57 protein-coding genes and 1 other annotated feature (1 of these 58 only partly in view) are annotated in these 57,026 nt (G+C 58.8%); of the genes, 16 read left to right on the forward strand and 41 right to left on the reverse strand.

Features of this window, described 5'->3' with window-relative positions; genetic code table 11:
• The 18 genes from K6U75_00965 to K6U75_01050 form a co-directional block, all read right to left on the reverse strand.
• Nucleotides 1-178, reverse strand: partial view of a hypothetical protein gene (locus K6U75_00965; protein MCL6473612.1) — the 5' portion only. It extends 266 nt beyond the left edge of the window; only the first 178 of its 444 coding nucleotides appear in the window; the start codon lies at nt 176-178; the stop codon falls past the left edge of the window.
• A gap of 1 nt (nt 179) precedes the next feature.
• On the reverse strand, nt 180-1,751 hold the full coding sequence (locus K6U75_00970) for a 2-isopropylmalate synthase (GenBank protein MCL6473613.1): 1,572 nt from the start codon (nt 1,749-1,751) through the stop codon (nt 180-182).
• A gap of 57 nt (nt 1,752-1,808) precedes the next feature.
• On the reverse strand, nt 1,809-2,828 hold the full coding sequence (ilvC, locus tag K6U75_00975; protein ID MCL6473614.1) for a ketol-acid reductoisomerase: 1,020 nt from the start codon (nt 2,826-2,828) through the stop codon (nt 1,809-1,811).
• Nucleotide 2,829: 1 nt separating this feature from the next.
• Nucleotides 2,830-3,087, reverse strand: a complete 258-nt coding sequence (locus tag K6U75_00980; GenBank protein MCL6473615.1) for a hypothetical protein — start codon at nt 3,085-3,087, stop codon at nt 2,830-2,832.
• Nucleotides 3,047-3,385 (reverse strand): hypothetical protein, encoded by a 339-nt coding sequence (locus K6U75_00985; protein ID MCL6473616.1) that lies wholly within the window; start codon nt 3,383-3,385, stop codon nt 3,047-3,049. The genes K6U75_00980 and K6U75_00985 overlap by 41 nt, the downstream gene beginning before the upstream one ends.
• 13 nt (nt 3,386-3,398) lie before the next feature.
• Nucleotides 3,399-3,914: an acetolactate synthase small subunit gene (gene ilvN, locus K6U75_00990; protein MCL6473617.1), complete on the reverse strand. Its 516-nt coding sequence runs from the start codon at nt 3,912-3,914 to the stop codon at nt 3,399-3,401.
• A gap of 14 nt (nt 3,915-3,928) precedes the next feature.
• Nucleotides 3,929-5,719, reverse strand: coding sequence for a biosynthetic-type acetolactate synthase large subunit (ilvB, locus tag K6U75_00995; protein MCL6473618.1), 1,791 nt, complete (start codon nt 5,717-5,719; stop codon nt 3,929-3,931).
• A 54-nt stretch (nt 5,720-5,773) separates the two neighbouring features.
• Nucleotides 5,774-6,037, reverse strand: a binding site (T-box leader).
• A gap of 269 nt (nt 6,038-6,306) precedes the next feature.
• Nucleotides 6,307-6,879: a PEP-CTERM sorting domain-containing protein gene (locus tag K6U75_01000; GenBank protein MCL6473619.1), complete on the reverse strand. Its 573-nt coding sequence runs from the start codon at nt 6,877-6,879 to the stop codon at nt 6,307-6,309.
• A 123-nt stretch (nt 6,880-7,002) separates the two neighbouring features.
• Entirely contained in the window at nt 7,003-8,727 is a 1,725-nt protein-coding gene (locus tag K6U75_01005) for a carbon starvation protein A (GenBank protein ID MCL6473620.1), read from the reverse strand.
• Between the two features lie 18 nt (nt 8,728-8,745).
• Nucleotides 8,746-9,090 (reverse strand): aspartate 1-decarboxylase, encoded by a 345-nt coding sequence (locus K6U75_01010; GenBank protein MCL6473621.1) that lies wholly within the window; start codon nt 9,088-9,090, stop codon nt 8,746-8,748.
• Nucleotides 9,091-9,096: 6 nt separating this feature from the next.
• Nucleotides 9,097-11,439 carry a cytochrome c biogenesis protein CcsA gene (gene ccsA, locus K6U75_01015; protein MCL6473622.1) on the reverse strand — a complete coding sequence of 781 codons (2,343 nt, stop codon included), beginning with the start codon at nt 11,437-11,439 and terminating at the stop codon, nt 9,097-9,099.
• Nucleotides 11,436-11,828: a cytochrome c maturation protein CcmE gene (locus K6U75_01020; GenBank protein MCL6473623.1), complete on the reverse strand. Its 393-nt coding sequence runs from the start codon at nt 11,826-11,828 to the stop codon at nt 11,436-11,438. Before K6U75_01020 ends, ccsA begins: the two co-directional genes overlap by 4 nt.
• The gene (locus K6U75_01025) at nt 11,825-11,953 is read right to left on the reverse strand and encodes a CcmD family protein (protein ID MCL6473624.1); all 129 of its coding nucleotides are present in this window, start codon (nt 11,951-11,953) and stop codon (nt 11,825-11,827) included. Before K6U75_01025 ends, K6U75_01020 begins: the two co-directional genes overlap by 4 nt.
• On the reverse strand, nt 11,950-12,651 hold the full coding sequence (locus K6U75_01030; GenBank protein ID MCL6473625.1) for a cytochrome c biogenesis protein: 702 nt from the start codon (nt 12,649-12,651) through the stop codon (nt 11,950-11,952). The genes K6U75_01025 and K6U75_01030 overlap by 4 nt, the downstream gene beginning before the upstream one ends.
• Nucleotides 12,652-12,654: 3 nt before the next feature.
• Nucleotides 12,655-13,389 carry a heme exporter protein CcmB gene (locus tag K6U75_01035; GenBank protein MCL6473626.1) on the reverse strand — a complete coding sequence of 245 codons (735 nt, stop codon included), beginning with the start codon at nt 13,387-13,389 and terminating at the stop codon, nt 12,655-12,657.
• Complete coding sequence (locus K6U75_01040; GenBank protein MCL6473627.1) at nt 13,313-13,933, reverse strand: ABC transporter ATP-binding protein; 621 nt, start codon at nt 13,931-13,933, stop codon at nt 13,313-13,315. Before K6U75_01040 ends, K6U75_01035 begins: the two co-directional genes overlap by 77 nt.
• A 54-nt stretch (nt 13,934-13,987) precedes the next feature.
• On the reverse strand, nt 13,988-15,175 hold the full coding sequence (locus K6U75_01045; protein MCL6473628.1) for a PmoA family protein: 1,188 nt from the start codon (nt 15,173-15,175) through the stop codon (nt 13,988-13,990).
• Between the two features lie 23 nt (nt 15,176-15,198).
• The gene (locus K6U75_01050; protein MCL6473629.1) at nt 15,199-15,846 is read right to left on the reverse strand and encodes a hypothetical protein; all 648 of its coding nucleotides are present in this window, start codon (nt 15,844-15,846) and stop codon (nt 15,199-15,201) included.
• Nucleotides 15,847-16,003: 157 nt separating this feature from the next.
• On the opposite strand from K6U75_01050, the gene K6U75_01055 reads away from it, so the two are divergent.
• The 4 genes from K6U75_01055 (at nt 16,004) to K6U75_01070 (ending at nt 20,613) form a co-directional block, all read left to right on the forward strand.
• Nucleotides 16,004-16,948: a lysophospholipid acyltransferase family protein gene (locus tag K6U75_01055; protein ID MCL6473630.1), complete on the forward strand. Its 945-nt coding sequence runs from the start codon at nt 16,004-16,006 to the stop codon at nt 16,946-16,948.
• Nucleotides 16,926-18,008: a lipopolysaccharide heptosyltransferase II gene (gene waaF / locus K6U75_01060; protein ID MCL6473631.1), complete on the forward strand. Its 1,083-nt coding sequence runs from the start codon at nt 16,926-16,928 to the stop codon at nt 18,006-18,008. Before K6U75_01055 ends, waaF (K6U75_01060) begins: the two co-directional genes overlap by 23 nt.
• Nucleotides 18,001-19,032, forward strand: a complete 1,032-nt coding sequence (waaF, locus tag K6U75_01065; protein MCL6473632.1) for a lipopolysaccharide heptosyltransferase II — start codon at nt 18,001-18,003, stop codon at nt 19,030-19,032. The genes waaF (K6U75_01060) and waaF (K6U75_01065) overlap by 8 nt, the downstream gene beginning before the upstream one ends.
• A gap of 177 nt (nt 19,033-19,209) precedes the next feature.
• Nucleotides 19,210-20,613 (forward strand): phosphoglucomutase/phosphomannomutase family protein, encoded by a 1,404-nt coding sequence (locus K6U75_01070; protein MCL6473633.1) that lies wholly within the window; start codon nt 19,210-19,212, stop codon nt 20,611-20,613.
• 78 nt (nt 20,614-20,691) lie between these two features.
• On the opposite strand, the gene K6U75_01075 is transcribed toward K6U75_01070, so the two are convergent.
• From K6U75_01075 to K6U75_01085, 3 genes are all read right to left on the reverse strand, one after another.
• On the reverse strand, nt 20,692-21,882 hold the full coding sequence (locus K6U75_01075; protein ID MCL6473634.1) for a hypothetical protein: 1,191 nt from the start codon (nt 21,880-21,882) through the stop codon (nt 20,692-20,694).
• Nucleotides 21,883-21,903: 21 nt separating this feature from the next.
• Entirely contained in the window at nt 21,904-23,061 is a 1,158-nt protein-coding gene (locus K6U75_01080) for a VCBS repeat-containing protein (protein MCL6473635.1), read from the reverse strand.
• A gap of 76 nt (nt 23,062-23,137) precedes the next feature.
• On the reverse strand, nt 23,138-24,157 hold the full coding sequence (locus K6U75_01085) for a fatty acid desaturase (protein MCL6473636.1): 1,020 nt from the start codon (nt 24,155-24,157) through the stop codon (nt 23,138-23,140).
• A gap of 106 nt (nt 24,158-24,263) precedes the next feature.
• Here K6U75_01085 and K6U75_01090 point away from each other — a divergent pair, with 106 nt between their 5' ends.
• The gene (locus K6U75_01090; protein ID MCL6473637.1) at nt 24,264-24,950 is read left to right on the forward strand and encodes a prepilin-type N-terminal cleavage/methylation domain-containing protein; all 687 of its coding nucleotides are present in this window, start codon (nt 24,264-24,266) and stop codon (nt 24,948-24,950) included.
• A 4-nt stretch (nt 24,951-24,954) separates the two neighbouring features.
• Here the strand turns inward: K6U75_01090 and K6U75_01095 are convergent, their stop codons facing one another.
• Entirely contained in the window at nt 24,955-25,611 is a 657-nt protein-coding gene (locus K6U75_01095) for a Uma2 family endonuclease (GenBank protein MCL6473638.1), read from the reverse strand.
• A 95-nt stretch (nt 25,612-25,706) separates the two neighbouring features.
• Here K6U75_01095 and ilvD point away from each other — a divergent pair, with 95 nt between their 5' ends.
• Entirely contained in the window at nt 25,707-27,392 is a 1,686-nt protein-coding gene (gene ilvD, locus K6U75_01100; GenBank protein MCL6473639.1) for a dihydroxy-acid dehydratase, read from the forward strand.
• Nucleotides 27,393-27,507: 115 nt separating this feature from the next.
• Here the strand turns inward: ilvD and K6U75_01105 are convergent, their stop codons facing one another.
• Entirely contained in the window at nt 27,508-29,010 is a 1,503-nt protein-coding gene (locus tag K6U75_01105; protein MCL6473640.1) for an ammonia-forming cytochrome c nitrite reductase subunit c552, read from the reverse strand.
• A 205-nt stretch (nt 29,011-29,215) separates the two neighbouring features.
• Between K6U75_01105 and lgt the strand changes: the two genes are divergently transcribed.
• The 5 genes from lgt to K6U75_01130 all read left to right on the forward strand — a co-directional run bounded on the left by lgt (nt 29,216) and on the right by K6U75_01130 (nt 32,982).
• Entirely contained in the window at nt 29,216-29,983 is a 768-nt protein-coding gene (gene lgt, locus K6U75_01110; protein MCL6473641.1) for a prolipoprotein diacylglyceryl transferase, read from the forward strand.
• Between the two features lie 15 nt (nt 29,984-29,998).
• Nucleotides 29,999-31,006 carry an RluA family pseudouridine synthase gene (locus tag K6U75_01115; protein ID MCL6473642.1) on the forward strand — a complete coding sequence of 336 codons (1,008 nt, stop codon included), beginning with the start codon at nt 29,999-30,001 and terminating at the stop codon, nt 31,004-31,006.
• On the forward strand, nt 30,993-31,619 hold the full coding sequence (gene upp, locus K6U75_01120; GenBank protein ID MCL6473643.1) for a uracil phosphoribosyltransferase: 627 nt from the start codon (nt 30,993-30,995) through the stop codon (nt 31,617-31,619). Before K6U75_01115 ends, upp begins: the two co-directional genes overlap by 14 nt.
• A 107-nt stretch (nt 31,620-31,726) precedes the next feature.
• Nucleotides 31,727-32,344, forward strand: coding sequence for a MarR family winged helix-turn-helix transcriptional regulator (locus K6U75_01125; protein MCL6473644.1), 618 nt, complete (start codon nt 31,727-31,729; stop codon nt 32,342-32,344).
• 53 nt (nt 32,345-32,397) lie between these two features.
• Entirely contained in the window at nt 32,398-32,982 is a 585-nt protein-coding gene (locus K6U75_01130; protein MCL6473645.1) for a protogloblin ApPgb, read from the forward strand.
• Nucleotides 32,983-33,269: 287 nt separating this feature from the next.
• Here K6U75_01130 and K6U75_01135 read toward each other — a convergent pair whose 3' ends face one another.
• From K6U75_01135 to K6U75_01200, 14 genes are all read right to left on the reverse strand, one after another.
• Nucleotides 33,270-34,610, reverse strand: coding sequence for a capsule assembly Wzi family protein (locus tag K6U75_01135; GenBank protein MCL6473646.1), 1,341 nt, complete (start codon nt 34,608-34,610; stop codon nt 33,270-33,272).
• Between the two features lies 1 nt (nt 34,611).
• Nucleotides 34,612-35,808 (reverse strand): L-2-hydroxyglutarate oxidase, encoded by a 1,197-nt coding sequence (gene lhgO / locus K6U75_01140; protein MCL6473647.1) that lies wholly within the window; start codon nt 35,806-35,808, stop codon nt 34,612-34,614.
• Nucleotides 35,795-37,330 carry an NAD(P)-dependent oxidoreductase gene (locus tag K6U75_01145; GenBank protein MCL6473648.1) on the reverse strand — a complete coding sequence of 512 codons (1,536 nt, stop codon included), beginning with the start codon at nt 37,328-37,330 and terminating at the stop codon, nt 35,795-35,797. Before K6U75_01145 ends, lhgO begins: the two co-directional genes overlap by 14 nt.
• A gap of 86 nt (nt 37,331-37,416) precedes the next feature.
• Complete coding sequence (locus K6U75_01150) at nt 37,417-38,625, reverse strand: DegT/DnrJ/EryC1/StrS aminotransferase family protein (GenBank protein ID MCL6473649.1); 1,209 nt, start codon at nt 38,623-38,625, stop codon at nt 37,417-37,419.
• The gene (locus K6U75_01155) at nt 38,597-39,265 is read right to left on the reverse strand and encodes an acetyltransferase (GenBank protein MCL6473650.1); all 669 of its coding nucleotides are present in this window, start codon (nt 39,263-39,265) and stop codon (nt 38,597-38,599) included. Before K6U75_01155 ends, K6U75_01150 begins: the two co-directional genes overlap by 29 nt.
• A 3-nt stretch (nt 39,266-39,268) precedes the next feature.
• Nucleotides 39,269-39,889, reverse strand: a complete 621-nt coding sequence (locus K6U75_01160; protein ID MCL6473651.1) for a sugar transferase — start codon at nt 39,887-39,889, stop codon at nt 39,269-39,271.
• Nucleotides 39,886-41,073 carry a glycosyltransferase family 4 protein gene (locus tag K6U75_01165; protein ID MCL6473652.1) on the reverse strand — a complete coding sequence of 396 codons (1,188 nt, stop codon included), beginning with the start codon at nt 41,071-41,073 and terminating at the stop codon, nt 39,886-39,888. Before K6U75_01165 ends, K6U75_01160 begins: the two co-directional genes overlap by 4 nt.
• A complete protein-coding gene (locus tag K6U75_01170; GenBank protein ID MCL6473653.1) occupies nt 41,070-42,197 on the reverse strand; it encodes a glycosyltransferase in 1,128 nt (375 codons plus the stop codon). Before K6U75_01170 ends, K6U75_01165 begins: the two co-directional genes overlap by 4 nt.
• Entirely contained in the window at nt 42,187-43,482 is a 1,296-nt protein-coding gene (locus K6U75_01175) for an O-antigen ligase family protein (GenBank protein MCL6473654.1), read from the reverse strand. Before K6U75_01175 ends, K6U75_01170 begins: the two co-directional genes overlap by 11 nt.
• 24 nt (nt 43,483-43,506) lie before the next feature.
• Nucleotides 43,507-44,601, reverse strand: a complete 1,095-nt coding sequence (locus K6U75_01180; protein ID MCL6473655.1) for a glycosyltransferase — start codon at nt 44,599-44,601, stop codon at nt 43,507-43,509.
• Nucleotides 44,598-45,368 (reverse strand): DUF2334 domain-containing protein, encoded by a 771-nt coding sequence (locus K6U75_01185; protein ID MCL6473656.1) that lies wholly within the window; start codon nt 45,366-45,368, stop codon nt 44,598-44,600. The genes K6U75_01180 and K6U75_01185 overlap by 4 nt, the downstream gene beginning before the upstream one ends.
• A 2-nt stretch (nt 45,369-45,370) precedes the next feature.
• Nucleotides 45,371-46,039, reverse strand: a complete 669-nt coding sequence (locus K6U75_01190) for a class I SAM-dependent methyltransferase (protein MCL6473657.1) — start codon at nt 46,037-46,039, stop codon at nt 45,371-45,373.
• A gap of 1 nt (nt 46,040) precedes the next feature.
• Nucleotides 46,041-47,468 (reverse strand): lipopolysaccharide biosynthesis protein, encoded by a 1,428-nt coding sequence (locus K6U75_01195; GenBank protein MCL6473658.1) that lies wholly within the window; start codon nt 47,466-47,468, stop codon nt 46,041-46,043.
• Nucleotides 47,469-47,475: 7 nt separating this feature from the next.
• A complete protein-coding gene (locus tag K6U75_01200) occupies nt 47,476-48,810 on the reverse strand; it encodes a hypothetical protein (protein ID MCL6473659.1) in 1,335 nt (444 codons plus the stop codon).
• 121 nt (nt 48,811-48,931) lie between these two features.
• Here K6U75_01200 and K6U75_01205 point away from each other — a divergent pair, with 121 nt between their 5' ends.
• The gene (locus K6U75_01205) at nt 48,932-49,630 is read left to right on the forward strand and encodes a dienelactone hydrolase family protein (GenBank protein MCL6473660.1); all 699 of its coding nucleotides are present in this window, start codon (nt 48,932-48,934) and stop codon (nt 49,628-49,630) included.
• Nucleotide 49,631: 1 nt separating this feature from the next.
• On the opposite strand, the gene K6U75_01210 is transcribed toward K6U75_01205, so the two are convergent.
• Together K6U75_01210 and K6U75_01215 are read right to left on the reverse strand one after the other, a co-directional pair.
• Nucleotides 49,632-49,865, reverse strand: a complete 234-nt coding sequence (locus K6U75_01210) for a hypothetical protein (GenBank protein ID MCL6473661.1) — start codon at nt 49,863-49,865, stop codon at nt 49,632-49,634.
• Nucleotides 49,843-50,391 carry a nucleotidyltransferase family protein gene (locus K6U75_01215; GenBank protein ID MCL6473662.1) on the reverse strand — a complete coding sequence of 183 codons (549 nt, stop codon included), beginning with the start codon at nt 50,389-50,391 and terminating at the stop codon, nt 49,843-49,845. Before K6U75_01215 ends, K6U75_01210 begins: the two co-directional genes overlap by 23 nt.
• A gap of 131 nt (nt 50,392-50,522) precedes the next feature.
• On the opposite strand from K6U75_01215, the gene K6U75_01220 reads away from it, so the two are divergent.
• The 3 genes from K6U75_01220 to pdxT are packed head-to-tail and all read left to right on the forward strand — an operon-like array spanning nt 50,523 to nt 53,703.
• Entirely contained in the window at nt 50,523-51,917 is a 1,395-nt protein-coding gene (locus tag K6U75_01220) for a sialate O-acetylesterase (protein ID MCL6473663.1), read from the forward strand.
• 21 nt (nt 51,918-51,938) lie between these two features.
• A complete protein-coding gene (locus tag K6U75_01225; GenBank protein MCL6473664.1) occupies nt 51,939-53,063 on the forward strand; it encodes a site-specific DNA-methyltransferase in 1,125 nt (374 codons plus the stop codon).
• Between the two features lie 4 nt (nt 53,064-53,067).
• The gene (gene pdxT / locus K6U75_01230) at nt 53,068-53,703 is read left to right on the forward strand and encodes a pyridoxal 5'-phosphate synthase glutaminase subunit PdxT (protein MCL6473665.1); all 636 of its coding nucleotides are present in this window, start codon (nt 53,068-53,070) and stop codon (nt 53,701-53,703) included.
• A 50-nt stretch (nt 53,704-53,753) separates the two neighbouring features.
• Here the strand turns inward: pdxT and K6U75_01235 are convergent, their stop codons facing one another.
• Nucleotides 53,754-54,020, reverse strand: coding sequence for a response regulator transcription factor (locus K6U75_01235; GenBank protein ID MCL6473666.1), 267 nt, complete (start codon nt 54,018-54,020; stop codon nt 53,754-53,756).
• 275 nt (nt 54,021-54,295) lie between these two features.
• Here K6U75_01235 and K6U75_01240 point away from each other — a divergent pair, with 275 nt between their 5' ends.
• The gene (locus K6U75_01240) at nt 54,296-54,988 is read left to right on the forward strand and encodes a coenzyme F420-0:L-glutamate ligase (protein ID MCL6473667.1); all 693 of its coding nucleotides are present in this window, start codon (nt 54,296-54,298) and stop codon (nt 54,986-54,988) included.
• Here the strand turns inward: K6U75_01240 and K6U75_01245 are convergent.
• Nucleotides 54,985-56,949, reverse strand: coding sequence for an amylo-alpha-1,6-glucosidase (locus K6U75_01245; GenBank protein ID MCL6473668.1), 1,965 nt, complete (start codon nt 56,947-56,949; stop codon nt 54,985-54,987). The genes K6U75_01240 and K6U75_01245 overlap by 4 nt on opposite strands.
• Nucleotides 56,950-57,026 lie beyond the last annotated feature (77 nt).

Here is a 57,026-nt window from a genome sequence, read left to right on the forward strand (position 1 = left end):
GCAAGGGGATGAGCAGGCTGAACAGGTATAGCGTGGTCATCCAGCGCGTCCATTCGGCACGCAGGGAGAACCCCAGCCGATTGGCGATGCCGTGCCCCAGCAAGCCGCCCACAAAAAACAGCCCTATGGACGGCAGGTACACCTGAAGCATTCCCAAAGCTGTTTGCCAGTGGTTCATGTCACACGTGTTCCAGCTCTTCGGCCATGGCGGTGCGTCGCCCGCCCGACCGCTTGTCCAGGAGCTTATTCAATGCCTGTACGTACGCCTTCGCGCTGGCAACCACGATATCGGTGGCGGAGCCTCTGCCGGTAAACACATCGCCTTCCTGCCCCCGAACGCGCACCGTTACCTCTGCCATGGCATCGATGCCTTCTGTGACAGCCTGCATGGTGAATTCGAGCAGCTCGTTGGGTGCCTGCACGATATTATTAATCGCGCTGTAGGCAGCGTCAACGGGCCCCGTGCCAGTGGCGGTTGCGGTACGCTCTTCGCCGTTGGCGTGACGCAGCTTCACCGTAGCGGTGGGCACTATCTTGTCGCCTGCCAGTGCCTGCACGTGCACCAGCTCATAGGTTTGCACCACCGTAGAAGCGGCGTCGGCAACCAGAGCCTCCAAATCCTCGTCGTACACCTGCTTTTTCTTGTCTGCCAGTTCGAGGAACTTTTCGTAGATGCGCTCGAATTGCTCGTTTTCCAGACGGTAGCCGAGCTCTTCCAGCCGGTGGCGTACACCATGCCTTCCGCTTCGTGCGGTGAGGATAATCTTGCTTTCGGTAATGCCAACCGTGCGCGGATCGATAATCTCGTAGGTGGTACGCTCCTTCAGCACGCCGTCCTGATGGATGCCTGACGAGTGCGCAAAGGCGTTCGCGCCCACGATGGCTTTGTTCGGCGGCACCAGAATGCCCGTCAGGGTGCTGACCAGGCGGCTGGTCTTGTAGATTTCGGTGGTGTTGATGCCCGTGTACATGTCTTTGAACACGTCCTTGCGGGTGTGTATCGCCATGACCACCTCTTCCAGCGAGGTATTACCCGCGCGCTCGCCGATGCCGTTGATGGTGACTTCTACCTGTCGCGCACCGTTCAGCACTCCAGCCAGCGTATTGGCGGTTGCCATGCCTAAATCGTCGTGGCAGTGTACCGAGACGATGGCTTTGTCGATGTTGGGCACGTTGTTCATAATGCCGCGAATGAGCGCACCGAACTCCTCGGGCACGGTATAGCCTGTGGTGTCGGGCACGTTAATCACGGTGGCTCCCGCGTCGATAACGGCTTCAATCACGCGGTAGATGTATTCGGGGTCAGCACGCCCGGCGTCCTCGAGGAAGTATTCCACCTCGTCCACGAAGCGGCGGGCGAACTTGACCGCGTCCACGCCGCGCTCCAGCGCTTCCTCACGCGACATGCGCAGCTTGTACTTGAGGTGGATATCGGAGACACCGAGACCGGTATGAATGCGCGGGCGTTTGGCGGGCTTCAGCGCCTCTGCAGCGACTTCAATGTCCTTATGCACGGCGCGGGTAAGCCCACACACCGCTGCGTTCTGCACGATTTTGCTGACCTCGTTGACCGCGCGAAAGTCGCCGGGTGAGGAGATGGGGAACCCGGCTTCGATCACGTCCACGCCAAGACGTTCCAGCTGACGGGCTATTTCGATTTTCTCCTCCACGTTCAGCGATGCGCCCGGAGATTGTTCTCCATCGCGCAGGGTGGTGTCAAAGACGTAGATACGTACCCCATCACTGCTCATGATTCATCACCTGTCCTTTTGGGGCTTACAGGCTTATGCTGCACCCCGTTTGTCCCGTTACTTTTGTAAATCTTCCGGTTTTACCGCCGGTTTCTTCAACCATGGCATCATCGCACGCAGCTGCCGCCCTACCTGCTCGATGGGATGGTTCTCGTCAGCGGCGGCGAGGGCACGGAAAACCGGACGGTTTGCCCTGTTCTCCAGAATCCATTCCTTAGCGAATTGTCCGGTCTGAATCTCCTTCAGGATACGTTGCATCTCCTCGCGCACCTGTTCGTTGATGATGCGCGGACCGCGCGTCATGTCGCCATACTGGGCGGTGTCGGAGATGGAGTAGCGCATTCCCGTGATGCCGGATTCGTACATCAGGTCCACAATGAGCTTCAGCTCATGAAGGCACTCAAAATATGCCACCTCGGGCTGATAGCCAGCCGCCACAAGGGTCTCAAAAGCCGCCTTCACCAGTGCAGTGGTTCCACCGCACAACACCACCTGTTCGCCAAACAGGTCGGTTTCGGTCTCTTCCTTAAAGGTGGTCTCAATGACGCCCGCACGGGTGCCTCCCAGAGCTTTGGCGTAGGCGAGGGCAAGGTCGCGTGCCTTGCCGGTGGCATCCTGATATACAGCAATCAGGCACGGCGTTCCGACGCCTTCCGTGTACATTCTGCGCACCAGATGTCCCGGTCCCTTTGGGGCGACCATAAACACATCCACTGTCTTCGGCGGGATAATCTGGTGGAAGTGGATGTTGAAACCGTGCGCGAAAGCAAGCGCGCTGCCCTCTTTCAGGTTCGGGGCGATTTTGCTCTCGTACAGCGCGGCTTGAAACTCGTCATTGACCAGTATCATGATAATATCGGCGCGGCGGGTGGCTTCGTCCACCTCGTACACATCAAAACCGTCCTCTTTCGCGCGGTTCCATGACTTTCCCGGGCGCAGCCCCACAATCACTTTCACACCGCTGTCGCGCAGGTTCTGCGCGTGTGCATGACCCTGACTTCCGTATCCCACAACCGCAATCGTTTTGTCCTGCAAGATGCTCAGGTCTGCGTCTGCATCATAATACACCCGTGCCATCTTACTCCTCCTCGCATGTCTCTTCTTGAACTTGTTGGTGCTTATTTGCCGAAGTCAACTGGCGCAGAGCCAGCATCGCTACTCCGACGCCTACAGGCAGCCACCAGCGACGTTTGAGCATCCGGAATACCTTCGTTCCTATCCACAGCACCGTCGCACCTGCTAATAGACTACCTGTTGGAGTGGTCTGCAGATGGATGTCCAACTCCGAGGTGCCATCAGTGTTGCGGCGTTTGACCACCACCCGCACCAGCTCCATAGGATACCTCCCTTCGTTTTGCGCGGAGCGCCGCCAGAAAACCTGCGATCGCACCCAGCACCACAAACAACGCCAGGTTCACCAGCAGGTTGCGCACTGTATCCAGCCCCAGCCGGTCGGTAATGGCATTGTAGATACGCCAGAGTATCCAGTTGGCGGTGAGGAGCAATCCCCACAGCAAACCGGTGAGAGCGCGCCTGCTCTTTGCCCATGCGATGCCTGCCCCAAGCAAGGGACCGGCTATCGCCAGCGCAAGGAACAGCGTATCCACCTGCTTCGCTGTGATTATCTCCTGCACCGCCAGGCCTCCTTCATGCGGTCTTGGTGCCCCGTGCCATCGCAATGACGCCGGTACGAGCCATTTCCCGAATGCCGTACGGCGCCATCAAACGGGCAAAGGCATCGATCTTTTCCGGCCCGCCCGTCAGCTCGATAAGGAATGTCTTCTCGCTGACGTCGATGACGCGACCGCGAAACACCTCCGCCAGTTGCAGTATCTCCGAGCGGTCCTTCGGCTCGGCGTTTACTTTGATGAGCGCGAGCTCGCGTTCCACCGCCGTGTGCTCCACATAGTCTACCACCCGGATGACCTCTATCAGCTTATTGAGCTGCTTGGTAATCTGTTCGAGCACACGGTCGTCGCCTCGCGCCACGATGGTCATCCGCGAGATTTCGGGGTTCTCGGTCACCGAGACTGCCAGCGACTCGATGTTGAACCCGCGTCGCGCGAACAATCCTGCCACCCTTGCCAGCACACCCGGGTGGTTCTGCACCAGCGCGGTTATCGTATGCTGGTGTTCTCTGCCGTTATCCGTTATCCCTGCCATTGCGTCTGCACCCCTTATTGCCTTGCGGGCTGTTCCACGAACCGTTTCAGGATTTCCTCCTGGTCTGCAAACGACCATTGTTCGCCGTCGGTGTCCACCGTTACGCGCAGCTGCTCAAGGTCTTTGCGCAGCATCATCTGCTCGATGCTCTGCCCGGAGGGAATCATCGGGTAGACGTTTTCTTCGGTTGGCACGACGAAGTCGATGACCACCGGCTTATGTTTCTGGCTGAGCGCCTCTCGGAGGGCAGGTTCCACATCTTCCGCGCGGGTCACCTGCATGCCAATAGCCCCGTATGCCTCTGCCAGCTTCACAAAGTCGGGTGAGGCTTGCAGGTCGACATGGCTGTATCGTTCGCTCCAGAACAGTTCCTGCCACTGGCGCACCATGCCCAGCGAGCGGTTGTTGATAATCGCCACCACGATAGGCAGTTCGTACACCACGGCGGTCATCAGCTCCTGCACGGTCATCTGGAAGGAGCCATCGCCGTCGATGCACACCACCTTCTCGTTGGGTAGGGCGAGCTGTACGCCGATGGCGGCTGGCAATCCGAAGCCCATAGTGCCCAGCCCACCAGAGGTGATAAACTGGCGCGGACGCTTGACCTTGTAGTATTGCGCTGCCCACATCTGGTGTTGCCCCACACCGGTGGTCACAATCGCATTGCCCTCCGTGACCCGCCAGATTTCGTCGATAACGTACTCCGCGTGCATCTGCCCGTCTTTGGGGTAGACGAGCGGGAACATTCGCTTCCATTCCATAATCTGGCGGTTCCATTCGGTGGCTGGGCGGGGTTCCACATATTTGAGCAGCTCCCGTAACACCGTCTTGACATCACCGACGATGGGGATGTCGCAGTGCACCACCTTGCCGATTTCCGCCGGGTCAATGTCGATGTGGATGACCTTGGCGTACTTGGCGAACTGGTCCAGCTTGCCGGTGACGCGGTCGTCGAAACGCGCTCCTACCGCAATCAGCAGGTCGCAGTTATGCACGGCGTGGTTGGCGTAGGCAGTGCCATGCATCCCCAGCATACCCAGGCTATTCGGGTGAGTTTCGTCGATGGCGCCTTTGCCCATCAGGGTGGTGGTCACCAGAATGTTGGTTCGCTCGGAAAGCTCGGTTATCTCCGCCTGTGCTCCCGATTGCACCGCACCACCGCCTACATACAGCACCGGGCGTTTCGCCTCTTTAATCGCCTGAGCGGCTTTGCGAATCTGCATTTCGTGTCCCCTGTACGTCGGGCGGTAGGAGGGAATATCCGGGTTCTTCTGATATGAAGACGGGTCCCACTCTATCTTGCCAAGGCTGACGTCCAGAGGGATGTCTACAAGCACAGGGCCGGGGCGCCCCGATCGCGCGATATAAAAGGCTTCGGCAATGACGCGCGGAATGTCTTCCGTGCGCCGCAGCAGATAGTTGTGTTTGGTAATCGGCATGGAGATGCCGATGGCATCGGTTTCCTGAAAAGCGTCTTTGCCGATGTAGGTGGTACGCACCTGCCCGGTGAGCGCGACCATGGGGATGGAATCCATTTGGGCGGTGGCGATTCCGGTGATGAGGTTGGTGGCTCCAGGACCGCTGGTGACCAGACATACGCCCACTTTGCCGGTAGCGCGCGCATAACCATCTGCCATGTGCGCTGCTCCCTGCTCATGGCGTACCAGGATGTGTTGAATGTCCCGGTAGTCGTACAGCGCGTCGTAGATGGGCAAGACCGCGCCGCCCGGGTAGCCGAAAATGTGCTCCACGCCTTCCTGTCGCAGACATTCCAGCAGGATTTGTGCTCCAGACCATTTTGCCATGTTGAATACGACCTCCCTCTGTGTAGCCTTGATATTACAAAAGCCTCTCATCCCTCAAGGGACGAGAGGCTTTATGACCTCACGCGGTACCACCCTTGTTGCTCGCGCCGGAGGGCGGGTACAGTAAACCGTTAACGGCTGCGCGAGCCACTCTTGCGCGATATCGGGCGCACCCGGAGAGACTTACTTGCAAGATGCCTCCTCTTTCAGCCTCTCTGCTCCGAGGCGAGTTTCGGCAGGGGCGTCTACTGCCTCGCACCCACCGGCAGCTCTCTGTAAGTCCGCCGTCTGCCTACTACTCCTCTTCATCGCGTTCCCGATATGAACTTGTCGATAGGATTGCTCTGATTGGTGCATAATTTATACCATACATGCTGCCGGTTTGTCAAGGTTTGGCGAGGCGCGAACATGAATAGAAGTGAAAAACCTTGTTAGCATTTCGTTAAGCGTTTATCCCAGGGTATGGGCTTTGGAGGAACCGCGTAGCGATACCTGTTTACCATAGAAGGCGTTGGTGGGTTTCTGATAAAACACAGCAGCCCGTCCTCGGACGGGCTGCTGGAGACGGAGGCTTTGCGCTGGCGGGACTAGCTGGTGCGACGCCGCCGCACCGAGTAACCCAACAGCCCTGCGATACCTGTGCCCAGAGCCAGCAATCCACCCGGCTCGGGTACGGGGACCAGGCTAATCGTGAGCAGATAGTCGATATCCTGCGGATGCGTGCCGTTGAACGGAATGCCGTCGTCGCCAAGGAACGTGGAACCGACATCGGGATAACCACTGACTGCCACTCGCCAGTTGCCGTTGCTGTTCACCAGGCCCGCAAGCACGTTGGGAGTGTACAGGTCATATGCAACCAGGCTCCCTGCGGGGTCGAACAGACCCAGTGCGCTTGCTCCACTGGGCGAATTGGGTAGCGTTACGAGGTTTACAGCCAAAAAGTCCCCGGTCAGCAAGGGAATCTGGAAGTAGTCCACATCACCTGGCTTCACCTTCCCCAGAATGCTCACCGAGCCAGTGGGATTGAATAGCCCGCGGGCAATCAGCTGAGCAGTGCCGAACGCATCATTGGGCTCGACCTCAGGTATGGGGGTTCCTGCGAGCACTGGCACTGTGAGTGCCACGCCTACTGCTATCAGAACAGCCTTTATCTTACGCATACTCCATCCTCCTTTCTAATCATACCCATTCTTACTATAGTGCAAGATTCGTGCCAAAACAAGGGGTAAGCCCGCCTTTTTTCGAAAAAGCCGTAAATAATACCTGATTTGTATCTTAATTTGCTAATCATCACTCACGGGCAAAGCGTTGAATGCAAACACGGATTGTCGTATCGTTTGCATGGCTTCTTTCACCAGCCACATCGCCAGCAGCAAAATCACGCCTGCGATACTCAGAAGCAGCCAGTTGCCCTGATTCCAGAAGTTCCACATGCTCCAGAGCAGTGCGCTGACGGTCACCACCAGCATGAATGCCATTGGTACAGCAGTATAGGCGGAGGCGCGTCCAAGTGCACGCAAGTAAAGCGATACCACCAGCAACGATAGCCCCGCCAGCAACTGATTGGATGTGCCGAACAGCTGCCAGAGAATAGAACCCAGCGGCTTCAGTTGACCGGTGACGGGGTCCGGCGAGCGCATCAGTGCAAACCCGCCGATGAAGCAAACAGCAACGGCGGTAGCCACCAGCGGACGTTGCAACACAGAAAGTCTCCACGCGCCGCCAAGCTCCTGAATGTTGTAGCGGATGAGGCGCGTGCCGCTGTCCAGCGTTGTTAGAGCGAAGCCCACCGCCACCGTGGCGATGAACACTTTTGCCAGGTCTAAAGGCAAGCCGCAGGACGAGATAATGACCCCTGCACCGTGAACGAAGTTGGACAGGGCGTGAGTACCTGCGGATTTCCAGTCGGCGTAGCGGCTGGACCATTCACCAAAGGAGCCAAAGCCCGCCGATACGCTCACCAGTGCCAGCGTCGCCAGCAAGCCTTCGGTGAGCATACCCCCGTAAGCCACAGGCTGTACGTGGCTCTCCTTCGACAGCTGCTTGGAAGTGGTACCTGAAGCTACCAGTGCGTGAAAACCGGATACCGCTCCGCAGGCTACGGTGATAAACAGCATGGGAAACAGCGGTTGTAGCCCCTGTGCCGAAGCATTGACCGCAGGCGCGACCATCTGCGGACTACCCGCCACCGTTCCCACGAACAGCAGCACCATGCCCAGATAGAGCTGGAAAGAGTTCACGTAGTCCCGCGGTTGTAGCAAAAGCCATACAGGCAGGATGGAAGCCACGAAGGCATAAAGCATCAGCGCATACGTCCAACGTTGCGGATTCAGGCTGATGCCTGCCACACCGGTTACTGGGAGCCTCACACCTATCCAGATGAAAAGCAGGCTCAAGGCAACCGCCCCAACGGTCAGAGGAGCCAGCGGTAAGCGCACGCGGTAATGCAGAACACCGACCACCAGTGCAATCACAATGAGCATCGTGCTGGGCAGAACGGCTTGAGGAACGTGTCCTCCTTCTGCCGCACCTGCGCCCGGTGCAAACAGGGTCGAGATATTGACGACAAACACTCCCATTGCCAGCGAGAGGGCGAAAATGGCGAACAGCAAAAACAACGTGCGGGCACGATGCCCCATGACATCGGCGGTAACATCGGCGATGGAACGCGCCCGGTTTCGTATGGAGGCGACCAGACAACCAGCATCATGCACTGCGCCGATGAAGATGCTTCCTATCACAATCCAGATGAGCGCAGGGAGCCATCCCCAAACCACAGCAATAGCCGGTCCCAGAAGAGGCCCCAGCCCGGCGATAGAAGCGAAATGGTGTCCGAACAGCACCGGCGCAGGCGCGGGCACGTAGTCCACATCGTCTCTCAGCGTGTGGGCTGGGGTAGGGGAAGCGTCGTCAACTCCAAAAACCCGTTTGACCAGGAAAGTACCGTACCATCGATACGCGACGAGCAACACAACCGCCACGAAGGCTATTACCCAAACCGCCGGCAATACGAGTTCTCCCCCCTTCTACAAATATTTCACAAAGCGATTGCTGTCGTCCACGAGGATGATGCGTGGAGTGATGGGCTCGTCGGCAAGGGCGAACGCGGCGATAATCACTTTGTGCCCTGCCGACACTTTGAGCGCAGCAGCACCGTTGACGCAAATGACCCCGCTACCCGGCTCTCCGGCGATAGCGTAAGTTTCGAACCGCTCGCCATTGGTCAGATCCCACACGTGTACGAGCTCGCCCGGCAGAAGGTCTACTCGCTCCATCAGGTCGGAGTCGATGGTAATACTGCCGATATAGTCCACGTTTGCTTCGGTGATGGTAGCACGGTGGATTTTGCTTTTCAGCATCTGCCGAAGCACCATGCGCTAATGTCCTCCTGTGACCCCCGGAGCCGGCCTCGTGCGGGCTTTGGGCTGTTTACCCACCTCAACCGGTGCTGTAACGGGTTCCTGTTGCTCCTGCTGCAGCTCGACGAACCGACGTCGCATAGCTATTCCTCCGCCGAGCATCATCAGTATCGTGCCGAGCCACACGAGGTTGATGAGCGGTTTCATCTTGACCTCCACCGGCACGAGCACATGGTCGGGCATGGTGGTCTGCCCAGGCATCCCCGCGAAGCGCAGGACAACCATGCGTTCGTTGGCGTTAATCTCGTCGGGATACAGCACGACCTGTCCGCCACCGGGAAGATTGACAGGCTTGGAACCCTTGCCCAACACCGCCTCGGGCACCAGCTCCGTCTTCTTTCCCTTATATTCTACATCAAGCACTGCGCCGATGCTCATGTCGGCGTCGCCCATCGCGCCCTTTACCTGAAAGCTCTTGAAGTGGATGGTGTAATCACCCATCTTCTTGGTCTCGCCTCGACGGATAGGCAGGCTTTTACCGCGGTCTTCCACTCGTTCGATGACCCCTGCCCCGTCACTTCCGATAGCGATGTAAAGGTCGTACAGGGGGTGCTTATGGACATATGGCTCCGCCACGCGGCGCGGCTGCATGGGGTTGTGGGTGTCGAAATAGTATACAGGGCGCGCTTCGAAGCTCTTGCCTCCCTTCAAATGTTCGAACTTCAAGCGCACGGCGTTATCCTTGCCCATCTCCTCATCGGGATGGGTCATGCCCGCGTAGCTCACTTTGTAGCCGAACATCTGAGCGGTGATGCCGTTGGTGATGACAGCCTGTCCCTTCTGCTCGTAAAACGCGCTGGCAGCAGATCCCACAAGCACCAGCCCCACACCCACATGGGTCAGGTAGCCCCCGATGCTCATCGGGCTTTGCTTTGCCAGACGCCAGACCAGTATCGCATTGGACAGGATGGTGAAAGTCGCCAGCAGCATCAGGAAGAACACTCCGAGTGCCACAGGCAACCGCATAAAGTACGACAGGAAGGCGACTACCAACCCGATCACCAGCGTGGCGTACCAGGGTGCCGAAATGCGCTCCAGAAACGCATCGGTGTTATCGACCTTTCGCCAGCTCAGGAACGGCACCAGCCCCAGCAGTAACAGCATCAGGTAGGCAAACGGTGCATTGGCGATGTGGTAGTATCGGATTTCCACAGCGCTACTCTGTTTCGCAATGAGCAACGAAATGATGGGCATCGACGCACCGATCAGCGTTAGCCCCGCAATGAGCACGAGCGAAATGATGCCCAGCGAGAACGCCATATCGCGCGACAGGAAGCCTTCCGCGGTCTGCTTTGCGGGAATGCTGCGCAGACGGACCAGCCACAGTCCAAGCCCGCCCACGGTGTAGGTGAGCAGCATGGCAACTACCAGCCCGAGTGCCCCCTTCGCCAGTGCGTCAAAGGCGTGCACCGACGATTCCGCAAGCGCGCCGCTGCGTGTCATGTAGGTTCCATAGAAGAACAGGGGCGCGCCGAGCAGAGCCATCAGCAGGTTAGAGCGGTGCAGCCCACCGCGATGACGCTGCAACATCAGCCCATGAATCAGCCCGGTAATCACAATCCAGGGCACCAATGCAGAGTTTTCCACCGGGTCCCATGCCCAGAAGCCGCCCCATCCGAGCGTCACATAAGCCCAGTAGCCGCCCAGTATCAACCCTGCGCCCAGAGTCACCCAGCACAGGATGACGAATGGCATGGCGATTTGCGCCCAGCCATCCCAGTCCTTACGCAGCAGTGCCGCCACGGCAATGGAGAAGGGGATGGCAAGCGCGGCAAAACCGATGAAGATAACCGGCGGATGTATGGCCATCCAGTAGTTCTGCAGAAGCGGATTCAGCCCCATGCCCTCGGGCGGCACCTCGCTGGGCGGGTACTGCAGAAATGGCGATTGTTTGGTCAGTATCGCCATCAGGAAGGCGAGGATACTGCTGTACACCGCCATCGTCAGCGGTTCATAGCGTTGCAGTCGGCGTATGAGAGGCAGTCCCAGCAGGGCTGTCCAGAACGCCCACAGCAGGAAGCTGCCCTCCTGCCCCGCCCAAGCCGAAGAGAGTTTGTAGTACCAGGGCAGGTCGCTGGAGCTGAAGTTGGCGACGTACACCACGCTGAAATCGCTGCGCATACAAAGCAGGATCAGGATGCCAAATGCTGTTACTGCACTGAAAACGGCAAGGGCATACGTCCGCCGTGCCCACACGAGCCATCCTTCCTGCCTGGCAGCGAGCGCAAACAGCACGGTTGCTGTCACCGCGCCCGCCGCGCCGAGATAGATAACAAGCCGTCCCCATTCCGCGGTGTTCATTGTGAGCTCTCCTGATATTCCTGCATCTCCTTGCCCTGATACTTCGATGGGCACTTGTACAGGATTTTTTCCGCGACGAACACGTCGCCCTTCATCTGCCCGATGGCTACCACCTCTGTGGCATCCTGGATGTTGCCTTGAGCCAGCTTGGGATGCACCACAGGCAGGAGGTCACCTTTGGCATCCTGTATGGTGAACCGAGTCTGCAGTCGGGTATGGTCTATCTGTACGGACCCCTGTACCAGCTGTCCTTTCACCTGCACCTTTCGGGTGCTTTCTCGCGCCTCGGCTACCGACACATAAGGCACTATGGTCTCCATCATCGCGCGCCCTGCCAAAAATAGACCCAGCGCGATGAAACCCATGGCGAAAAGGTAAGCCTTTTTCACCGATGTCCCTCCTCTTCGAACCGTTTTTCCAGTGCCCGCAGGCGCATGTCCAGCCAGAACAGGTAGCTGAATATACCTGCCCATACCACCAACGGGATAATCATGTATGTCAGTAGTGGGTTCATCGTATTTCTCCAGCCAGTTGGGATTCAGGTTGCGTCACGCGCTGGCTTTGCTGGCGCAGGCGAGCCTCCGCCAGTTCCACCCGCAGTCTCAGCCGAAACATCCATACGAAAATCGCCATCAGCCCCGCGAAGAAGCTCCACAGGGTAATGCGGTACTCCGTGTCCAGCCCCGAGCGAGAGAACAGCGTGTTTGTCGGGTGCAACGATTCCACGACGCGAGGCAAGATCCAGATGAGAAAGACCATTGCCGGGAAAGCCAGTAAGGCGTATGCTGCCGAGAGGCGTGCCCGTTTGCTCTTCTCTTCCACCGCGCCACGTAACACGAAATACGCCGCGTATACCAGCATCAGCATCACAATGGAGGTCTCGCGCGGATCCCAGTTCCACGCGCTGCCCCACTGTTCCATCGCGAACAGCGAGCCGGTTACCGTTGCCAGCACCGCGAAGAGCATCCCCAGCTCCGCCGCTGCGTTGGCTTGGCTATCGGTCAGCGGGTCGCGCGAGCGCAGATATTTCCACGAGTACACCGCGTTGACGAGAAAGGCAACGAAGGTAAGGATAGCACAGGGCACATGGAAAACGACGATTCGTGCGGTTTCGGGACTGCGAAACCCCTCCGCGGGCGGCAACCAAAGGAACGCAGCAACCGTCACACCTGCAATCCAGATGCCTGTGAGTATCTGAATGGTTCTGTTCATCATCTACTCGCTCCAGATATGTTCAAATACCAGCACAGACGCGGGCACAATCACCAGCATAAATCCCGCCAGCACCTGCAGGTCGCCTGCTGCCACTCGCCACGCACTGTCGCTGAGCCACGCCGCCTTGGTGGCGTGGATAGCTACCAGCAAGGGCGGTAAGGCTACTGGAAACGCGAGAACGCCAAATAAGGCTCCACGCATCGTGGCTTTAGCCACTATCGCGCCCACCGCTGTCGTGGCACATGCCAGCGCAGTGCTTCCCAACGCAACGACCACCACCAGAAGGCTCACATTCCGTAACGGCGCTTCTAACAGCAGGAGATACAGCGGCACCGTTATCGCACACAACGTCCACATCAGTACCGTGTTGAATGCCAGCTTGCCCGCAAAGACTCCAGCCGGGGACACCGCTAACCTCAGGGCGTCTGCCGTACGAGTCTCCTCTTCCACGACGAACACACGCGACAGACCCGCCACCGCCGCGAAGAAGATAACCACCCACAGCAGAGCCGCTTTGACCTCGGCGGGCACACCCGATGGCGGTGCCAGCGCGAAGCCAGACGCCACGACCGATGTGACCGCAAACAGCACCACCGCACCCAGGGCCACTCGTGTGCGCAGCTCCAGCAGCCAGTCCTTTGCAAAGACTGCTACCGCTTCATTTGCCCAGCTGGATGAGCGGTTCACCGTAGCCCAGCTCTCGGGTGTCGTTGGTAGCGATAACCACGATGCCATGTTCCGCGTGCTCTTTGACCGTTTGATAGATGAACCTGGCGCCTGCTTCGTCCAGATTGCTGCCCGGCTCGTCCAGCAACAGCAGGGGCGGACGGTGCAGCAACGCGGTAATCACCTTCAGACGCTGCACCATGCCGGTGGAGAAGGTGGCAACCGGGTCATGCGCCCGTGAGCGCAGCTGCACCCTCTCCAGCCACTCCAGCAGGTCGCTGTCCCGTAACGACAGTCCGCGCGCCCGCGCGAAAAACCGCAGGTTCTCCAGCGCGGTAAGAGGGCGATAGAGCGCCATGTCTGGAGCAACCACGCCAACTGCTTGCCTCTGCTGACGTGCTGTCAGCCGTTCTCCATTGTAAAGGTACAGCACCTCGCCTTCGGTGGGCGTCAGTAGCCCCGCAATGATGCGAAGCAGGGTGCTCTTACCGCTGCCGTTTGGTCCCGATATAATCCATGCTCCGGGGGCGGTCATAGTCGCCGATATGTCGCGCAGTACCGTGCGCTCGTCGAAAACCTTGCCCACCCGTCGAAGCACAATCTGCCATTTCATCACTTCTTCAAGCAAAGTATACCCGAAATGTAGCCACAGAAAAAAGTCGATACTCTACCGAGCGATGTCTACCTTTGCCGGCGTAGCGAACGCCTCGTACAGTGCGTTCAACCTTTCTGCAGGTATTGCTCCCCTGGCGAAGATGGTGCGGTAGCGAAACGTTATCTGTCCACCTGCAGGCACGGTGATACTGCCGTCCACGTTTGGATTGTTCTGGAAGTCGTGCCAGCCGAACGGATTGGCGGCGAACAGTCCATAATCGCGCACGTGCCAGCAGGTGGGATGGTGCGGGTTGCCCGGGTGGTCAAACACCGAGATGCTGTATATCTCGCCTCCGATGTCGCCGCTGTAGGTGCACCAGACGGCACGTGTGCCCCATGCCTCCTTGTCGCGCTTGCCTTCCGCAGTGAGTATCGCTCCCTTGCCACGACGCAGTTCCATGCTGGTGGGGATGCGGATACCGAATGTGCCCTCCTTGGTGTCGCCGAAGCGTACCGGCTGGTCGCCTGCGCGAATGGTTACGGTGAGGTCGATGATGCGCAGGTCGTCCATGTCGTACACGCACACCTCGCGCGTATCGGTGCAGAGTACCTGTCCCTGTGGGCTACGCCACTCGTTGCGTGTGGTGATGAACGTGCCCACGCGCCCACCGGAGATGTCTGCGAACTCGCGGTGTACAATGCGTCCCTTGCCTTCGCCCTCTCCCCAGAAGTCCACGCCGTTCACGTCGCCGTGCGTGAACCAGAAAGATTTCTGGTGCGGGTGGTCGGTGGATTCGCCCTCGCGCTGTTCCATCGGGTAGGCGCGAGTCATGGGCACACCGGTTGGTGGATGGATGGGATAGAGGTAGGGTTTGGCAGCACCGGAGAACACGTATCGGGTTACCAGCTTGCCCTCACGAGTGATTTCAAGGGCATTCTCTTTCAGCCGGGCTTGCCAGAGCGTGGGGCAGGAAGGGGTTTTCGCTTCCACCACGTAATCGCGCTTACCTCCCGGATGTATCCACACCAGCTGGCGCACGCCTTTTTCCGCGAGCCGAACGTCACAGGGCACTTCCGTGCGCTGGGGCAGCAGGAGCAGGCGTACCTCGTTCGTTCTCACCGCGGAAGGCAGGCTCGCGATGACAAGAGTGGGGGCGTTTCCCTTTGTTTGCACACTCAGGCGCATTTCGGTGCCCGCCCCCCACACAGCGGTAGTGGCGATACAGAACAACACCCAACCAGCGAACACTGCGAGACGCATGGCATCTCCTCCATCATGCAGGATTAGAACTCCATGGTGTAGCCCGCGCTGAAGAACAACTGGTTGCGCAGGATGCCAGCTTGCAAGCGCAGATACTCATCGTGGCTGTAGCGCAAGCCGCCGTTAACGTTGTCCCCATCGTACTCCAGAATAACGCGCCACTTTCCGTTGATCACACCCTCTGCACCGCCGATAATCTTCTCGCGGAACAAGCCCGTACCGTAACCGGCATGTAAGATGAGTTGCGATACGGTGTCTTCCACCTCCACCGGAACCTTTGCGCGGGTGGTCACCATGATGTAGCCTGTTCGCTCCACCGACTTGGCGATATCTATCACTCCCACGCCGATTTTCAAATTCTCAAAGCCGGTGGGAATGAACTGCACTTTGCCGCTGGCAATGGAGCGGTTGTCTGCATCATCGCGGTCCAGATAGGCAACGCCTATCTCCACGAAGTTCGCGATGCCTGCGTTTACTGCCACCGTGCTCAGGTCGCGTCCAAAGTGCGTACCTATTTGAAACTTTCGGGCGGTCAACACATCGGCGGTTGGCACGCTGAACAAGCCCGTGGGACCAAAGATGGTGCTGCTGCGCGAGGGCAGGATGGTGCTTTGCGCCAGAACGGGCAGCGCACACACCGCGCAGATGGCAATGGCAAACACCTTCTTCATGGTAGATTATCCTCCTCACAAAATGTGATTGGGTCTGTAATATCTTCGTCACGGGATCTTTTATCCCCTTCTGCCCTTGCCGTTTCGCCCCGGCAGGGGTATCATAATACCCAGAATGGACAAAGGAAACGGGCAACGCGCGAATTCGGCAGGGTCTGTGCAACCGCTGCAGAGGCGAGCGGGGTTACTCAAGCGCATGAGCGGCTTCGCCGGGCGGATGGCTCTGTTGGGGTTGCACTACATGGGGAAGCGTACGCCTCTACCTGTGCTGTACAGGATAGGTGAGCGGCTGGGGCGACTGGCGTATCGGCTGTCGCGGCGGTATCGTATGGTCGCCGATCGCAACCTGCAGATGGCGTATGGCGAGTCTTTGTCCGATGGGGAGCGGCGTCGGTTAGTGGAACAGGTGTTTATCCATTTCGCCAAGTCGCTGATGGAGTTTCTGGTGGGGGACGGTTTGTCGCCAGACGATTTGCGCCGCATGGTGACCCTGCTGGGCGAAGAGCATTTGCGGTGGTGTGTGCAGCAGGGTAAAGGCACGCTCATTATCACCGCTCACTACGGCAACTGGGAAATCGCCGCGCGGTACCTCACCCAGTGTAAAGGTTATGTGCTGAACGTGGTTGCGCGTGACGCCGACGATTCGGCAACCGCCGTGCTGGTCAATCGCATCCGCGAGCAGGGCGGATACCGTGTGTTCCCCAGAGGACAGGCGGTGCGCGCGGTCCTGCAGGCGTTGAAACGCAACGAGCTGGTTGCACTGCTTCCCGACCAGAACGCGGGCGACGTGTTTGTACCGTTTTTCGGCAGGCTGGCAGGCACTGTGGCGGGACCTGCCTTGCTTGCGTTGCGCAGTGGCGCGCCGATTCTGCCAGTGTTTTGCACCCGCCAGCCGGATAATACCTATCTGTTTGAGATGCTACCGCCTTTTGTGGTTCAGCCTTCTGGTGATAAGGAACGCGATGTAACCGACACGATGGCACACATTACCGCGCTTATCGAGCAACAGGTGCGAAAATACCCATCGCAATGGCTGTGGCTGCACAATCGCTGGAAAACACGCCCACCGGAGGAGGTACATGCAACGAGCACGGCAAGTTGATTTGCACAGTATCGAGCGGGTAGCGATTGTGAAGCTGAGCTCCATCGGCGATGTGGTGCACGCTTTGCCTGTGTCTGCAGCCCTCAAGCGCAGTTTCCCCCATTTGCAAATCAGCTGGATTGTGGAGGAGCGCTGCGCCGAGATGGTGACGGGAAACCCTTATTTACATGAGGTCATCGCCATCCCCGGGAAAGCATGGCGGCATGGGGCGTGGCATCACCGCGTGTGGCAGGAGATGCAGCGGATAGTGGGCGTGTTGCGCTCCCGGCACTTCCAGCTGACGATAGACCTGCAGGGCTTGCTGAAGAGCGCGGTGGTGGCGTGGCTCACGGGGGCACCGGTTCGTATCGGCTACCACTGGCAACGCGAGGGGGCATGGCTGTTCAACCGCGTGGTGCCGAAAGAGCCCACCAGCAAACACGCGGTGCAGGAGTATCTGGACGTGGCGCGCTATCTGGGCGCAGAAACGGAGCGGGTGGAGTTTCCGCTGTTTATTCCGACGGAGGCGGAGGAAAGGGTTTGCCATCTCCTGAAGGAAGCGGGCATCTCTCCGCCAGAAGGTTTCATCTCCATCAACCCGTCGGCAGGTCAGCCGTTCAAACGCTGGCGCACCGAGCGATGGGCAGACCTTATCACCGAGATAGACCGTCACTATCGTTTGCCGGTGGTGCTGGTGGGGAGCAAAGCGGACCGCCCGCTGGCGGAGGACATTCATTCTCGAACCTCCGTATCCTTTGCCGATATGGTGGGCAGGACAAACCTGAAAGAGCTCGCTGCCATCTTGCGCAGGAGCATCGTACATCTCTGCGGAGATACCGGCTCCGCGCACATCTCTGTCGCACTGGGTAAACCGGTCATCGGGTTGTATGGTCCCACTAACCATGTGCGCACCGCGCCCTATGGGCAAGAGCACCGGCTAATCACCCACAAGCACGAGTGTCCGGTGTGCAATGGTCACAGGCCTCGCCGTGAACACTCCGACTGTATGGACATGATAACGGTTTCGGAAGTGATGCGAATGGTGGAACGCACTCTGCTGGAGGTAACGACCCATGTCTGATGTCCGACGCATTTTGATGGTCACCAAGTCCCGCTATCTGGGTGATACCATTGTGGCGGTTCCTGCGATGCGCGCTCTGGCAGCACGCTATCCGCAGGCGCACATCGCGCTGTTGTCGAATCCGGCGGCGGGAGAGCTGCTGCGCGGCTGTCCGTATGTGCATGAGTATCTGGCGCGTCCGGTTGCGGCGCGTCGCCGGGTGGACATCGAGATGTGGCGCGTACTGCGCCGGAAGGGGTACGACCTGGCGGTGCTGTTCAACCGTTCGCTTAGCAGCGCGGTGCTGGCATTTATGGCAAGGATCCCCCAGCGAGTGGGCTTCGAAACCGAAGGCAGAGGCTTCCTGCTGACACGGCGAGTGCCCTACGAGCCTCCCAAACACGAGATTCTGCACCTGCTGGACGTGGCGGAGGCGTGCGGCGCGCCAGCTCAGGGTACGCACCTGGAACTGTGGGTAACCCCAGAGGAACGCGAGGCTATACGTGAGCGGCTGACGAAGGAAGGGATAGACCTTAGCGTACCGATACTATTGGTACAACCCGGAGCAAACGATGCATACGTCAAACGCTGGCGTACCGAAGGGTTCATCTGGGTGGCACAGCAGCTGCAGAGGGAGTACGGTTTTCAGGTTATCCTGCTGGGGGCGAATAACGAGCAGGATGTGGCGGAGCAGGTAGCGGCGTCGTTCAAAGACGGCGCATTGAACATGGTGGGGCGTACCAGCCTGCGCGAGGCGCTGGCACTGCTGGCAGAGGTAGACCTGCTTATCGGTAACGACACGGGCATGATGCATGCGGCGGTGGCTTTGGGCACGCCAACGGTGGCGATATTCGCACCGCACAAGTTCCAGCGGTGGGCGCACAACCACGACTGCCACCGTGCGCTAGCCGTGCCCTTGCCGGAAGGGGTACGCCCAACGCAGGAACTGATACATCAGCACCTGTACGCCGTGAAAGAAGAAGATGTGCTACAGGCGGCGCACGAGGTGCTGGGTGTGAAACCGCCGCGCACCAGACGTGAATAATGAAGGAAAAGGCAGGCATCGAGCACTAACCGGTCATGCCCAGCGCTAGCGGCGCAGCTCACTGTTGTCACCCTGAGCGTTAGCGAAGGGTCTCCGGGATTCTTCGCTTCGCTCAGAATGACATGTAGGATGACAAGTTAAACACTGACATTGACACAGGAGGTACACATATTGAACGTGTCTATCAAATTCGGCACCGATGGCTGGCGTGCCGTTATGGCGCGCGAGTTTACCTTTGACAATGTGGCTGTGGTGGCGCAAGCCATCGCCAACTATGTCAAGTCGCGCAACGGCTGGGAACGCGGCGTGGTCATCGGCTACGATGCCCGCTTACTGTCCGACCTGTTCGCCGACCTGATTGCGGACGTGCTCACCGCCAATGGCATTCCGGCACTGGTCACCGACCGCGACACGCCCACGCCAGTTACCGTGTACACCATCAGGGCTAAGGGGCTTGCGGGTGCGGTGATGCTGACCGCCTCACACAATCCGCCCCAGTATAACGGTATCAAGTTTATCCCGGAGACATGCCATCCTGCCTTGCCGGAAACGACCGACGCCATCGAGGAGCAAATCGCCTACTGTCTCCAGAACCCCACGTCCGTGAAACGCGACGGGAAACCCTCGCTGAAGCAGACAGTAGACCCGCGCCCCGACTACTTCGCGCACCTGCATCAACTGCTGGACACCCGCGCGCTGGCAGGGTTGAAGGTGGTCTACGACCCGCTGTATGCGACCGGGCGAGGATATGTCGACGGCTTCCTGCGCGAGGTGGGTGCTCAGGTGGAAACTATTAAAGGCGAGCGGAATCCCGCTTTCGGCGGCTCGCTGCCCGACCCGAACCCTCAAAACCTGCAGTTGCTCGGCGAGCGTGTACGGGCAACCGGGGCGCATCTGGGGTTGTCCACCGACGGTGATGCTGACCGCTTCGGCGTGGTGGACGCGGACGGCGAGATGATTACCGCCAATCAGGTGATTGTATTGACGCTATGGTATCTGCTGCACAAATTAAAGCCGGGCGAGGGGCACGTGGTGCGTACCGTAGCCACCACACACCAGATCGACGCCCTGGCTCGCAGCTACGGCAGTATCACCGTGCACGAGACGCCTGTCGGCTTCAAGTGGGTGGGCAGCACGATGGCGCGGACGGGCGCGCTGGTGGGCGGTGAGGAGAGCGGGGGACTGAGCGTCATCGGGCACATCCCCGAGAAGGACGGTATCCTCGCCGACCTGCTGATGGCGGAGATGGTGGCGAAGGAAGGCGTAACACTCAAGCAGGCACTGGCGCAGCTGGCGCAGCAGACGGGAGAGTACCGCACGCAGCGCATCGACCTGCATGTGGATGAAGCGCGCAAGGGGGAACTGATGCGTCGTTTTCGCGAAGAGCCTCCTGCCAGCCTGAATGGACTGCACGTGGTCAGTACGAACTCGATAGACGGCGTGAAACTGCTGCTGGAGGATGATGCATGGGTGTTAGTGCGCCCATCGGGTACCGAGCCGTTGATACGGTGCTACATCGAGGCGCACGATGAAGAGGTTCTGAACGGGCTGAAAGCGGCGATGCAAAAGCTGGTGGGGTAGAGGTGCGGGTGACACGAACGGCGCCCATGCCGTGCAAACCGTCTGTCTTCGCCCGATACTGGGGGCGCCGACGCTGTACTACTCCAGCTCGGTTGTGGGCAGACTCTGGCGCAAAAATCGGTGCAGCTCCTCCTTCCGCGGATACGCCACGTCAAACGCACTGATTCGTTGCCAGAGAAACCGCGTTTCCGCCTCCCACCCGAGCCGGGCGGTGGCAATACACAGCAGATGTAAGTAAGGCAAAAACCACTCGACGCGAGACCTCTCGAGCCGGCACATGAAATTCCGACGCCGCCTGTGTTTGTGCAACCCAAAGGTAGCCGTCAGAAGCATCTGACTGACGAACACCTGATCTTGACCTTGTGCAAGCCATAATGACCGCCAAACCGTAGAGAGAGGCGGACGACGCCTCTCCATCAGATACTCTGACCACCGAATGAACATGTGCAGGGCGTGCGCCTTAGAACCTTTTTCAGGATGTGGTAAGGGCGAGCCATCAAACCATTTGGCGATAACAACCAGGTCGGTCAACGGTTCTCGTGCTAACGAGTCGGTTGCCGCTTCGGCGAACATTCCTAACCCCAGCATATACCACACCGCCACGCGCAGAGCGGCGTCGGGGACCACATTTTGCGTTCGCAACGCATTCCACCACCTGCCCAGCCACTCCCGAGCCCTTTCGACCATTCCTGACTGCCAGAACAAAAGACAGATAGCAGGTAGTTCGGACAGGTGCCGTGTTTTTTCCCCACTGAATAACAGGTAGGGGGCGATGGAAGGATGGTCTCGGATCTGTGGAGGTGCGTTCGCAACAAGATACTGATAGCGTACGTAAGCGCGCCGCCATTCAGGAAAGGGTGTCGAGTACAACACGCTTCTCAAACTAATCTTAAACGCGCTTTCCCACACATCCGTATCGGTTTCGTAAAGGCGAATGCCTCTCCAAACAAGCGTTTGTGCTTCGTCAACTTGCTCGTGATATGAGAGAAAGTCAGCGACATACAGCAGTGTTTCTTTGTCCTGAACGATGAGGTCCGCTACCCGACGCGCCAGTGAGCCAGCTGCATGTGCTGGCACACCGACAAATATCGTGGAGATCTCTCGGCAAGCTTGCTCTGGGGGCAGCCTGTTCAGCAAATCTGCTACCCGCTTTATCCATTCTGGCAACATCTGCTTTTGCCAACGCTCTTCACGGAATATGAAGGAAAAGAGATGCGCTTTCAGCTGCCAGCCGACACAGGTGTTTTGTAGATACTGCCGAACATTCACCGCTCATCTTCCAGTCGGTTTTCACCGAAACGATGCTTTTCTGCGCGAGGCTTCCGTAGGCTGATTGCTCATCAGCCAGATATCGAGACGGGGAGTTTGCCAGTTATAGGGTTTGCACACCAGGTCCGGATAGCCGTCGCCGTCCATGTCGGTCACGCGCCCTTCGTGCCAGTCGTGCCCCCGCAAGACCTCTACCGGCGTAAATCCTCCGCTGCCGTTGTTCAAAAGCACCCAAGCGCGTGCCTGGGGGTTGTCGTCACCGGCAGTCCAGCGGCGCATCTCGGCGCAGAAGAGGTCGGGTCTCCCATCGCGGTTGAAATCGGCGACCTCTAGTGTGTGACCATGTATCACCTCTGTTTTCAGCAGGTCCTCGCCGTGCCAGTTTTCGGAGCGCCGCGGGTCCTCCTGAAAACGGTAAAGCATCAGCCTGCCGTTCGCGTCTCCGGGTACCATCACGACCTCCACGCGCCTGTCGCCGTCGAAATCCGCCGCCACAATCCTCGGATGGCTCTGGGCGGGGTCTATCAGCGCGTGTGTCCATCTGCCTTTCTCGTAGTCGAACCATCTTCCGCCGGCGAGAATCTCCTCACGTCCATCCCCGTCGATATCTGCCTTTGCCAGACCTTCGCCAGCGCCTTCAAAAACGACGTATCGCTGCCACTCTCCAGCACGGGGGTCTTTCGGTATGGGCGCCCAGAACAGCTTGCCCGCTCCCTGATTCCAGAAGACCAGCTCGAGCTTGCCGTCACCGTCGAAGTCGCCGAAAATCTGGTCGTGGTGCTGGTTTCCCAGTCCGCTTTTGATAAGGTGGCGTTTCCAGGGTTTATCGGGTGCGTAGTGCGGGTAAGGGTTTTCCCACCAGTAGACGGCGTCGTGGCGATAGTCTCCGCCTGCCACGATGTCTAAATCTCCATCGCCGTCGATATCTGCCAGGGCGCCTCCTGCCTCCAGCGGAATGGCGTCGGCTTCCACCAGATATACGCGCCATTTGCCCAGCGTTTCCTGCCGGTACCACACCAGTGCGGGTCGTGCGTTTCGACAGCCGATAAGGATATCCGCGCGTCCATCCCGATCGACGTCGCCCACCAGACAAAGCGTCTGCTGGTCGGAACCAGGCGGCACGGGCAGGTCGCCCTTCGCACTGGAGAGGTGCTTCCAGCGAAAAGTTGGTGAGATCATGGTTATCTCCCGGAAGCGAAACGGGTTAGTTTGTGGTTTCGCCTGCAACCTGCGATTTCCTTTTTATCGGTGCGCCTTACCGCTGTAGCAACGGCGCGACATCTCGAAAGCCCACCAGGTGCTTGCGCTCCTCGTCGTACAGGTGCAGGTCTGCCACCGCCACCTGCAGGGCGTCCTTCAGCGTGAGGGTAGGCGCGTTTTGCAGGGCGGGTATCTCGCGATAGGCTTTCTCCAGAAGATAGTTGGGGATGCGCGGCGCGAGGTGATGCACGTGGTGGAAGCCGATGTTGCCCGACAGCCACTGCAACACTCTGGGCAGGCGCAGATAGGAAGCTCCCTCCAGCCCCGCTTTGAGGAACTCCCAGCGCGGGTCACGCTCCCAGTAGCTGTCTTCGAACTGGTGTTGCACGTAGAAGAGGAAGATGCCGACGGCTCCTGCGACGAACTGGATGGGCAAATACACGAACCACAGCGTCTTCCAGCCGAACAGCGCGACGATGGCGGCGATGTATGCCGCGATGCCGAGGTTGGTATACAGGATGCTTCGCAGCAGCGCAGGCCTGCGCCGCGAGACGCCCATGGGGATACGGTAGCCTATCATGAACAGGGCGAAGGGTCCCAGCAGATACAGCGTCAGTGGATGCCGAAAGAGACGATACCGCCACCGCTGCCACGGAGTGGCGTGCAGGTACTCCTGCACGGTCATGGTGTAGACATCTCCCGTGCCGCGTTTGTCCAGGTTACCGCTGGTGGAGTGATGTACCGCGTGGGTGTATTGCCATGCGGCATACGGCACCATCGTAAGGATGCTCGAGAAGAAGCCCAGCACAGTGTTGGCAGCGCGTTTGAGGAAGAACGAGCCGTGTCCGGCATCGTGCTGCAGGATGAAGATGCGCACCAGAAACAGCCCGCCAAGTAGATTGAGAGGAATGGTCAACGCCCAGTGTGTTTCCAGTGCCCGACTGGAAAGGTAAAACAGCAGGAAGAAGGGAGGAAAGGTGTTCAGTATCTGAAGGATGCTACGCCACGTAATCGGTTTCGTATAGGGCTTCAACTGCGCCCCCAACTGCCTCAGGTCGTTCGAACTTGCTTGCATTTGCTCCGCCTATGGTTTTTTGTGCTCGAAGGCTATTTATTCTGGCACATTCTGTGGGCGGAATGCAAGGGGTAAACGTGACGACGAGTCGGGTATAATCCTGAACATGCGCAGTTGGTTTCGTGCTTTCACCTTGATAGAAGTTCTGGTCGTGGTGGCGATTGTTGCCTTGCTGGCGGCAATCTTGCTGCCCGTCTTCGCGCAGGCGCGGGAAAGCGCACGCCAGAGTGTTTGCATACAGCACATGCGACAGGTGGGGCAGGCGCTCTGGATGTACCTGCAGGACTACGACGAACACCTACCCGACCGGCGCGACCTGAAGCGGGCGCTGGGCTACCGTCCGTGGACGTCCTGGCCGCCGTCCGACCCGCGCTGTGGCTGGGCGGCAGTGGTGCTGGAGCCGTATGTGCGCAGCGTTGGGGTTTGGAGTTGTCCCAGCGTGAGCGGTAGCGTGATGGGCGAAGTGGTGCAGGTGAAGCAGGCGTTCGCGCCCGACCAGTTCACCCGATACTGGATGTGGCGGTTCGACCGCATCGACGTGCCGACGCCAGTGGACAACTTCTGGGGGAAGACGCCGGAACAGGCGCTTGCCGACCTGCGAGCGAACCCCAGCCCCTTCTACGGTCGTCCCGAGAGCTTAGCGGAGGTGGAGCTGATGGTCGACCCCTACTTTCCGCGCACCATCGCCACTGTTCCCGCCCAACTGCGGGGCAAATCGGTGCATCGCGGGGGGCGCAACCGTCTGTTTCTGGACGGGCACGTGAAGTGGCTGCGCGATATTCGGACGGAGTAGGACGCTATTCCCCAAAAGAGGGAAACTGGCTTGGGCGGGGTCGAGGAGTGCGCCAGAGCCAGTCCACGCGCAGGCGAAAGCCGGGCAGCTGCCTGCTTTCGTAAATGCCTGTGTCATCCGGGGGAGCCAGTGCGAATCGTCCGTCTGGCTGAAGCTGATAAAACTCGGCTTCCTGCCGTTCCGGGTCTATTATCCAGTATTCACCGATGCCCGCCGCTTCGTATTCCGCGAACTTTTCTCTCCGGTCGCGAGCGCGGCTCTCTGCACTGGTCACTTCTATCACCAGGTCGATAGGGCTTTCGGCAAAGGTTTCCTGCAATCGTGCGGCGTTTTGTTTCCTGACGAAGAGGATGTCTGGTTCGCGCACTCGTATGTTGCCGTCGGGGAGGTGCAGTTTAAGAGGGAACGGTGCGAAAAGCACAGTGCCACCATCGGTTCTTTGCGCCCACTCGTCCAGCAGGTCAGCCAGAAAGTGTACCAGTCGCTGGTGTGAACGCGATGCCGGGCTCAATACAATAACCTCCCCGCTTTTCCACTCTGCCCAAGTGTCTTCATCCAACCACTGCAAGAACTCGTCCACGGACATTTTCCCAGTGGTATGCGCTGCCGTTTCAGCGTTCGCCAACGCCCTCAGCCTCCTTCGCAGGTGAGACAATCCCATTATACCATGTCGTCAGCATGGGAATATGGTGAGACAATCCGCCTACGTTTGTGGTATCCTTTATCTACCCTAAAAAATCGAGCGAGGTGAACCGTATGCGCAGTGACACGATTAAGAAGGGTTTCGACCGCGCCCCGCATCGCGCGCTGCTGAAGGCGACTGGTGTGCGCGACGAGGATATGGATAAGCCTTTCATTGCCGTGTGCAACTCCTTCGTGGAGATTGTGCCGGGGCACGTACACCTGAACAAGGTGGGCGAAATCGTGAAGCAGGCGGTTCGCGAAGCAGGCGGCGTGCCCTTCGAGTTCAACACCATCGGCGTGGACGACGGCATCGCCATGGGACACTTGGGCATGAAGTATTCGCTGCCCAGCCGCGAGCTCATCGCCGACTCGGTCGAGACAATGATACGGGCGCACTGCTTCGACGGCATGATTTGCATTCCCAACTGCGATAAGATTGTGCCGGGGATGCTGATGGCAGCCATGCGCTTGAACATTCCGACCGTGTTCGTCTCGGGCGGACCGATGGCAGCGGGAAAGACCCCCGACGGAAGGGTGGTAGACCTGATTTCGGTGTTCGAAGGCGTCGGTGCGTACAAAGCGGGCAAGATTAGCGAACGTGACCTGAAGATTCTGGAAGACTTCGGTTGCCCGACGTGCGGCTCGTGTTCGGGCATGTTTACCGCCAACTCGATGAACTGCCTGAGCGAGGCGCTGGGCATGGCATTACCCGGCAACGGCACTATTCTCGCAGGCACACGAGACAACCTCAATCCCGCACGGGTGGAGCTATTCCGCAGGGCGGCGTTTGCGCTGATGGAGCTCATCCGACGCGACATCAAGCCGCGCGACATCGTCACACGGGAGAGTATCGACAACGCCTTTGTGCTGGACATGGCGATGGGTGGATCGACGAATACCATACTGCACACGCTGGCCATCGCACATGAGGCAGGCATCGACTACGACCTGAACCGCATCAACGAACTGTCCAGACGCACTCCCAACATCTGTAAGGTCGCACCCAGCAGCCATTACCACATCGAGGACGTCGATCGCGCCGGGGGCATCAGTGCGATACTGAAGGAGCTAACCCGCATCGACGGTTTGTTACATACTGACTGCCTGACCGTGACTGGCAAGACGCTGGGCGAGAACATCGCCGACGCGCGGATTCGAGATCCCGAATGCATCCGTCCCGTCGAACGGGCATATTCGCAAACAGGTGGGATAACGGTGCTGTTCGGCAACCTTGCCCCAGAGGGAGCGGTGGTGAAGACAGCAGGGGTTGACCCGAAGACGCTGGTGTTTGAAGGTCCGGCGGTCATCTTCGAAAGTCAGGAAGAGGCCTGCGAAGGCATTTTGAACGGTAAGGTCAAGCCGGGTGATGTGGTGGTAATACGCTACGAGGGTCCCAAGGGCGGTCCAGGCATGCAGGAGATGCTCGCTCCGACCAGCTATATCATGGGGCAGGGGCTCGGCGACAAGGTTGCGCTGATTACTGACGGACGTTTCTCTGGGGGCACGCGGGGGGCGTGCATCGGGCACATCTCTCCCGAGGCGGCGGAGGGAGGACCCATCGCGTTTTTGCATCCAGGCGACATCATCTCCATCAACATCCCGGAGGGACGACTGGAGGTCAAGGTCAGCGAAGAGGAGCTGGCGCGCCGCCGGCAAAACTGGAAGCCCTTGAAGCGCGAGGTGCCCGAAGGCTGGCTGCGCCGTTACGCCGCGATGGCAACCAGCGCAAGCACAGGGGCAGTTCTGCGATTGCCCTGAAATCCATTGAACGCCGGAAGGCGAACCTTGTGATGGACTGAATCCCCGCCCGACGTGCCCGCGGGCGGGGAGAAGTTTACGGCTCGGCAGCAGCCTCGCCCCCCAGAAGTGTGAGTTATTTCACCGCCATTGTCGCCTTCATCTGCGCCTGGCGGGCGTAGTCCATCGCCTCGTTCAGCTCTTTCATCACCTCTTCGGGATTGTGGAAGCCCATGCTGTTTTCAGAGACCACGAGGTTCTCCCAGCGCACGTGCGCCAGCTGGTGCAGGCGCACCGCTTCCTTCAGGGCGTTCTCATCCACAGTTTTGCCCGCTTCTTTCGCGCTCTTCGCGGCGGCGATGGCGTCAATGCTGTCACTGAGTGCCTGCTGCACGCGCTTTTGCGCCTCGTTGACGTGCCGCTGGACACGCAGCACTTGCTGGCGCAGCTGCTGTGGTGAGACCGTGTGGCATTGTCCACATGGATATGCGCCCAGCTTTTCGCCCTTGATGTATTTGTCGATGTAGCGCAACGGCGAAACCGCCCAGTGCGAGGTGAGCCAGCGTCCGTCCACGTTCACTTTGGGCATGTGGCACGTGACGCAGGAGGCACCAGCCCGTTCATACTTGCTCTCCCAGAAAGTCTCCGTTTCGGGATGCTGGCTCTTGATCAGCGGCTCCTTGATAATCTCATGAATCCAGTCCTGCTGGTAGTTATGCCTCTTCGCGTAGTATTCATCCAGGTCGCGTGCCTTGCGCCAGCTGAAATCGAAGCGTGTCTTCTTGTCGGCTCCGGGTCCGCAAACGTATTCCACATGGCATTGTGCGCACAGGAGAATCTCCTGTTGTTGCCTGTCCGCTTTGGCGAAGCTTTTGACGTTGCGCTCCTTCCAGTAGGGGTTCACACCGTCGCGGGCGATGGCGTTGATGAGTCCCTTGTTGATAATTTGCAGTTGCGCGGAGTGCGGGTTGTGGCAGTGCACACAGGACATGCCGTAATCCTGCATCTCTTGCGGGATTCGTTTGATGGCTTCCTGCCACTTGGCAACCACATCACCATCAGTAGTCAGCTCGACTCCTTTCCACTCTTTGCCCCAGTAGTAGGCGACCTGTGTGGATTTGCAGTTGAGACACGCCACATTTTTGCCGCGCTTGATATCGATGTGGTCGCGCAGGATGTATCGGTGCGAGCGGTCTTCGTTATACTCTCTGGTGAAGCCATGTCCCGCAACGATTTTGTTGTACAGTGGGAAATCGTTGGTCTTCGGATGTTCTGTGGGGTCTTTGGGCGTGCCGCCGAACTCGCCTGGTGTGCCGGGTTCACTCATCAAGAAAGTTTCGTGCTGAAACTTATGGCATGACCCGCACGTCTCTGTTCGGAAGTCCACGACGGGTAGTACTGCAGTGGGGTCATCCGCATTCTGATGCTCTAAGGCGTTGGGGTGGCACTGCGAGCAGGCAAGCCCCGCGTGGGCGTGCTGTTTCATGATGTCGACTACCTCGCTGTGACAGTCCGCACACTGTTCCTTTGCCTGCACCGAGTTAGCCATTGTGGCTTCAGGCTGCACCCGTGCAGCGACTGCCCAGGCGATAGCGACCATCATCGTCGTGGAGAACAGCATCCATCGTGTCTTTCGCATGGTGATACCTCCCTGTGTGGTCTCCTGATGTAATTTCGGTTCAAAAGACCCAAAACTCCTCTTTTAGTGAAGCTATCGCCCCTTCCGACACCTACAATATAACACATCTATTCACTAAATTCAACCTCAACATCCAATTTTGGACGGATTTCGGCTGGCATGGTATAATCCCAATAGTTGGTTTGCATGGAGTGGAACGGCGCTGATGCACCCGATTCTGTGGCAGGTGGGTGGTTTTCAAATCCGCTCTTACGGTGTGATGATTGCACTGGGGTTCGCGCTCGCGGTATGGTGGAGTATGCGGGTGGCGCCCCGATATGGCATTGATGCGGAGCAGATTTTGGACTTCGTGCTGCTGACCGCGCTGGCAGGGGCGATTGGGGCGCGTTTGGTGTACATCATGCTGGACTGGGACAGCTTTGCCCGTGAGCCGCTCCATGCACTGTACTTCTGGGAAGGCGGTTTGTCGTTTCATGGCGGAGTCATCGGGGGAGGCCTGGCGGTAGCGTTCATCGCCCGGCGCAAGGGCATTCCGTTTCTGCGGGTCGCCGACGTGCTGGCGCCAGGCGTCGCGCTGGCGTATGCGGTGGGGCGCATCGGTTGTTTTCTGGGGGGCTGTTGCTACGGCGTGCCCACCGACCTGCCGTGGGCGTGTTCCTTTCAGGACCCCTTCAACCCGCACGTGCATACGCCGCCGAGCCACCCCACGCAGTTGTATGCCTCGGCGAGTAACCTGCTGATTTTCTTGCTGCTGGCGCGAATGCAGAAACCGCCTCATCCCACCGGCAAAGTGTTCTGGGCGTACGTGACCCTGTATGGGCTGTACCGCTTTGTGGTGGAGTTCTGGCGCGTCGGGGCGACGTCCACCGTCTGGCTGCTGGGGCTATCCGAAGCGCAGTGGATGAGCATCGGCATGGTGCTGGTCGGCGGGTGGATGTGGTGGAGAAGCCGTTCGCGGAGCGGAACTTCGTGATATAATGCAGTTGGGATGGAGGCATCGTCCAATTCACTGTTGTATCACGCCACTTCTACTGAGGAAGGCGTTCGGCTGGACGTGTTTCTGGCGCAACGCCTGCCCGATGTATCGCGCGCACAGATACAGCGGTGGATTGAGGCGGGCTACGTGGAGCTGAACGGCAAGATTGCGAGGCCCAATATGCGCCTGAAGGCAGGGGATGAAGTGTATCTGGAGCCTCCCACGCCTCCGCCGGTAGAGCCGCAACCCGAAGCCATCCCCCTGCAGGTGCTTTACGAGGACGAGCATCTCGCGGTGGTGAACAAGCCGCGGGGTATGGTGACACATCCCGCGCCCGGCGCAGAGAACGGGACGTTGGTGAATGCCGCTCTGGCGCGTTTCGGGAGCCTGTCTACGATTGGCGCACCGGAGCGACCCGGTATCGTGCACCGGCTGGACAAAGATACCACCGGCTTAATCCTGATTGCCCGTACCGACCTTGCCCATCGTGCGCTTGCCGAGCAGATTCAGCAGAGACTGGTCGAGCGTCGTTATCTTGCGCTGGTGTGGGGTGTGCCGCGATTCCAGCGCGCGCTGGTAGATGCTCCCATCGGACGCAGTGAGAGCGACCGCACCCGCATGAGCGTGAAGGCACCACTGCATGACCCCAGTGCCCGTCCCGCCGTGACGGAGTTCGCACTCCTCGAAAGTCTGGGAGTATGCGCCCTGCTGGAGGCGCGATTACATACCGGCAGAACCCATCAGGTGCGCGTGCACGCGGCGTATGCGGGGCATCCGGTGGTGGGAGACCCCGTTTATGGCGCGGGGCGTTCCGCCACACAGTACGGTTGGAGAAAGGCAGATGCCCGTTCGCTGGAGGAACTGATCGGGCGGATGGGTGGGCAGGCACTGCACGCTTACCGCCTGACCTTTGCCCATCCGGTGACGCGGCAGGAGATGACCTTCACTTGTGAACCACCCGAAGATATGCAGGCGATTATCGAATGGCTGAGAGGGAAAAAGGAGGATGCACGTGAGTAATCTGCATGTGGTGAACCATCCGCTGGCACAGCATCTGTTGACCCAACTGCGTAATAGGCACACTCCTCCCGAAGTCTTCCGTTCCCTGACCCGCAAGCTGACCACCATACTCGTCATCGAAGCCACCCGCGACCTTCCCACCGAAAGCGTCACGGTGGAAACGCCACTAGAGGAAGCGCAGGGCACGGTGCTGGCGGCGAAGCTGGTGGTCGTACCTATCCTGCGGGCGGGGCTGGGAATGCTGGAAGCAGTAGCCGACCTCTTTCCCGACGTATCAGTGGGCTACATCGGCATGGAGCGTGACCATACCACCGCTATTGCCAACTCCTACTACCTGAAACTGCCGCCAGTGGAGGGTCGCACGGTCTTGCTCATCGACCCCATGCTGGCGACAGGCGGTTCGGTGGACCAGGCGCTGGCGGCGATACGCAGTCGCGGCGCGGGCAGGATGGTTTTGATATGCGTTGTGGCGGCGCCAGAGGGAGTCGACCGCATCTACCGCAACCATCCGGACGTGCCCATCTATACCGCTGCGCTGGACCGGGAACTCAACGCTGCCAAATACATCTTGCCCGGCATCGGCGACTTCGGAGACAGGCTGTATGGGACGTGACTTTGCGTCGTCTAAAGCCTGCGGCTAAATGATTTTTTCGAATATCCCCGCTCGAAAGCTTGACAAAATAACGCGTGGTCTCCTATAATTATTTAGGAGTACGAAATATGTCGGCCTTTAATCCAAGACATCGAGACACCCTTGCGGGGCAGATTAGTATAGCACTGTATCGCATTAGCCAGGCGATGGGTTTTCTGCTCCGCGAGCGAGGGCTGCAGCTGGACCTGACGCCCGCGCAGATACAGGCGTTGCTCTTTCTGAAATACGCGCGTCCTGGGGTGCGAACAATAGGCGGTCTGAGCGAGCGGTTGAAGGTCGCCTATGCAACGTCCAGCAGTGTTGCGGACGCTCTCGAACGCAAAGGCTTGCTAAAGCGCAGTGTTGTGCCGGAGGACCTGCGGGTGGTTAAGCTGGCGTTGACCCCCGCAGGTGAGGAGCGGGTAGCACAGGTTGAGGGCGTGCTGGATGTGATTGAGGCAGCAGTGAACCACCTGCCAGAGGAGGAGCAATCATCTTTGGCACACGCACTGAAGATAATCGTCCGTGAGTTGCACGGCGCTGGTTATGTTCGTGTGTACGAAATGTGTCGGGGATGCCAGTTCTTCCGGAAGGATGCTCATCCCGAGAATCCGCAGGAGCCCCATCACTGCGCGTTCATGGATGCGCCCCTGCGCGAGGCGGACACCTATCTGGAATGTCCGGAGTTTGCACCAGCAAACGAGTAAGGCGGAAAGCGCGTGTGCGCTTGACGACATAACATCACAAGGAGGGAGGATGAATGAACCACATTCCTGGTTACACGTATGGGACGTCTCAGGTCGCGCCGTCTCCCCTGACGCTGGAAGACCTGGACAACCTGAAGAAGGCGGTGCTCTTCACCGAAGAGGACGAGCGTTATCTGCGCATGGCAGGTGAAGTACTGGCTGACCAGGTCGAGGACATTCTGGACGTGTGGTACGGGTTTGTCGGCTCGCACCCGCATCTGGTGTATTACTTCACGGATGGCAAAGGCAACGCCAACGCAGAGTATCTGGCAGCCGTGCGCAAGCGGTTTGGGCAGTGGATACTGGACACCTGCAACCGCCCGTACGACAGGAACTGGCTCGACTACGCACACGAGATCGGCTTGCGCCACCACCGCACTAAGAAAAACAAGACCGACGGTGTGAACTCCGTGCCGGTGGTCAGCTACCGATACATGGTGGCTTTTATTTATCCCATCACCGCAACCATCAAGCCTTTCCTTGCCAAAAAGGGGCACTCTGCGGATGAAGTAGAGAAGATGCATCAGGCTTGGTTCAAGTCGGTAGTGCTACAGGTCGCACTGTGGAGTGCCCCATATGTCCCAGGTGAGGACTTCTAAACGGAGCGCAACCCTCTCATACGCATACAAGCCAGGTTCACCACAGGGGAACCTGGCTTTTTCTATCATGGGTTACACAACCGAGAAAGTAATGGCAAAACTCCACGTCGGACAGGCAATGCAAGCGACATTTCTGTGTCACAAAAATTGCGAGAAAAGCCTCTCAGGAACCCGTCGAGGTGTGGGTACCGCGTAGCAAATGACTGAACCATTGCCTGTCCCTCCATCATGGTTCCCTGTCAGGGTAGTGGTTCCCGCCTCCTCGCACAGAAACATTACTGTGTCGCTCAGAACACCCTGCCAATCTGCAGCAGCCACCGGTTTGTGCGCTCGTCACGGCTGATGTCGTGCTGCCAGCTGATGCCCAATGAATACCCTTCGTGCAGCAACCAGTGCAGATGAGCCTTCCACGTTTTGCCGACGGGCACTTCAGGGCTCGCATTGGCGCGGCGGGTGTTGACATGTTCAAGTGCCAGGTAGGTGCGGCTGGCGATGGGCAGGTCCAGTCTCAGCCACAGCATATCACGGTTTGTACCCACCGGATGTCCCAGCACGGCATCGCGGTATACCCAGCGGTTTGCGGGGTTCTTGTAGTTGTACACTCCGCCTCCGGGGTCTCCGTCGGTGTGAGCCGCCTCGATGGCGAACTGGCCGTTGCCGGGGAGGAGCACATGGTAGCCAACCAGTACACCTGATTTGCGCGGCGTCGTGTAGCGGAAGCGGGTGAGCCAGCGCGGCGCCTGAGCGTCATCCAGCAGTAGATGGAAATAGAACTTCTGGTCGTTGGAGCGATATTGCACCTGTACCTCCGCCATGTAGTTGAACCAGTCGTCGTTGCGGTTATACAGTTGCCACGTGTAGATGTGTTGATAAAGGTAAAAGGGCAGGATGAAGGCAGTCACACTGTATGGCAGCTTGCTGGCTTTGAAAGCTTCCGCCAGCGAGATTTCCCATTGGGGCGAGAGTTCGCGACGCAGGCGTCGCGCCATCAGGTACCTGCGTTCGCCGTCTTCGGTAAAGGCGGTGGCTATTTGCTCGTAACGCCACGTCCGGAGGCGTCGTCCGAGATGCCAGGTAGTGCGGTAGTCCACGTGAAAGATCGGCGGGGGATTATCAGAGAGCAACATGGCACCCGAATAGCCACCCCCCCAGCGAATCGGCGACTGCCCGACGCGCCACTCGCCCAGCGGGGTGTACAACCGTAGCTGAGCCGTATACGCCCAGGGCATCAGCGAGCGCTGCTCGACGAGAGAACGGGTGGTATCGGCAACGAACACCAAATCGGCATCCCTAGCCAGGCTGTAAATCCCAGAAAATCGCCACGCGAGGCGCGGCTCGCTTTCGGCGGTAAGCACAGCGAGTGCGGAGAGGGAATGTGCTTTTGGAGCTTGCTGCCCGAGCAGGAGCCTGCGAATGGCGGTTGCCGGTGCGTTATCGCTTTGCGCGGACAGGCGCAGCAGGTCGTCTTCGCTCCACACGCGCTGCGTCAGCGGGGCGAGTCGGACGGACCCACCCAGCGCGGAGGCAATCAGGTCGTTCTCCGGTGCGTGGAGTGGGGCGATGTCTTGTGCCCACACGAAGGGCAACGTCCAAAGCGCGATGAAACAGCAGCTTAGTAGCGTGCGCATATCAGAATCTTTCTGCCAGTTTGTCCACAATCCTCTCCGCGATGGCGAGCGACGCGGTTGCAGCGGGGGAGGGCGCGTTCACGACGTGAACCGTACGAGCGGTATCCACCCACAGGAAGTCATCCACGAGACGCCCAAACCGGTCCACCGCCTGAGCGCGTACACCCGCGGGCGCGGGGCGCAGGTGTTCCGCTCGCACGTCCGGTACAAGCCGCTGCAATGCGTGGACAAACGCTTTCTTGCTCAATGAACGCCACATTTCACCCAGTCCGGTACGCCAGTAACGCCATGCCAGTCGCAAGAAGCCGGGGTAGGTTAGCGTCTGCCACAGTTCCCGCAGGTTGATGTTCGTTTTCCTGTAGCCTTCTCGGGCGAATGCAAGCACCGCGTTGGGTCCGCATTCCACTTCGCCGGTGATGGTACGCGTGAAATGCACGCCCAGGAAAGGAAAACGCGGGTCGGGCGCGGGGTAGATGAGGTTTCGGCACAGGAAGCGGGCTTCCTCTGTTAACAGGAAGTACTCTCCGCGGAAGGGCACGATTCGGGCTGGGGGAACGACGCCACTGGCGCTCGCGAGATCATCGGAATACAGCCCGGCGCAGTTCACCAGATAGCGCGCGGTGAAGTCACCCTGCGTGGTGTGGACAACCACTTCTGTGGACGTTTCGCGGATACCGAGAACCCGTACGCCCGTAAGCACTTCACCGTGTTCTTCGCAAATACGTTGAGCCAGCCGTTCGCATACTGCGCGGAAGTCGACGATGCCTGCTTCCGGCACGTAAATCGCACTGATGCCCGCTGCATGGGGTTCCAGTTCGCGAAGACGTTCTGCGCTGATTATTTCGCACTGCACGCCGTTTGCCTGTCCCCTTTCCAGCAGCATGTGCAGGGTGGGGATTTCTCGCTCGTACGCGGCGACGATGACCTTCCCGCAGATTTCATAGGGGATGGATTCGCGCTCACAAAACGCCTGCATCAGCGCCTTGCCGCGGCGACAGGTCTGCGCCTTGACGCTGCCGGGCTTGTAGTAAATGCCGGAATGCAGCACTCCGGAGTTACGCCCCGACTGGTGCATGGCAAGGCGTAACTCTTTTTCCAGCACGATCACGTGCTTTTGTGGATAACGGAGGCTCAGCTGGTAGGCGGTTGCCAGCCCAACGATACCACCGCCCACGACGAGCACATCACTCGACTTCATGGGACACGAGCACACGGCTGCTGGACACGTCGTTGACCAGTGCGTATGCCCAGCCGTTCTGAGGGCGGAGCCCGCGCAGGGCCTGCTCTTCTCTCAAAAACTTCACATTGCTGTATCGGGCGTCGCGGTAGTCGGCTATCACTCCGCTGTGCAAGGCGTCAATGACCTGCCGAATCCCTTCCTCCAGGGTCCACTTCGGTTTGAAACCGAGGGTGCGTCGGATTTTGCCGAAGCTCACGCGGTAGTTGCGCCGGTCGCCGTCGGATCCCATGTGGATAATCTCCGCTGTCGGTACCAGCCGCTGGATGGTCTCTCCCACCTGCTGGAGGGTAAAGTTCTGCTCGTCCGAGCCGACGTTGAACACCTGGTTGCGCACCTGTGAGACAGGTGCTTCCAGTACCTTTACAATCGCCGCAGCGGCATCGTCCACGTGCAGGAACGGTCTCCACTGGTCGGCACCATAGAGGGTGATTTTGCCCTCCGTCACCGCTTTGGCGGTCAGCAAGTTCACCACCAGATCGAAGCGGATGCGTCCGGACAAGCCGTAGATGGTGCCGAAGCGCAGGATAACCGGGGCGAACTGCGGTGATGCCAGGCTAAGCAGCACGCGCTCAGAGGCGATTTTGCTGCGCGCATAAAGCGATACCGGATTGAGAGCGGAACGCTCATCCAGTACTTCGTCGCTCGCCCCGTAAACCGAACAGGTGCTGGCGAAGATGAAACGGCTGACGCTAAACCCCTTGGCGATTTCGGCGATGAAGCGGGTGGCTATCAAATTGACCTCAATGGTCAGTTCCTCATCGATAGCGCATGCAGGATCGCCGACGATAGCGCCGAGATGCACTACGGCGTCCATATCCCGCATACTCTCCACCACTTTATCTATCTGCCGAAAATCCGCTTTCACAATCTCCAGCCGCGGATAGTGGGCGAAAGGCTTAATCGGTTCTTCTCCATAAAGGAAGATATCCAGAAGGCGCACCTGGTAGCCTTTTTCCAGCAACTTCGGTATCAGGGCGGAACCGATGTAACCTGCCCCGCCAATGACCAGCACGTTGCGGATGGGGCGGTCTGGTGGAGGCGTACCGAGATACCGCTTTTCGACAGCGGAGAGCACCTTCCACAACCGGGGACCGAGCCGGACAGAGAGTAACAGGGCGAGCGTCAGTCCCCAGGACATCAGGTAGACCGAGCGATACAAGGATGGCAGGGAAGGTGCCAGATAGTTGGCAAGAAGCATCAGCAAGTACGCCACAGACACTGCCTGAGCAATCACAATGGCTTTGTACCGCCCCTGATACAATCGGCTGTGGGTATAAAAGCCGCTCAGTGCGAATACCAGTAGCGAAAGGGGTGTCAACATGCTGGTGGAACGCAGGTAGATACCCACATGCTCCTGCAGTGCGGCAGGAGCATCACTGACCACCGCCTTGATACCCACCACCCACAGGTAGTGCACCAGCAGCGAAATCACCAGTGACAGGTTCACCAGCAGGGCGTCGGCAGTTGCGCGCAACAACATCCCCATACCTACACGGCCACGCTTTGCCAATGTCATAACCCTCCTCGCTTACATCCTGGTAGTGCAGGCAAACCAAATAAGTAAGATTATCGGCTACCTGTAAACATTACTTTATGGACTGCATCCGCGATTTCCTGCACATCCGTTTCACTCAGCGTGGGGTGCACCAGAAAAGCGAGCGAGGTCTCGCCGAGCTGTTTGGCGACGGGGAGCCGATGTGCTGGCGACAGTCCTGCGTTGTGGAACGATTTCTCCAGATACACCTCGCTGCAGCTGCCCACTGTGCACGGGATGCCCATCTGGTTCAGTTCCACCATAATACGGTCGCGGCTCCAGTCCGGTTTGAGCCTTTCCGGACGCACGTACACGTAATAGCGGTAGTAGGCGTGCTGAATGTAGGCAGGGGGTACGGTCACCCGCAGCGCGGGCAGTTGCTGGAACCGCTCAGTGAGAATTTGGGCATAACGCCTGCGTGTGGCTACCCACTCGGGTACTTTGCGCAGCACCACGCGCCCGATGGCCGCCTGCATCTCGGTCATGCGCCAGTTGGTGCCGAACGACTCATGTAGCCAGCGGAAGCCCGGAGGGTGTTGCCGGTGATACACCGCTTCGTAGCTCTTGCCATGGTCCTTGTACGACCATGCCTTTTCCCATATGCGCTCGTCGTTAGTGGTGAGCATTCCCCCTTCGCCGCCGGTGGTCATGATTTTATCCTGACAGAACGACCATACGGCGACGTGCCCCATGCTGCCGACGGGACGCCCCTTGTAGGTTGCGCCATGTGCTTGCGCGCAGTCCTCGACCACCCACAGGTCGTTTTCCCGTGCCAGCTGCATTAACTCGTCCATTTCGCAGGGCCAGCCCCCAAGGTGAACGGCGATAATCGCCTTCGTGCGGGGAGTCAGCACCGCCCGCACCGTTTCGGCAGTGATGTTGCCGCTATCGGGGTCTACATCGGCGAAAACGGGTTTCGCGCCCACAAGCACTACCGAGCTGGCGGAAGCCACAAAGGTGCGACTGGTGACCACCACCTCATCGCTCTCGCCGATTCCTAAAGCGAGCAGTGCCAGCTCCAGCGCCACACTGCCATTTGCCAGAGCGACTGCGTAGCGACAGCCCGCAAATTGTGCGAACTCCTGTTCGAATAGCCGCCCTTCCTGACCCGTCCAGTAGTTCACCTTGCCGGAACGCAGTACGCGCACCGCCGCTTGGATCTCGTCTTCTGCGAAGTAGGGCCAGGGTGCGACCCCCCCCGTCGTTTTATGCTCAGCTTGTCGAGTCGCTGTAGTTGCCATTTGTTTCTCCTCGCAGGTGTCGTTTGATGACTCTGGCAGGTACGCCGACGGCGGTGACATGGTCGGGAATCGGTTTGGTGACAACCGATCCTGCGCCGACGGTAGACCACTTCCCGATTTGCAAACACTGGATGACGTTGCATCCCATCCCGATGAAAGTGCCTTCCCCAACTTCCACTCTGCCCGCTAGGTGCGCGCCCGGTGCAATATGCGCGTAGTCTCCCACCACGCACTCATGGTCGATGGTTGCGGCGGTGTTTACGATGACATGGTCTCCGATTCGCGCCTCCGGCTGGATGACCGCACCTGCAAACACCACCGTTCCCGCCCCGAGCCGCACGGAGGAATGCACCCACGCATGGGGGTGCACCACCGTAAGCCATTCGATACCCCGTATTTTTATGGACAATCGACGACGGATGTCGTTATCACCAATTGCGATAACCGCTCTGAGAATGCCATCCTCTGCGATGCGCTCTACCGGACCGCGAACAGGCACTCCCATCATCTCGGTGCCCCATTTATCGGGAGAGTCGTCATACACGACGAACGTCGCATACCCCATTGCCTGTAGAGTGGCAAGCACCACTTTGCCATGTCCGCCTGCGCCGATAACAGCTATGGGTTTGTTGTCGCGCACCGCTCAGGGATTCTCCTGTGTGGTATTGCCGGTAAAGACGGGCATTGTGGCGGAGCCTTCCGCGCTGATGCCTTCCCGTTTGAGCACCTTCCAGATGGTTAACAGCAGAATCTTCAGGTCCAGCCACAGGTTCCAGTTATCCACATACCATACATCGAGCCGAAACTTCTCCTCCCAGCTCAGCGCGTTGCGTCCGTTGACCTGTGCCCAGCCGGTGATGCCCGGCTTGACTTCGTGCCGTCGCGCCTGCTCGGGCGAGTAGCGAGGCAGATACTCCATGAGCAGTGGGCGCGGCCCCACCAGGCTCATGTCCCCCTTCAACACGTTGAACAGCTCCGGTAGTTCGTCCAGGCTGGTACTGCGTAACCACTTCCCGAAGGTTGTCAGACGCAGCTCATCAGCCAACAGTTCACCAGAAGGCGTGCGAGCATCGCGCATCGTGCGAAACTTGTACAGGGTGAAAGGCTTGCCCCCCAGCCCTGGACGCTGTTGTCGGAACAGCACCGGTCTACCCATCGTCAACAGCACCAGCAGCGCGACCACCAGCATCACCGGCGCGAACAGGATAATCCCTGCCGCCGCCCCCACGATATCGATGACACGTTTGATTGCCTGCGACCTCACCGGGCATGTTCCTCCACCGACAAAATGCCCCGTTGCTGGAGCAAAGCCACGTACTCGTTATACCACGCCTCCCAGATGACCTCCTGCCGAAAAAGCCGCAGTACCCGCTCCCGCCCTGCTTTGCCGTGCTGTTGGCGCAACGCGGGGGAATCCAGGTAGCGACGGATAGCCTGTTCCAGTGCCTGAGCATCCCTCGGCGGTATCAGCAGACCGGTTACCTCATCTTCTACCGCGTCCACAGTGCCCGGAATACGGGTGGCTACCACTGGCAGCTCCATCGCGGCGGCTTCCAGCGGGGTGTTGGGGAAACCTTCCCGATAGGATGGCAGCACCAGCACATGCATGATGGCATAGTAGGGTGCGGCATCTGAGACCCAGCCTGTGATGTGGACGCGCGGGTCACCGGCAAAGGTTTGCTGTACCCATGCGGGCACCGGGTCCTGCTCCTCGTAATCGCCGACGAGGAGCAGATGCAGGTGAGAGTAATCCTCGCGCAGGTGCTGCCACGCGTGCGCCAGCTCCTGCATACCCTTGTCGCGCACCATTCGCCCCACAAAACCGATGACCGTCGCGTCGGGAGGTATCTGCAGCTGAGCCTGCAACCGTTCGCGCTCCACTTCGGTAAACCGTCCGGGGTGAAAGCGACGTTCGGCGTCTACCCCTTGCCCGCTGCCGTTTGCCAGTACCTTTATCCTGTCGGGAGGGCACAGCCTGTCTTCCACCGCGATGCGCCGCATCGACTCGCCCACGCACAGCACCCGATGCGCCAGTCGGCACGCTACCTTTTCGCTCCAGTGCAGCAGCAAGCGTTTGACGCCAGAAGCGGTGAGATGGGGCAGCCCGCGGATATGGTAGATGCGTACAGGGACTCTGCACATCCACGCTGCCGTCGTTCCCAGCAAGCCTCCCTTCGGCGTGTGGGCGTGCACGATATGGGGACGAAGACGGCGCAGCAGGATGACCAGCCGGTAAAGCGCGACAACGTCGCGCAGCGGGGTGATGCGACGCGGCATCTCCACCCCAAATCCCGCCACTCCCGTTTCCCGCACGAAGCGGTCGAGTAGTTCGCCGGGCGAGCAGACGACGGACGGCTCGAATCCGCGCTCGCGCAGGTCAAACAGCAAACCGCGCAGGAAGTTCAGAAAGAGGGGGGAGGTGGAGATATGTACCACGCGCACCTTCATCGCCTGTTGTTTGTCTGCAGCAGTTCGTAGTAGAGGTTCTCCCACTGTGTAACGACGCTCTCCAGACTGAACAGTTGTTCCGCGCGTTGACGCGCCAGCATGCCCATCTGTTGACGCACCTCGCCCGGCATATCCATCAGACGCAACATCGCCTCCGCAAGCGCGGTGGGGTTCTGCGGCGGCACGATGAAGCCGGTTTTCTCGTGGATAACCACCTCGGCGTTGCCGCCCACACCGGTCACCACGGCTGACAGCCCACATGCCTGCGCTTCCAGCAGCACGTTGGGAAGACCCTCCCAGCTGGAAGACATCACAAAGGCGTCGGCGGCGTTCATCAGGTTCGGCACATCGGCGCGCAGTCCCCAGAAACGCACTCGCAGTTGCAGACCCATGTCGCGCGTTAACGCATCTACTTGTCTCCGCAGCGGTCCATCCCCCACGATCCACAGAAGTGTTCCCTCTCTCACATCGGATATCCGTGCGAAGGCGCGTATCAGGGTTGGATAGTCCTTGGGCGCCTCCAGACGTCCCACCGCCAGCCATACGAAGTGGTTGTCCATTTGCGAGTCCCGACGCATCTGCTCCCGTCTTTGTCCGTCGGGGCGAAACTGCTCCACGTCTACGCCGTTATAGACCACGCGCATCTTGTGCGGCGGGACGATTCGCTCGCGGATGTATCGTTGCGCCCCCGCCTCGCAAACGTGGGTGGTCAGGTCGCAGAGGGGGTCGGTGAGACGGTACAGCCACTCACGCAGGCGTCCTCCCTCCCGGATGCTTCGCGCACTGCATACCAGCACGGGTACTGGCACAAGTAGGCGCGTGAAGCGCGTCAGGATGTTTGCGTGCACCATGTGGCTGTGTACGATAACAGGCTGCCAGTCGCGAATGATTCGCGCCAGTCGCCAGATAGGGCGCAAAGCAGGGCGTTTGTCGCGGATGCCCAGTGAGGTCACCGGGATACCCGCCTGCTCTAGCACGTCCGCATAGGCGCGCGGCGGCATGAGCGTGACCACCCGCACGTCCCAACCGCGCTGCTTCAAGCGCGTGGCAACGCGCACCAGCTGCGTCTCCGCCCCGCCGACCGCTAAGCCGGTGATGACGAAAATCAACAACTTAGACGACATATCCCGCTCGCGTCTTGTTTCTTTCGAGGCCAGATGGATTACACAGACCCGGATGCAGCCCCACAACGCACAAATATACCCAATACAAGGTGTGGAACCCCCATCGTGTCCACGAACCTTCTACCATCTGGTATGCAAACATCCCTAACAGTAATGCTACAAGCGTTCTTTGGTGCATAGTTTTTGACATGCTCATCGTCTCCTTGCCATATCGCTGCAGGAGGAGCAGGTTCATGAACGGCAACATCCAGACCACAAACAACATCATGTATCCAACTATCCCGATTTCGCTCAACACGATAAGATGTCCGTTGTGGCCAGATATCTCAAACCCTTGTACTTGCAAGATTTCCTCTTGTGACACACCAAACCCCACTCCTGTCCATACACGTTCCGTGAAAGATTGCCACAGATATGCCCATAATATGTTTCTCATATTAAGACCTGCCTCGATACGAACAGATTGCTTCAGAATACTGTCGTCGCTAAGCCGCTGGGCACCTATGATGGTTATTGCTGACACTACGAACAACAAGATGAACATATGTCTCCTCTTTGAGTGTAGCAGTAAATACAGAGAGAGCGATATGATCAACGTTGCAATACCCGCTCGTGAAAAAGTTAGAAGCAAGGCTCCCGTCAACAAGAAAGAAGAAATCACGAAAACTCTAGTTCCTATTCGTTTTGCATCGTGGAGATACACACCCAGTACAATGGCATGGCTACACCACAGAGCAAGAGTGTTTGCGTTGCCAGCGAGCGAGCTGATGCGGAAGAAAGGTGGCAACCCAATCAGCTGCTGGGATAAAGTAATCGGACCAACAGATAGCGATTGTATCAACGAGCCATCTTGCCTGGACGTCGTGCCAAAGACATACAATACCAGCCCTATTGCAGCAAGCAGCAAACCGAACGCCCATATGCCCAACGAGAGGCGGATGAAGGTTTCGGCAGGTTTAGTATCCGACCACGCTAAAAGCGCAACTAGTAGTGATGGAACCCAGATCATCAAAGACCTTTGAGCAACCAGTCGTGGAGAATTACTCCAAAAACCAGAAAGTAATGAAAAGAGGAAAGCACAGAGTAGAAGGATAGTAACCACAAGGATTGGCCAGAAGGGTCTTCCTAAATGTAGTCTGATTGGCCAAGCGATGAAAGGCACTACAAATTGTAAAGCAAGTGCGATGTAGGGGGCTCCAGGAATGAGCAAGGTCATATTCGGTCCCTTGACCTGCAATATAGCGGTAGCTAGTAGTATAATAAGAATAGCGAAGCCAGCCGACAACTCAAGCCTTTGACCTCCTCTGCATCACAGTCCGATGGTCTCCAAATACTGGGTGACGATGTTGTCAATATGGAATTTTTCCTTAGGAAAATCCGTAACTCTCTGGGATGAAAGTGTATCACATATAGCCGCTGCCATAGATTCATAGTCCCCTACTTGAACCAGCGCTCCCCACTTACCGTCTTCAAGTATTTCTCGGGGACCGTTACGGCAGTCGGTAGATACCACTGGTGTACCACAAGCCAGAGCCTCGCCCAGCACTACACTGAATCCTTCCCACCTTGAGGACAGCACGAAGACCGCCGCTCGCTTCAGGTACGGGTATGGGTTCTGGACAAAGCCGGGTAGTGCGAAGTCTTGCCCGATACCCAACTGTGCTGCGAGACGCTCTAGATCTGCGCGCAATTCACCTTCCCCAAGGATCACTAACCTCGCTGGTTGTTGATCGCGCACCAGCGCAAAGGCTCGAAGCAAAGTGGGAAAGTCTTTGGCAATGGTCAACCGACCTGCACCTAGAATGACCGGTGGTTGCCCAGGCTGGAACCAGGGGTGGTCTAATGGCTCCTCTGATTTGCGGAGCATGTCAGGCGTGACAATAGGGTTGTAGATGACCCTGACCTTGTCCGCTGGCACGCCTACCCAGTGTATCAGATCGTTGGCAACTCCTTTCGAGACCGCCACCACCGCATGAGCCCAGGGGTAGAACGGCTTCACCCAGTAGCGCATCAGACGGGCTCGCAGGGTTTTTGCCCACGCACTGGATTCGCTGGGGGTGCTGTGTACGGTGACCACCACGCGCGTTGGCACTCGCGCCAGTTTTTGCGCCCAGATCGCCACCACATTTGCGTGGTCTAGCGCGGAGAGCAGCACAACTGGTCGCACCTTTCTCAGATAGCGCACCAAAGCAGGCAAACTCCGTAACACGCGCGGGGCGCCGAGGTCTATTATCTGAAGAGTGTTGGGCACGATGGGCAGGTAGGGTCCTTCCGCGCGCGCCAGCACGAGATGTACGTCTACGCCGCGCTGAGCGAAGCCCTGCCCCAAGTGCAGGAACACTTTCTGGGCACCTCCGCCAGCCAGCGAGGGCAAGAACAGAGCTATCGTAGGGCGCGCGGTCATAGCATTGCCTCCGACCTGGCGGCGAGCGCTGCTTTCGCAGCCAGTTTTGCACGAAGCGCCAGCCGCCATAAGCGCGCAAACAGGACGTCGATCGGTCGGGAACCGCGGTTCCGGTAGGTGTCTACTATATCCCGCAAGCTTGTGGTAAACTGGGCAAAGCGCTGAATGTCTACAATCAGTCGTCGCAGGTCACGCGCACCGAGCCGGTTGTGATGGAAACAGACGGTCCATACGCCAAGGGGTGCCGGGCGGAACTTCCACATCTGCTGCGGTACCCACAACATGCCCCGATGCACGCGCGGGTAGAGAAAGAAACCGTCGCTGATAACGGTGATACCCAGTTCCTGCAGCACCAGCAGGGTGTTGTGGTCGAAGCTGTGCCCTGGTGCCACGAACGCCTCCGGACGGATGCCGTGGGAGTGAAAGACCTCCACCGCCCGCAGCAGTTTCTCGCGCTGCCGATCGAAAGGCAGTCCAGCAAACTCACTCCGGGCGTTGATGCCCAGCAGTCCCGCCTCCGTCGTTTCGTAGAGGTGCTGGTAACCGTGCATGGCGATACTCCAGCCAGCCGCCTGTTTTTCGCGCACCCATACCCAGAAATCAGCCCGAGGCGGCTCCACCTGCAGCTTAGGGTCGCGGTTTTCCGGGACCACTGCCAGGATGGGCTGGACCCCGCAGGCATGAAGCACTTCCTCGATCGGCGCCCACAGGCTCCAGTTCATCGTGGGACAGATGTCATCAAACCGCACCAGATACCTTGCACGCATACTCACTTCGCTTTCCGAAAAAAGACCCTATCGAGCGTTGCCTCTTCATAGTCTACCAAAATCCGTTCCAGTGGGTACTTTAGAAGCAGTTGTGCAATCCGTCCACGGGGTGGATGTGGGTGTCCGATTTTGATACCTGTACGCTCATTGAGCCACGTTTGCAACCGATTTCTCATGGATAGCTGCTCGCGACGAAACAACGAGTTGTTTGCTTCGATATAGCCGCAACCGCCCGGTTTTACCATGTCATAAATCACCCTGACAAAGGACTTGTCCGACCAGCCGTAGCAAAAACAGATGCGGTTGAAGACAAGATCAAACTGCTTCCCAAGCCGTCTGGGCGCTTCGTCCAAGTAGCCCAGCAGAAACTCGATATCCACTGCGTGCTCCTCTGCTTTCTGTTGTGCAATCTGCTGATAGTTGCGTGAAATGTCGTACCACGTGACGCTGGCACCTCTGCGTGCAAAAGCCACGGCGTACTGCCCCGGACCTCCCCCGAGGTCAAGCACACTCTTGCCCGCCCAGCTGCCCACCCATGTTTCCAGAATATCGACCAGTTGATTATCGACTTTCTGCCACTCAATCTCTGCATATCGCTGCGCATACTGCGCTGGCACAGGGTCCCAGCCGCGCTCTGGGAGATGGAGCATAGCATGAATACGATTAATCATGTCAGTCGCGTCTGCCTCCTACAGCAAAGGGAAAGCGATGTTGCCAATGTGTATGCAATAGAAACAATGTGATGCAGTAAATCAAGACCACGCTAACTAAGTGGGCAATAACGCTCCACGGTGTCTCGCCAGTAGGCACAAGGTACCAGCATAACACCATGGCGGCGGCTGCGAGCAGGACGTGCCCCGCGCCTTTCCAGCTCATGGGCACAGTGAAGACTCTTCGTCCCAGCAATACGCTGAGGAGGAGTGCTACCGCGTAGGCAGCAATCGTCGCCCAGGCAGCACCGAGAATACCAGCGCGCGGGATTAACACCACGTTGAACACAAAATTCACCACCGCCGATGAGCCGACCACCCACAGCTGTCCTGTGGTTTGCTTTCCGAGTTGAAACGCGAGGTCAAAGTAGTAAGAGCGCACACCTGCCAGCAGAGTAGCAGCTGCAATCCACGGAATGACGGTTAATCCTGCCTCCCGGAACGACTTGCCAAGCACGACCGATGCTATTTGTGGCGCGAAGAGGGCCATGCCAAGCGTGGCGGGAACGCCAGCTGCCAGAAGGAGCCACAGGTTTCGTACAAGCTGTATACGTGCCGCTTCGGCACCGGATTGCTCCAGAGCGGCTACCACCAGCGGATAAGCTGCCAAGTTGATAATCATCATCAGCATGATCAAGAACTGAGAGACCATATCGTAGCTTGCGGCGTAAATGCCTGCCGCCTGCTCTCCAAGATAGTAGGCGATGAGGAACCGATCGGAGGAGCTGATGACGTAACTGAGCGCGAGAGTTGCCGCAAGGGGCAACCCGTAGCGAAGCAGTTGCCGCAGTACAGGGGTGATCAGGCGCACCCGGCACGCTTTCCAGCCCAGCGTTTGCAGGGTCATCCCCCCCAGAAGGTATCCGGTTGCCAATCCCAGGAGCGGTGCGAATGCTCCCAGTTGCCAGGCGATGAGAGCAGTGCCCAGCGTAATTGCAGAAACTGCTCTGAGCCCGGCTGCTATGCCGTACCGTGCGGGTTGCAGCTTCGCACGAGCCAGCTCGAGGTTCATTTCAAACCAGGCTTGCAGCCACAGCAGGGGAAGCGCGATGAGCACAAGCCATCTTTGTTCCTGCGGTACGAAAACCAGTATGCCTGTTGTTCCCACCAGAGCAGTGAACCCCACTATTGCCCAGTAGGTCGCCTTCACTGTGCTGAGAAGGTCGCTAGTTGCGAATTCAGAAGAGGGCACGAACCGTAGCAGGGAGAGGTTTATCCATTGAAAGCAAAGCACACTGGTAAACCCGACCGCGGCGATGACCAGCACATATTGCCCGTACTCTTGCGGGGAAAGCAGACGAGTGTAGATAGCGATAGCCAGGAAGTTAATTGCTCCCGGCACCCCGCGGGCAATGAGATAAATCGCGCTATGACGCAACAGAGTGTGCATCAGCCCATCACTGCCGTCGTTCACCACGGGGAAGGGTAAGCACAACGAGCAAAACGCCCAATATCCATCCACCTGCCAGCGCGAGCGCGATGTTGAGCTTCCACCGCTTATTCACCGGTTCTTCCTTCAAGCGTCCGTCTTCCAGCACCTCCCAGCGGTTGGGGTCGCGAGACATCTCCATGCGCGCTTGCTCCAAAGCCACGCGCAGCTGCTGCACCAACTCGTTCAAGGTAGACACTTCACGGGCTAAACGCTGCATCTGCAGGGTATCCTCTGGCGCACGCGCTGCTAATTGTTGCAGGGCATTGACCTGCGCTTCCAGCCCCACCCGCTGCAGTTCCAGTGGAGCCAGATTGGGGTCCACGTTCATATTCACCGCCTTCAAGTAGTTCTCAATCTCTCTGCGCAGCTGCTGGCGGGTCAGTTCGATCTCTCTCCTCAACTTCACGACATTCGGCGCATCGGGACCATAGGTCAGTTCGGCAACGCGAAGTTCGTATTCCAGTTCGGTGAGTTTCGCCCGCCATGGTGCAGCGGGCGGAAGGTCCGCAGGCAGTTCTGTCGCTGATTGTGCCACGCGCTGTGCCGCCTCGCGCGCGGCGGCGATTTGTTGCTGTACCTGATTCAGCTGCAATCGTGCAGAGTTTAACTGCTGCAGGTAGGCTGTGTCAAATCCTGATGCCCCGCCAGACACACGTAGCGAAGGCAGCCCGGCTATTCCTCGCGTTGGTACAGAAGTGCCCGCTGACGAAGGTGCACCGCCTTCCCCGACCATCCGACGCTGGAACTCCAGCAGCCGAGTTTCTGCTTCGCGGAGTTGTTTCGTGCGCGAAGACAGCTCTCTCTCCAGAAACTCCACCTGATTGCGCACTATCGGCAGGTTCAGTTCTTTGTTCAGCTGAGCCAGCGAGCGGATATAGAGCCGTGCCACCTTCTGCGCCGTGGCGGGGTCCTCATGCCTGACCAACACGGTGATGAGGCTTGCCTGCGCATCGTCTTTGACGGTCGTCATGGACTGTAACTTCTTCGCTTTGATGCCCGTTTCCTGCGAAATCATCTCTCGCAGGCGCGCGCTCTCCAGCACCGCGCGATACATCTTCAACGGCGCTGTGCCACCGGATGGCAGGCTAATACCAAACGACTGCGCAATCCCCGCGAGGGGAGACGCTCCACCCGCTGGGAATAGCAGAGTCGAGGATGCTTCGTACACCGGTTTGGGCAGCCATGTCGCCAGCACGCCGATAAGAACACAAAGCAGAGTGACCGTTGCCACTGTCCACTTGCGCTGCCAGATAATGCCGAGCAGGTCGGGTAGGGTGATCTCCTCTTCTTCCACCGCCATGCGGAACCTTGTGCTCCCGTAGAATTTGCCTGCTTGTTATTCTAACAGGTTCAAGCGAGAGCGTCAAGAAGGGGTTTGCCAGGTCCGATGGCGAATTTGGTGAATGAAAGGAGTGGGTAGGATGCCTGAGCAAATAGAAGTTCGTACCGTGCAATTCAAAAGCAATGGAGACACCGTTCGGGCGTATCTGGCAGCTCCGAAGCGCAGGGAACCGGTTCCGGGCTTGCTGGTGATACATGAGTGGTGGGGGCTAAACGATTGGGTGAAGCAGCAGGCGGATGCTCTGGCGAAGGAGGGGTACGTGGCGCTGGCGGTAGACCTGTATCGTGGCAGGGTGACCACCGAGGTTATGGAGGCGCACGAGCTGAGCCGCGGGCTGCCGGAGGACCGCGCCCTTCGCGACCTCCAGGCAGGCTTTCAGTATTTGCGCCGCCTGCCACAGACGCGCAGAAAGCGTCTGGGAGTCATCGGCTGGTGCATGGGAGGCAGCTGGGCGCTGACGCTGGCAATAAACCAGCCGCAGCTGGGCGCGTGTGTCATCTATTACGGTCGGTTACTGACCGATGAAGCCGCGTTGCAGCGCATCACCTGTCCGGTACTCGGCATTTTCGGCGACCGCGACCGCGGCATTCCGGTGGAGCTCGTACGCGCGTTTGAAAGTGAGATGCGCCGCCTGCGCAAGAGGGTGGACATCCACGTGTTCCCTAATGCCGGACACGCTTTCGCCAACCCCAACAACCAGCAGGGTTACAACCGTGAGGCTGCAGAGAAAGCATGGCAAATCACTCTGCAGTTCTTGCAGCGTACGCTGGGGAGGTAGACTAATCGTTCTCTGGGGGCAGGTTCAATCGCCATCGCCGCGGCGCCAGGATGACCAGCGTACCGTTTTGCAGCCAGCGATTCCAGCGCAGATGCGCCAGACGGTTCAGCACCTGCTCCTCTTCCGGATCGCGGGGACGGGTGCGGGGCATGCGTTTCAGCGCGCCACGTTGCATCATCTCGATGAATATCTGCCGCTTCTGCGCCTGCAGGTCACTCAGCTTCATACGCCGCATCGTCCCGTTGCACCTCCTGCCAGAGTGCTTCCAGCATCTGCACGGTTCCCTCCTCACGGGCACGTCGCCACAAGTAGTCCCAGTCTAATCGAGTGGCGTGGTTACGTAGCAGGTTCTTCGCCCATCTCGCATCTTCGGAAGACTGCCAGTGAACCGCCGCGTTTAGACGGTCTATCAGCAGGTCTTCAACGCCGATGCAATACACAACTTCGCCGTCTGCAATCTCCAGCTCCAGTAACCGACCGTAATCGCCAGCCAAATCTGTGTCAGGTATCTCTACGGCGATTTCCCACTGAGCATGAAACCAGTGCCGTCCGTGTGGTTGAAAGCCCATCTCGTGAAGCGCATGTACAGCCACATCTCTATTGGCAACTACAATGTCCATGTCTCCGGTCGCGTACGCCCCAGCAGTGTACACCTCAAGCGCGGTTCCACCCACCAGCACAGGACGTATCCCGTATTCCTGCAGCTGCCGTGTCAATTGTGCCAGGATTTGCAGCTTTTTGAGGAGAGTCGCTTCGGGCATGGATGCTCCTTTCCTCGTTTAAGATACACCTTTCTCGCAGGAACGTCAAGGCGGTGTGCAGCTGCAGGGATACAGGTGTTTCTGGTGGAAGAAACAATCGAGCACGGATTTGTGGAGGAGTAGAGAAGGATATGTTGCGGATAGAGCAGGGGGCGACCGATTATCAGGTCTTCCAGCGCGGTACGAATGACGAGGCTGTTGTGGCTATCACCGGCGCCTGCGCGCCAGAGGCATCGGATGTGGTGGAAGCACAAATCGTGCAGGGCGAGAGCCTGTTGCACGACTGGAGTGCGTGCGGACAAGCGGAAGGTCCGCGATGGCAAGCATCGGTGCAGTTGAAGACAGGCGGACCCTATACCCTGCGCTTTCGCCTGCGTCACCAGCCGCAGCAAACTGCCGAAGTCAAGGAACTGCTGGTGGGCGACCTGTGGGTGCTTGCGGGGCAGTCGAATATGGAAGGGGTCGGCGATTTGATAGATGTGGAGCAACCCCACCCGCTGGTGCACAGCTACACCATGGCGGAAAGCTGGGAAGCGGCGCGGGAACCGCTTCACTGGCTGTGCTGTTCCATAGACCCGGTGCATCATCCGGAAGGCGTACCGCCTACTTCCGAAATGCACGCCGAGTGGCACCGCACCCGCAGCAAGGGCGCAGGACTGGGTTTACCGTTTGCGAAAGCGATGGTGGAAGCCACCGGTGTGCCAGTAGGGCTGGTTCCCTGTGCGCATGGCGGCACGTCTATGTCGCAATGGAGCCCGGACCTGGCGCATCTGGGCGGAGGGTCGCTGTACGGTTCGATGCTGCGGCGAGTCAAGGCGGTAGGGGGTAAAGTGAAGGGGCTGCTGTGGTATCAGGGGGAAAGCGACGCCAACCCCAACGATGTCCCTCTTTTCGCGGAGCGGTTCACCCGCATCGTGGAAAGCGTTCGCGCCGATTTTGGCGACCCCAACCTGTCCTTCTATACGGTGCAAATCGGGCGGTTTGTCGTCGCCATGCCCCTAGAGGGGGAGCTCGCGTGGAATCAGGCACAAGACGTACAGCGCAGGCTCGCAGAGGAGATACCGAATACCGCCGTGGTGGCGTCGGTAGACCTGGAACTGGACGACCTGATACATATCGGCACGCAGGGTCTGAAGCGTCTCGGCAGGCGTCTGGCACATATCGCCCTGAGGGAACTGTTCGGGCGAAGCGACATTCAGAAGGGACCTCGCCTGATAGGGGCTTTTGTGGACAATCCGGAAGGCACTCGCATCCGCGTGCGCTTTGCGGACGTGAACGGCAAACTCACCGCGCCCGGACGGGTGACGGGCTTCTCCATCCGCACCGAAGAAAACCATCCATACCGTATCATTTACAAGATGGAGGTGGACAAAGCTTCGCCGACGGACATCCTGCTGCATCTGACCGAGCCCTGTCCGCAGAACGCTTATCTGTGGTACGGCTTTGGCATCGACCCATACTGCAATGTGGTCGATGAGGCGGACATGGCAGTGCCGGTGTTCGGTCCTGTGTCTATTCAGCGTTAGGGAGGAAGGCGCAATAGCCAGATGGAGGGATTGCCGCTAGACCAGATACTGTCGGGCGACTGTGTGCAGGTCATGCACGAGCTGCCAGCACAGTCCGTAGATATGGTCTTTGCCGACCCTCCTTACAACCTGCAAATCCATCAGGAGTTGTACCGCCCCAACATGACGCGGGTGGACGGCGTTGACGACGAATGGGACCGGTTCCAGAGCCTTGCCGAATACGACCGATTCACCGAGGCGTGGCTATCCGCTGCCAGACGGGTGATGAAGGACACGGGCACTATCTGGGTCATTGGCACGTACCACAACATCTACCGTATTGGCAAGATTCTCATGGACTTAGGCTACTGGATTCTGAACGACATCGTGTGGGTGAAGACCAACCCGATGCCGCAGTTTCGGGGAGTGCGTTTTGCCAACGCGCACGAGACGCTAATCTGGGCCCAAAAGGTAAAGGGGGCGAAATACACCTTTAACTATCACGATATGAAGGCGTTGAACGACGACCTTCAGATGCGCAGCGACTGGTACCTGCCTGTCTGTTCAGGGCAAGAGCGTATTCGCATCAACGGGGAGAAAGCCCATTCCACCCAAAAGCCAGAGGCGCTACTTTACCGGCTGATTCTCGCCAGCACCAATGTGGGCGACGTCGTTCTCGATCCCTTTTTCGGCACCGGTACCACAGGGGCGGTCGCCAAACGGCTGCGACGTCACTGGATCGGCATCGAGCGTGACCCGCGCTATGCGCAGATTGCCGAACAGCGAATCGCACAAGTGGTGCCTGCGCTGTTGGAGGCGGTAGAACCGGTGACACCTAAAATCCGGTCGCAAGCGCGGGTTCCGTTCGGCGCGCTGCTGGAAAACGGCTACCTGCGCCCGGGTGACCTACTTTTCTTCAAGGGCAGGCGCGAGGCGACGGCGATGGTGTTGGCGAATGGACACATTCGTCTGGGCCAGTGCGAAGGCTCCATCCACCAGATGGGCAAACTCCTTACTGGCGCACCATGCAACGGCTGGGAACACTGGTACTTTCACGATGTTGCAACGGGTATACTTCAGCCGATCGACGTGCTCAGAAAGAGGCTTTTGGCGGAAATGAGCAAGCAGGTTTGTGAAGGAGCACAGGAGGACAGCCTGCTCTTCTGAAGCGATGGAGGAACACAACTTAGCGGTGACACGGACGGATACCACGGAGAGTGTAACTATCGGCGTGCTTGCGCTGCAGGGTGACTTCGAGGCGCACCTGCGGATGCTGGAGCGGTGCGGGGTGAATGGTAAGGAGGTTCGCACGGCGCAGCAGTTGCAGGAGGTGGACGGCTTAATCATCCCAGGCGGCGAGAGCACGACCATCATGAAGTTGATGCAGCGGTATGGCATCGATGCGGTGCTGCAGCAACGTGCCAGGGCAGGGATGCCGGTATACGGTACCTGCGCAGGCTTGATTGTGATGGCGCATGAGATTGAGGGCTATCCCCAGCAGCCCCGGCTGGGTTTACTGGATGTGGCGGTGGCGCGAAACGCTTTCGGCAGGCAGGTGGATAGCTTTGAGATAGACCTGCCTGTGCCCAAACTGGGCGACCCTCCCATTCGCGCGGTGTTCATTCGTGCGCCGTATGTGACCCGAACCGGCGAAGGCGTGGAGGTGCTGGCAAGTCTGGACAGCAAAATCGTACTGGTACAGCAGAACAACCTGCTGGGCGGCGCGTTTCATCCGGAGCTGACGGATGACCTGCGGCTACATTGTTATTTCGTGGAGATGGTGCGTGCCTATCGAAGGCAACAGTGACCGGCATCAACCGGTCACTGCTTCATCGCAAAGGCTGCTGAAGGGAGCTGTTAGGACTCGGCATAAGGGGGTTTCTGGGTATCGAAAGGTATCAAACCGAGGCTGGCGGCACGCCGGAAAGCCTGAACGCGGTTCGATACCTGCAGCTTGTCGTAAATGTTGGCGAGATGGAAGTCCACGGTGCGCTTGCTGACGAACAGAAGGTCGGCCACTTCCTTGCTGGAACGACCTTCGATAATCAGCGACAGCACCTCGATCTCGCGCTTCGTCAGCTTAACCGAGCGCTCATCAGAACCTTTGTGCTTCGGTGTAGCCATGGTACTCATCTGCTCCTTTTAGCTCCTTTCCGTTTTTCGCGCCGCCTCCACAGGGAATATTCCACAATCAGTGCGCGTTCCACAGCAACTTTTCGGTTTCGGAACGCGAACCGGGATAAACCAGTAATGTCACGGGGAGCCAGCCCAAGGCTGAAGCCGTGCGCCAGTGACAACTAACCACTATATAGATGCCAAACTGCAGGTGCAGGTTCCTTTCGTTTTGGACAACGCAATACAATGCAAGACGCAAGGCGTATCCAGAGAGGTATGTAGCCATGCAATGGTCACCGAATCCTGGTAAAGAACTTACGCGCACGTTTGAAGGGCGGGTCTGGGCGCGTTACCCGGTGCGCACCCACGTGGTGCAGCCGGGGGAAGACATCGCGGAGGTCGTGCGACAATATGCCGCGCCGCACCTTCAACAGGGCGATATTCTGGTAATCAGCGAGAAGGTTGTGGCGATTTGCCAGAAGCGTGCGTTTCCGGTAGAGGAAATTCAGCCCCGTCCTCTGGCGCGGTGGCTGAGCCGGTTTGTGACCAAAACCCCGCACGGCATCGGCATCGGCAGTCCGGTCACGATGGAGCTGGCACTGCGCGAGGCAGGGGTATGGCGTATCCTGCTGGCGGCTGCGGTAGCAGCAGTGACCAAACCGCTCGGCATTCGCGGCATGTTCTACCGCGTTGCCGGACGCAACGTGGCAGCGATAGACGGCCCCACCCCCTATACCCTGCCTCCATATAACCGTTACGCCTCCCTTGCTCCGAAGAACCCGAACAAGGTGGCTCAGCGCCTTGCGGACGAGCTGGGAGTGCCGGTGGCTATCGTGGACGCCAACGATTTGGGCGTGGAGGTACTCGGCGCGAGCCATGGGCTGAACCGCGCACTGGCGGTGGAATTGTTCCGCGATAACCCGCTGGGGCAGGGCAGTCAGCAAACGCCGCTGTGTATCCTGCGTCGCGTTGGCTAGCGGCAGGTCATGTGCCATATCCGCAGCAGCTCCGCGACGCTCCACGCCTGCGCGAAACAACCGCGCGGATGGTGGGGCGGGTCACCGTCGAAGATTTCGGATACCGTGCCCAGACCCGCCTCGCGCAGGTGCTTCTCGAAGGGTTTCAGTAAACTGCGCAGACGTGAAAGCGTGGCTGGCGTTCTGCCGGTGGTAAAAAGCAAGGCATCTGCGTACGCTGCCAGCAACCATGTCCATACCGTGCCCTGATGGTACGCGCCGTCGCGGGCGATGACATCCCCCTCGTAGCGCCCGCGATAATCAGGGTCAAAGGGCGCAAGCGTGCGCAACCCGTAGGGCGTCAATAGATACCTTTCTATCGTGCGCACGATGTGCTTTGCCAGGTCGCGGGGCACGGGGGGCTGAGGAATTGCCAGCGCAATCAACTGGTTAGGGCGCAGACGGGGGTCCTGCCTGCCTCTGTCGTCCACCACGTCGGCGAGGTATTGCAGCTGCGGTATCCAGAACTTGCTCATGAAAGACTCACGTGCCTGTCTGATCAGGTCTTCAGCCTCTCGGGCGGTGGTGGCATCGGCGTAGCGACGTGCCGCCTCGCACAGCACGTCCAGAAACTGCAGCCACAGGGCAGCGATTTCCACCGGCTTGCCCTCGCGCGGCGTCACCACCCAGTCGCCCACCTTCGCATCCATCCACGTCACCTGCCAGCCGGGTTCACCCACACGCAGGATACCATCGGCAGGGTCTATCCGAATGCCGAAGCGCGTGCCCTCGCGGTATGCTTGCAGGCACTCTCGCAGACGGGGATATATCTCCTCCCTGAAGAATGACTCGTCTCCGGTTTCCTGCCGGTAGCATTCCGCCATCCACGCAAACCACAGCGTGGCGTCGGCAGTGTTGTATTCGGGTTCCTCGCCCGCATCGGGGAAGCGGTTCGGTATCAATCCATCGCGCAGGTGTCTCGCGAAAAGGCTCAGTACCTCTCGTGCCTCGTCGTAACGACGGCGCACCAGCAGGATGCCGCGCAGGGAAATCATGGTATCCCGCCCCCAGTCGGTGAACCAGGGATAGCCAGCGATGATGCTGGTTCCCTGTGGGCGACGGATGACGAACTGCTCCGCGGCGCACCACAGCGCGCTAGCCAGCGGGTGCTCGCAAAACGGCGACGGCACCTCCTGCTCTTCGGGAGGCTCTGTGGGTATCTGTTTGAGAGGCTCCAGCGATACCACGATGACCGCGCTTTGTCCCCTCTGCAGGTCACAAACCAGCGTGCCGGGCGTCCACAGGTCTTCCGCGCTGTCCAGACCTCGTTCTGCCTCTACCGGATAGTGGAAGGCGTAGTACCAGTCAGGATAGGGGATAAAGGAGGCACTGCCTGCGTACAGGAAGACGGATGGAAAGCCCGGATAAGGGTTCAGGCGGTAGCAACCGGGAGCGACCTGCTCGGCGTAAGGGTCCATGACGTTGTTGGCGTGGGTGAGGGAATGATAGTCCCGGCAGGCGAACAGCGGTATCAGGCGAAGCCCTGCCGATTTCCTTCCCGACACAAGGGTGTAACGGACGGCGACCGCGTTGTGATGGCGAACCAGCCAGGCCTGTCGCTGGACGACCGCTTTGCCAGCCGTATAGAGATGCGTGGGGCAGGGATGGAGGCTAAACCGTTGCAGATGGTGGATGCCGCCCGGGTGGATGGCTCCATGATAGAGGTGGCTGGACAGGGGGTAAGTCTGGGAATCCACCTCCAGCCATGCTTCTATCTCCGCCAGCACCAGCACCCTGCCGGTCGGGGGCGGAGTGGCAGCCGTGAGCAACCCGTGATAGCGTCGGGTACGCAATCCGGCGATAGTGCCGCACGCAAAACCCCCGATGCCGTTGGTCAACAGCCACTCCCGACGGCATGAGGCTTCCATCTGGTGCAGGACATTTCGGGAAAAAGACAGGTTGGGCGGGCATTCCGCGCGCATTTTCGCCTCCGAGAGAGGGCATTATACACGATGAGACGCGATTCCTGTTTGCCCAGAGGTGGCGGGTGTATGGAAAA

Source organism: Bacillota bacterium, from assembly GCA_023511455.1.
In the GTDB taxonomy this organism is placed as follows: domain Bacteria; phylum Armatimonadota; class HRBIN16; order HRBIN16; family HRBIN16; genus HRBIN16.

Bases quoted from the DNA above. Each gene is read 5' to 3' on its own strand.
- K6U75_01135 (MCL6473646.1), bottom strand. From the start codon at position 34,610: ATGCGCACGCTACTAAGCTGCTGTTTCATCGCGCTTTGGACGTTGCCC.
- K6U75_01240 (MCL6473667.1), top strand. From the start codon at position 54,296: ATGCAATGGTCACCGAATCCTGGTAAAGAACTTACGCGCACGTTTGAA.
- K6U75_01130 (MCL6473645.1), top strand. From the start codon at position 32,398: ATGAACCACATTCCTGGTTACACGTATGGGACGTCTCAGGTCGCGCCG.
- ilvD (MCL6473639.1), top strand. From the start codon at position 25,707: ATGCGCAGTGACACGATTAAGAAGGGTTTCGACCGCGCCCCGCATCGC.
- K6U75_01030 (MCL6473625.1), bottom strand. From the start codon at position 12,651: ATGAACAGAACCATTCAGATACTCACAGGCATCTGGATTGCAGGTGTG.
- K6U75_01025 (MCL6473624.1), bottom strand. From the start codon at position 11,953: ATGAACCCACTACTGACATACATGATTATCCCGTTGGTGGTATGGGCA.
- K6U75_01225 (MCL6473664.1), top strand. From the start codon at position 51,939: ATGGAGGGATTGCCGCTAGACCAGATACTGTCGGGCGACTGTGTGCAG.
- K6U75_01200 (MCL6473659.1), bottom strand. From the start codon at position 48,810: ATGGCGGTGGAAGAAGAGGAGATCACCCTACCCGACCTGCTCGGCATT.
- K6U75_01115 (MCL6473642.1), top strand. From the start codon at position 29,999: ATGGAGGCATCGTCCAATTCACTGTTGTATCACGCCACTTCTACTGAG.
- K6U75_01000 (MCL6473619.1), bottom strand. From the start codon at position 6,879: ATGCGTAAGATAAAGGCTGTTCTGATAGCAGTAGGCGTGGCACTCACA.
- K6U75_01105 (MCL6473640.1), bottom strand. From the start codon at position 29,010: ATGCGAAAGACACGATGGATGCTGTTCTCCACGACGATGATGGTCGCT.
- K6U75_01095 (MCL6473638.1), bottom strand. From the start codon at position 25,611: ATGGGATTGTCTCACCTGCGAAGGAGGCTGAGGGCGTTGGCGAACGCT.
- K6U75_00980 (MCL6473615.1), bottom strand. From the start codon at position 3,087: ATGGAGCTGGTGCGGGTGGTGGTCAAACGCCGCAACACTGATGGCACC.
- K6U75_01210 (MCL6473661.1), bottom strand. From the start codon at position 49,865: ATGCGGCGTATGAAGCTGAGTGACCTGCAGGCGCAGAAGCGGCAGATA.
- K6U75_01170 (MCL6473653.1), bottom strand. From the start codon at position 42,197: ATGTCGTCTAAGTTGTTGATTTTCGTCATCACCGGCTTAGCGGTCGGC.
- K6U75_01205 (MCL6473660.1), top strand. From the start codon at position 48,932: ATGCCTGAGCAAATAGAAGTTCGTACCGTGCAATTCAAAAGCAATGGA.
- K6U75_01080 (MCL6473635.1), bottom strand. From the start codon at position 23,061: ATGATCTCACCAACTTTTCGCTGGAAGCACCTCTCCAGTGCGAAGGGC.
- K6U75_01040 (MCL6473627.1), bottom strand. From the start codon at position 13,933: ATGAAATGGCAGATTGTGCTTCGACGGGTGGGCAAGGTTTTCGACGAG.
- lhgO (MCL6473647.1), bottom strand. From the start codon at position 35,808: ATGAAGTCGAGTGATGTGCTCGTCGTGGGCGGTGGTATCGTTGGGCTG.
- K6U75_01235 (MCL6473666.1), bottom strand. From the start codon at position 54,020: ATGGCTACACCGAAGCACAAAGGTTCTGATGAGCGCTCGGTTAAGCTG.
- waaF (MCL6473631.1), top strand. From the start codon at position 16,926: ATGCAACGAGCACGGCAAGTTGATTTGCACAGTATCGAGCGGGTAGCG.
- K6U75_01185 (MCL6473656.1), bottom strand. From the start codon at position 45,368: ATGCGTGCAAGGTATCTGGTGCGGTTTGATGACATCTGTCCCACGATG.
- K6U75_01145 (MCL6473648.1), bottom strand. From the start codon at position 37,330: ATGTTGTTGCGCGCAACTGCCGACGCCCTGCTGGTGAACCTGTCACTG.
- K6U75_01050 (MCL6473629.1), bottom strand. From the start codon at position 15,846: ATGAAGAAGGTGTTTGCCATTGCCATCTGCGCGGTGTGTGCGCTGCCC.
- pdxT (MCL6473665.1), top strand. From the start codon at position 53,068: ATGGAGGAACACAACTTAGCGGTGACACGGACGGATACCACGGAGAGT.
- K6U75_01220 (MCL6473663.1), top strand. From the start codon at position 50,523: ATGTTGCGGATAGAGCAGGGGGCGACCGATTATCAGGTCTTCCAGCGC.
- K6U75_01035 (MCL6473626.1), bottom strand. From the start codon at position 13,389: ATGGCATCGTGGTTATCGCTACCAACGACACCCGAGAGCTGGGCTACG.
- waaF (MCL6473632.1), top strand. From the start codon at position 18,001: ATGTCTGATGTCCGACGCATTTTGATGGTCACCAAGTCCCGCTATCTG.
- lgt (MCL6473641.1), top strand. From the start codon at position 29,216: ATGCACCCGATTCTGTGGCAGGTGGGTGGTTTTCAAATCCGCTCTTAC.
- ilvC (MCL6473614.1), bottom strand. From the start codon at position 2,828: ATGGCACGGGTGTATTATGATGCAGACGCAGACCTGAGCATCTTGCAG.
- K6U75_01215 (MCL6473662.1), bottom strand. From the start codon at position 50,391: ATGCCCGAAGCGACTCTCCTCAAAAAGCTGCAAATCCTGGCACAATTG.
- K6U75_01245 (MCL6473668.1), bottom strand. From the start codon at position 56,949: ATGCGCGCGGAATGCCCGCCCAACCTGTCTTTTTCCCGAAATGTCCTG.
- K6U75_01125 (MCL6473644.1), top strand. From the start codon at position 31,727: ATGTCGGCCTTTAATCCAAGACATCGAGACACCCTTGCGGGGCAGATT.
- K6U75_00970 (MCL6473613.1), bottom strand. From the start codon at position 1,751: ATGAGCAGTGATGGGGTACGTATCTACGTCTTTGACACCACCCTGCGC.
- ilvN (MCL6473617.1), bottom strand. From the start codon at position 3,914: ATGGCAGGGATAACGGATAACGGCAGAGAACACCAGCATACGATAACC.
- K6U75_01150 (MCL6473649.1), bottom strand. From the start codon at position 38,625: ATGGCAACTACAGCGACTCGACAAGCTGAGCATAAAACGACGGGGGGG.
- K6U75_01085 (MCL6473636.1), bottom strand. From the start codon at position 24,157: ATGCAAGCAAGTTCGAACGACCTGAGGCAGTTGGGGGCGCAGTTGAAG.
- K6U75_01090 (MCL6473637.1), top strand. From the start codon at position 24,264: ATGCGCAGTTGGTTTCGTGCTTTCACCTTGATAGAAGTTCTGGTCGTG.
- K6U75_01165 (MCL6473652.1), bottom strand. From the start codon at position 41,073: ATGAAGGTGCGCGTGGTACATATCTCCACCTCCCCCCTCTTTCTGAAC.
- ilvB (MCL6473618.1), bottom strand. From the start codon at position 5,719: ATGGCAAAATGGTCTGGAGCACAAATCCTGCTGGAATGTCTGCGACAG.
- K6U75_01180 (MCL6473655.1), bottom strand. From the start codon at position 44,601: ATGACCGCGCGCCCTACGATAGCTCTGTTCTTGCCCTCGCTGGCTGGC.
- upp (MCL6473643.1), top strand. From the start codon at position 30,993: ATGCACGTGAGTAATCTGCATGTGGTGAACCATCCGCTGGCACAGCAT.
- K6U75_01190 (MCL6473657.1), bottom strand. From the start codon at position 46,039: ATGATTAATCGTATTCATGCTATGCTCCATCTCCCAGAGCGCGGCTGG.
- K6U75_01195 (MCL6473658.1), bottom strand. From the start codon at position 47,468: ATGCACACTCTGTTGCGTCATAGCGCGATTTATCTCATTGCCCGCGGG.
- ccsA (MCL6473622.1), bottom strand. From the start codon at position 11,439: ATGAACACCGCGGAATGGGGACGGCTTGTTATCTATCTCGGCGCGGCG.
- K6U75_01045 (MCL6473628.1), bottom strand. From the start codon at position 15,175: ATGCGTCTCGCAGTGTTCGCTGGTTGGGTGTTGTTCTGTATCGCCACT.